At 61.1% G+C, this 53,434-nt stretch carries 54 protein-coding genes, 3 tRNA genes and 2 pseudogenes; 23 read left to right on the top strand and 36 right to left on the bottom strand.

All coding sequences use genetic code 11. The features are described from left to right. Positions 1-173, top strand: a pseudogene (locus MHX61_RS08115) (IS256 family transposase); the annotation flags it as partial. A gap of 157 nt (positions 174-330) precedes the next feature. Here MHX61_RS08115 and MHX61_RS08110 read toward each other — a convergent pair. The 7 genes from MHX61_RS08110 to MHX61_RS08080 all read right to left on the bottom strand — a co-directional run bounded on the left by MHX61_RS08110 (position 331) and on the right by MHX61_RS08080 (position 6,420). Beyond that, a tRNA-Arg gene (locus tag MHX61_RS08110) sits at positions 331-403 on the bottom strand. A 119-nt stretch (positions 404-522) separates the two neighbouring features. Next, entirely contained in the window at positions 523-1,596 is a 1,074-nt protein-coding gene (locus tag MHX61_RS08105) for a GTP-binding protein (protein ID WP_204610485.1), read from the bottom strand. A 50-nt stretch (positions 1,597-1,646) separates the two neighbouring features. Next, positions 1,647-3,221 (bottom strand): DASS family sodium-coupled anion symporter, encoded by a 1,575-nt coding sequence (locus MHX61_RS08100; protein WP_239194015.1) that lies wholly within the window; start codon positions 3,219-3,221, stop codon positions 1,647-1,649. Between the two features lie 260 nt (positions 3,222-3,481). Further along, positions 3,482-4,846, bottom strand: a complete 1,365-nt coding sequence (gene mgtE / locus MHX61_RS08095; protein WP_204610489.1) for a magnesium transporter — start codon at positions 4,844-4,846, stop codon at positions 3,482-3,484. 92 nt (positions 4,847-4,938) lie between these two features. Then, positions 4,939-5,712 carry an LppP/LprE family lipoprotein gene (locus MHX61_RS08090; protein ID WP_239194013.1) on the bottom strand — a complete coding sequence of 258 codons (774 nt, stop codon included), beginning with the start codon at positions 5,710-5,712 and terminating at the stop codon, positions 4,939-4,941. 44 nt (positions 5,713-5,756) lie between these two features. Next, positions 5,757-6,065 (bottom strand): DUF202 domain-containing protein, encoded by a 309-nt coding sequence (locus MHX61_RS08085; protein ID WP_239194011.1) that lies wholly within the window; start codon positions 6,063-6,065, stop codon positions 5,757-5,759. After that, entirely contained in the window at positions 6,058-6,420 is a 363-nt protein-coding gene (locus tag MHX61_RS08080; RefSeq protein ID WP_204610495.1) for a YidH family protein, read from the bottom strand. The genes MHX61_RS08085 and MHX61_RS08080 overlap by 8 nt, the downstream gene beginning before the upstream one ends. 120 nt (positions 6,421-6,540) lie before the next feature. Here MHX61_RS08080 and MHX61_RS08075 point away from each other — a divergent pair, with 120 nt between their 5' ends. Next, positions 6,541-6,924 (top strand): NUDIX domain-containing protein, encoded by a 384-nt coding sequence (locus MHX61_RS08075; RefSeq protein ID WP_204610497.1) that lies wholly within the window; start codon positions 6,541-6,543, stop codon positions 6,922-6,924. Between the two features lie 104 nt (positions 6,925-7,028). Next, positions 7,029-7,232 (top strand): hemolysin III family channel protein, encoded by a 204-nt coding sequence (locus MHX61_RS08070; RefSeq protein ID WP_239194009.1) that lies wholly within the window; start codon positions 7,029-7,031, stop codon positions 7,230-7,232. 83 nt (positions 7,233-7,315) lie between these two features. Here the strand turns inward: MHX61_RS08070 and MHX61_RS08065 are convergent. Then, positions 7,316-7,404, bottom strand: a tRNA-Ser gene (locus MHX61_RS08065). Positions 7,405-7,512: 108 nt separating this feature from the next. On the opposite strand from MHX61_RS08065, the gene hisC reads away from it, so the two are divergent. Together hisC and MHX61_RS08055 are read left to right on the top strand one after the other, a co-directional pair. Then, positions 7,513-8,565, top strand: coding sequence for a histidinol-phosphate transaminase (hisC, locus tag MHX61_RS08060; protein ID WP_239194007.1), 1,053 nt, complete (start codon positions 7,513-7,515; stop codon positions 8,563-8,565). Further along, the gene (locus MHX61_RS08055; RefSeq protein ID WP_239194005.1) at positions 8,566-8,958 is read left to right on the top strand and encodes a phage holin family protein; all 393 of its coding nucleotides are present in this window, start codon (positions 8,566-8,568) and stop codon (positions 8,956-8,958) included. Here MHX61_RS08055 and MHX61_RS08050 read toward each other — a convergent pair. Continuing rightward, the gene (locus tag MHX61_RS08050) at positions 8,955-9,215 is read right to left on the bottom strand and encodes a MoaD/ThiS family protein (protein WP_239194003.1); all 261 of its coding nucleotides are present in this window, start codon (positions 9,213-9,215) and stop codon (positions 8,955-8,957) included. The two genes, MHX61_RS08055 and MHX61_RS08050, sit on opposite strands and share 4 nt — an antisense overlap. 59 nt (positions 9,216-9,274) lie before the next feature. Here MHX61_RS08050 and MHX61_RS08045 point away from each other — a divergent pair, with 59 nt between their 5' ends. Genes MHX61_RS08045 through MHX61_RS08030 form a run of 4 tightly spaced genes read left to right on the top strand, consistent with a single transcriptional unit; the run spans position 9,275 to position 12,333 of the window. Beyond that, positions 9,275-10,411: a molybdopterin molybdotransferase MoeA gene (locus tag MHX61_RS08045; protein WP_239194001.1), complete on the top strand. Its 1,137-nt coding sequence runs from the start codon at positions 9,275-9,277 to the stop codon at positions 10,409-10,411. Next, on the top strand, positions 10,408-10,887 hold the full coding sequence (locus MHX61_RS08040) for a MogA/MoaB family molybdenum cofactor biosynthesis protein (protein WP_204610502.1): 480 nt from the start codon (positions 10,408-10,410) through the stop codon (positions 10,885-10,887). Before MHX61_RS08045 ends, MHX61_RS08040 begins: the two co-directional genes overlap by 4 nt. After that, a complete protein-coding gene (locus MHX61_RS08035) occupies positions 10,877-11,338 on the top strand; it encodes a molybdenum cofactor biosynthesis protein MoaE (RefSeq protein ID WP_239193999.1) in 462 nt (153 codons plus the stop codon). Before MHX61_RS08040 ends, MHX61_RS08035 begins: the two co-directional genes overlap by 11 nt. Then, a complete protein-coding gene (locus MHX61_RS08030) occupies positions 11,335-12,333 on the top strand; it encodes a ThiF family adenylyltransferase (RefSeq protein WP_239193997.1) in 999 nt (332 codons plus the stop codon). The genes MHX61_RS08035 and MHX61_RS08030 overlap by 4 nt, the downstream gene beginning before the upstream one ends. Positions 12,334-12,360: 27 nt before the next feature. On the opposite strand, the gene MHX61_RS08025 is transcribed toward MHX61_RS08030, so the two are convergent. Together MHX61_RS08025 and MHX61_RS08020 are read right to left on the bottom strand one after the other, a co-directional pair. Beyond that, positions 12,361-12,621 (bottom strand): hypothetical protein, encoded by a 261-nt coding sequence (locus MHX61_RS08025; protein ID WP_239193995.1) that lies wholly within the window; start codon positions 12,619-12,621, stop codon positions 12,361-12,363. Between the two features lie 226 nt (positions 12,622-12,847). After that, positions 12,848-12,931: transfer RNA gene (locus MHX61_RS08020), tRNA-Ser, on the bottom strand. Positions 12,932-13,108: 177 nt separating this feature from the next. Between MHX61_RS08020 and MHX61_RS08015 the strand changes: the two genes are divergently transcribed. Next, positions 13,109-14,065, top strand: a complete 957-nt coding sequence (locus tag MHX61_RS08015) for an NAD(P)H-quinone oxidoreductase (RefSeq protein ID WP_239194017.1) — start codon at positions 13,109-13,111, stop codon at positions 14,063-14,065. Here MHX61_RS08015 and MHX61_RS08010 read toward each other — a convergent pair. Further along, the gene (locus MHX61_RS08010; protein WP_239193993.1) at positions 14,062-15,318 is read right to left on the bottom strand and encodes an aminotransferase class V-fold PLP-dependent enzyme; all 1,257 of its coding nucleotides are present in this window, start codon (positions 15,316-15,318) and stop codon (positions 14,062-14,064) included. The two genes, MHX61_RS08015 and MHX61_RS08010, sit on opposite strands and share 4 nt — an antisense overlap. A 213-nt stretch (positions 15,319-15,531) precedes the next feature. On the opposite strand from MHX61_RS08010, the gene MHX61_RS08005 reads away from it, so the two are divergent. Both MHX61_RS08005 and MHX61_RS08000 read left to right on the top strand, forming a co-directional pair. After that, on the top strand, positions 15,532-16,383 hold the full coding sequence (locus MHX61_RS08005; RefSeq protein ID WP_204611390.1) for an ABC transporter permease: 852 nt from the start codon (positions 15,532-15,534) through the stop codon (positions 16,381-16,383). Positions 16,384-16,429: 46 nt separating this feature from the next. Then, complete coding sequence (locus MHX61_RS08000) at positions 16,430-17,233, top strand: ABC transporter ATP-binding protein (RefSeq protein WP_005323203.1); 804 nt, start codon at positions 16,430-16,432, stop codon at positions 17,231-17,233. On the opposite strand, the gene MHX61_RS07995 is transcribed toward MHX61_RS08000, so the two are convergent. After that, positions 17,230-17,898: a GNAT family N-acetyltransferase gene (locus tag MHX61_RS07995; RefSeq protein WP_239193991.1), complete on the bottom strand. Its 669-nt coding sequence runs from the start codon at positions 17,896-17,898 to the stop codon at positions 17,230-17,232. The genes MHX61_RS08000 and MHX61_RS07995 overlap by 4 nt on opposite strands. A 93-nt stretch (positions 17,899-17,991) precedes the next feature. Between MHX61_RS07995 and MHX61_RS07990 the strand changes: the two genes are divergently transcribed. Beyond that, the gene (locus MHX61_RS07990; protein WP_239193989.1) at positions 17,992-18,915 is read left to right on the top strand and encodes a glycosyltransferase family 2 protein; all 924 of its coding nucleotides are present in this window, start codon (positions 17,992-17,994) and stop codon (positions 18,913-18,915) included. Here MHX61_RS07990 and MHX61_RS07985 read toward each other — a convergent pair. From MHX61_RS07985 to MHX61_RS07970, 4 genes are read right to left on the bottom strand one after another with little or no spacing between them, the layout of a single operon-like run. Then, positions 18,912-19,406: a GtrA family protein gene (locus tag MHX61_RS07985; protein WP_239193988.1), complete on the bottom strand. Its 495-nt coding sequence runs from the start codon at positions 19,404-19,406 to the stop codon at positions 18,912-18,914. The genes MHX61_RS07990 and MHX61_RS07985 overlap by 4 nt on opposite strands. Then, entirely contained in the window at positions 19,407-19,847 is a 441-nt protein-coding gene (locus tag MHX61_RS07980; RefSeq protein ID WP_239193987.1) for a GtrA family protein, read from the bottom strand. It lies immediately after the preceding gene. An 11-nt stretch (positions 19,848-19,858) separates the two neighbouring features. Continuing rightward, complete coding sequence (locus MHX61_RS07975) at positions 19,859-20,767, bottom strand: hypothetical protein (RefSeq protein ID WP_084771687.1); 909 nt, start codon at positions 20,765-20,767, stop codon at positions 19,859-19,861. Between the two features lie 9 nt (positions 20,768-20,776). Continuing rightward, positions 20,777-21,241: a hypothetical protein gene (locus tag MHX61_RS07970; RefSeq protein ID WP_239193986.1), complete on the bottom strand. Its 465-nt coding sequence runs from the start codon at positions 21,239-21,241 to the stop codon at positions 20,777-20,779. Positions 21,242-21,275: 34 nt separating this feature from the next. Between MHX61_RS07970 and MHX61_RS07965 the strand changes: the two genes are divergently transcribed. The 5 genes from MHX61_RS07965 to MHX61_RS07945 all read left to right on the top strand — a co-directional run bounded on the left by MHX61_RS07965 (position 21,276) and on the right by MHX61_RS07945 (position 29,602). Beyond that, entirely contained in the window at positions 21,276-21,551 is a 276-nt protein-coding gene (locus MHX61_RS07965; RefSeq protein WP_239193985.1) for a hypothetical protein, read from the top strand. A gap of 126 nt (positions 21,552-21,677) precedes the next feature. Continuing rightward, positions 21,678-23,093, top strand: coding sequence for an FAD-binding oxidoreductase (locus MHX61_RS07960; protein ID WP_005329755.1), 1,416 nt, complete (start codon positions 21,678-21,680; stop codon positions 23,091-23,093). Positions 23,094-23,130: 37 nt separating this feature from the next. Then, complete coding sequence (locus MHX61_RS07955) at positions 23,131-23,889, top strand: decaprenylphospho-beta-D-erythro-pentofuranosid-2-ulose 2-reductase (RefSeq protein ID WP_239193984.1); 759 nt, start codon at positions 23,131-23,133, stop codon at positions 23,887-23,889. Between the two features lie 194 nt (positions 23,890-24,083). After that, positions 24,084-26,060 (top strand): galactan 5-O-arabinofuranosyltransferase, encoded by a 1,977-nt coding sequence (locus tag MHX61_RS07950; RefSeq protein WP_239193983.1) that lies wholly within the window; start codon positions 24,084-24,086, stop codon positions 26,058-26,060. A 74-nt stretch (positions 26,061-26,134) separates the two neighbouring features. Next, positions 26,135-29,602 carry an arabinosyltransferase domain-containing protein gene (locus MHX61_RS07945; RefSeq protein ID WP_239193982.1) on the top strand — a complete coding sequence of 1,156 codons (3,468 nt, stop codon included), beginning with the start codon at positions 26,135-26,137 and terminating at the stop codon, positions 29,600-29,602. On the opposite strand, the gene MHX61_RS07940 is transcribed toward MHX61_RS07945, so the two are convergent. From MHX61_RS07940 to MHX61_RS07930, 3 genes are all read right to left on the bottom strand, one after another. Further along, positions 29,541-30,926 (bottom strand): PepSY domain-containing protein, encoded by a 1,386-nt coding sequence (locus MHX61_RS07940; RefSeq protein WP_239193981.1) that lies wholly within the window; start codon positions 30,924-30,926, stop codon positions 29,541-29,543. The genes MHX61_RS07945 and MHX61_RS07940 overlap by 62 nt on opposite strands. Before the next feature lie 63 nt (positions 30,927-30,989). Further along, on the bottom strand, positions 30,990-31,883 hold the full coding sequence (locus MHX61_RS07935) for an alpha/beta hydrolase (protein ID WP_239193980.1): 894 nt from the start codon (positions 31,881-31,883) through the stop codon (positions 30,990-30,992). Positions 31,884-31,922: 39 nt separating this feature from the next. Next, complete coding sequence (locus tag MHX61_RS07930) at positions 31,923-33,857, bottom strand: M13 family metallopeptidase (protein WP_239193978.1); 1,935 nt, start codon at positions 33,855-33,857, stop codon at positions 31,923-31,925. A 42-nt stretch (positions 33,858-33,899) separates the two neighbouring features. Here MHX61_RS07930 and MHX61_RS07925 point away from each other — a divergent pair, with 42 nt between their 5' ends. Further along, entirely contained in the window at positions 33,900-34,481 is a 582-nt protein-coding gene (locus MHX61_RS07925) for a hypothetical protein (protein ID WP_239193977.1), read from the top strand. Beyond that, entirely contained in the window at positions 34,482-35,333 is an 852-nt protein-coding gene (locus MHX61_RS07920) for a PrsW family intramembrane metalloprotease (protein WP_239193975.1), read from the top strand. 100 nt (positions 35,334-35,433) lie between these two features. Here MHX61_RS07920 and MHX61_RS07915 read toward each other — a convergent pair whose 3' ends face one another. The 11 genes from MHX61_RS07915 to MHX61_RS07865 all read right to left on the bottom strand — a co-directional run bounded on the left by MHX61_RS07915 (position 35,434) and on the right by MHX61_RS07865 (position 41,508). Next, complete coding sequence (locus tag MHX61_RS07915) at positions 35,434-36,294, bottom strand: hypothetical protein (RefSeq protein WP_239193973.1); 861 nt, start codon at positions 36,292-36,294, stop codon at positions 35,434-35,436. A gap of 27 nt (positions 36,295-36,321) precedes the next feature. Then, complete coding sequence (locus tag MHX61_RS07910) at positions 36,322-36,639, bottom strand: multidrug efflux SMR transporter (protein ID WP_005323220.1); 318 nt, start codon at positions 36,637-36,639, stop codon at positions 36,322-36,324. Then, positions 36,636-36,995, bottom strand: a complete 360-nt coding sequence (locus MHX61_RS07905) for a multidrug efflux SMR transporter (protein ID WP_204610530.1) — start codon at positions 36,993-36,995, stop codon at positions 36,636-36,638. Before MHX61_RS07905 ends, MHX61_RS07910 begins: the two co-directional genes overlap by 4 nt. Then, positions 36,992-37,303 (bottom strand): MGMT family protein, encoded by a 312-nt coding sequence (locus MHX61_RS07900; protein WP_239193971.1) that lies wholly within the window; start codon positions 37,301-37,303, stop codon positions 36,992-36,994. Before MHX61_RS07900 ends, MHX61_RS07905 begins: the two co-directional genes overlap by 4 nt. A 5-nt stretch (positions 37,304-37,308) precedes the next feature. After that, complete coding sequence (locus MHX61_RS07895) at positions 37,309-38,136, bottom strand: VOC family protein (RefSeq protein ID WP_239193969.1); 828 nt, start codon at positions 38,134-38,136, stop codon at positions 37,309-37,311. Continuing rightward, on the bottom strand, positions 38,137-38,421 hold the full coding sequence (locus tag MHX61_RS07890; RefSeq protein WP_005323225.1) for an RNA-binding S4 domain-containing protein: 285 nt from the start codon (positions 38,419-38,421) through the stop codon (positions 38,137-38,139). Positions 38,422-38,456: 35 nt separating this feature from the next. Beyond that, positions 38,457-39,392: a PHB depolymerase family esterase gene (locus MHX61_RS07885; protein ID WP_239193967.1), complete on the bottom strand. Its 936-nt coding sequence runs from the start codon at positions 39,390-39,392 to the stop codon at positions 38,457-38,459. Next, a complete protein-coding gene (locus tag MHX61_RS07880; RefSeq protein WP_005323228.1) occupies positions 39,385-39,714 on the bottom strand; it encodes a YbjQ family protein in 330 nt (109 codons plus the stop codon). Before MHX61_RS07880 ends, MHX61_RS07885 begins: the two co-directional genes overlap by 8 nt. Positions 39,715-39,723: 9 nt before the next feature. Beyond that, positions 39,724-40,398, bottom strand: a complete 675-nt coding sequence (locus tag MHX61_RS07875; RefSeq protein WP_239193965.1) for a LysE family translocator — start codon at positions 40,396-40,398, stop codon at positions 39,724-39,726. 136 nt (positions 40,399-40,534) lie between these two features. Then, positions 40,535-40,843, bottom strand: a complete 309-nt coding sequence (locus MHX61_RS07870) for a LysE family translocator (RefSeq protein WP_239193964.1) — start codon at positions 40,841-40,843, stop codon at positions 40,535-40,537. A 314-nt stretch (positions 40,844-41,157) separates the two neighbouring features. Next, a complete protein-coding gene (locus MHX61_RS07865; protein WP_034656146.1) occupies positions 41,158-41,508 on the bottom strand; it encodes a VOC family protein in 351 nt (116 codons plus the stop codon). A gap of 113 nt (positions 41,509-41,621) precedes the next feature. Between MHX61_RS07865 and MHX61_RS07860 the strand changes: the two genes are divergently transcribed. Continuing rightward, positions 41,622-42,347, top strand: coding sequence for a TIGR02391 family protein (locus tag MHX61_RS07860; protein WP_204610536.1), 726 nt, complete (start codon positions 41,622-41,624; stop codon positions 42,345-42,347). Positions 42,348-43,262: 915 nt separating this feature from the next. Here the strand turns inward: MHX61_RS07860 and MHX61_RS07855 are convergent. The 4 genes from MHX61_RS07855 to betA form a co-directional block, all read right to left on the bottom strand. After that, entirely contained in the window at positions 43,263-45,155 is a 1,893-nt protein-coding gene (locus MHX61_RS07855) for a cation-translocating P-type ATPase (RefSeq protein WP_239193963.1), read from the bottom strand. After that, positions 45,152-45,511, bottom strand: a complete 360-nt coding sequence (locus MHX61_RS07850; RefSeq protein ID WP_239193962.1) for a helix-turn-helix transcriptional regulator — start codon at positions 45,509-45,511, stop codon at positions 45,152-45,154. The genes MHX61_RS07855 and MHX61_RS07850 overlap by 4 nt, the downstream gene beginning before the upstream one ends. A gap of 578 nt (positions 45,512-46,089) precedes the next feature. Beyond that, a complete protein-coding gene (locus tag MHX61_RS07840) occupies positions 46,090-46,218 on the bottom strand; it encodes a chemotaxis protein (RefSeq protein ID WP_239193961.1) in 129 nt (42 codons plus the stop codon). Between the two features lie 186 nt (positions 46,219-46,404). Next, entirely contained in the window at positions 46,405-48,180 is a 1,776-nt protein-coding gene (gene betA, locus MHX61_RS07835) for a choline dehydrogenase (protein ID WP_200436030.1), read from the bottom strand. A gap of 333 nt (positions 48,181-48,513) precedes the next feature. Between betA and betT the strand changes: the two genes are divergently transcribed. Continuing rightward, positions 48,514-50,763: a choline BCCT transporter BetT gene (betT, locus tag MHX61_RS07830; RefSeq protein ID WP_239193960.1), complete on the top strand. Its 2,250-nt coding sequence runs from the start codon at positions 48,514-48,516 to the stop codon at positions 50,761-50,763. A gap of 45 nt (positions 50,764-50,808) precedes the next feature. Next, positions 50,809-52,386, top strand: a complete 1,578-nt coding sequence (locus MHX61_RS07825; RefSeq protein ID WP_239193959.1) for an aldehyde dehydrogenase family protein — start codon at positions 50,809-50,811, stop codon at positions 52,384-52,386. Positions 52,387-52,458: 72 nt separating this feature from the next. Here MHX61_RS07825 and MHX61_RS07820 read toward each other — a convergent pair. Beyond that, positions 52,459-53,434, bottom strand: a pseudogene (locus MHX61_RS07820) (IS3 family transposase); the annotation flags it as partial.

Below are 53,434 nucleotides of genomic sequence, written 5' to 3'. Positions count from 1 at the left end.
TTTTGGCCAGGCAGTGCAATTTTGGCCAAGATCAACTCGCCAAAGTCAACGATCTTGCCGAAGAAGACCACAACAAAGCCGACCAGGAAACAGGACGACCAGCCTTCTACGACAACGCTATCCCAACCGAGTACGAACACTCGATAGGAATCAGAAAAGGCCCCATGAAGTAACTAACCGTGTACCCGCCCGCGACACGCCGAGCGGACACACATTCTGCTACTTAACCCTCGAAGAAACCGGCACCCCAGAACAAAAAGCAACTGGAATGCCGGTTTGTTAACGATGTCGCGACTCATCTGTCAAACATGTCGCGACTCATGACATTTGTGCGCCCGGAGGGATTCGAACCCCCAACCTTCTGATCCGTAGTCAGATGCTCTATCCGTTGAGCTACGGGCGCAGACCGTTGGTAAGCAGTGCGTGTGCTCTGCTGTGCAACGAGAATTTACTATACCCACGGTCCGGAAAACTAACAAATCGCCTGTTCACCCGCCGTTCACCTGACGGAAACGGAGGCAATTAGGAAGCGATGAGGGCGGCAACTTCGGCGTCGGAAAGCAAGGCACCCTGAAGCGCCCTGAGGGTGGACCGGTGATCGAAGTCGATACCGATAAGGACAATTTCGGTACCGGGCGTCACATCATTTGCAGCCCAGAGCGAAGCGGGCAGGATTTGAAGGTTAGGCCCAGCCTGCTGCCAAGCGTGGGCGAGTTGAAGATCGGTATCGAGCCAGCAATACCCCTTAGAGCGCACCAGGCCGGTACTGGCACGAAGGGCGGCGAGCAGACGGTCGCGGTTAAAGGGGCGGTCGGCGCGGAAAACGACGGAGGAAATGCCATATTCCTCGGTTTCGGGCGTGTGCGGCTTAGCCAGCTCCTCGGCGTAGCCATGGTAAGTCGCGGCAGTGGCGGCGTCGTACAGGTGGGCATCAAGGACCAGCCGTGGGTCAATGGCACCATCGGTGACCATTACGACTCGAGCACGGGGGTTCATAGCGCGAACGGTCGCGATGACGCGTTCGGTTTCGGCAGCATCAACCAGATCGGTCTTGGTAACAAGGATGAGGTCAGCAAACTCGACTTGGTCCACGAGTAGGTCCGCCACGGTGCGATCATCGCTGGGTGTGGCCTCAATATTCTCGGACGCGAGGCTCTTGCCGCGACGCAGGTAATCAAGAAAGGTGGAAGCATCCACGAGAGAGACCATGGTGTCAATAGGGGCGACGTCGGCAAGCGTGGTGCCGTCCGCAAACTCCCATTCAAAGGTGGCGGCCACGGGCATAGGCTCGGAAATACCAGTGGACTCGATGACGATCTGATCGAAGCGGCCGGAGCGGGCCAGCTTACCTACGGATTCGATGAGATCTTCGCGCAGGGTGCAGCAGATACAGCCATTGGATAGCTCGACAAAGCGGTCCTCGCCGCGCTCGAGGTGCCCTTCGCCAGCAACGAGGGCGGCATCGATATTTACCTCGGAGAAGTCGTTGACGATGACGGCAAGCTTGCGCCCTTCGCGGTTGGCAAGCAGGTGGTTCAAGAGCGTGGTTTTTCCGCTGCCCAAAAATCCGGACAGTACAGTAACGGGTGTAGCCATTCCCTAATGGTAACGTTTTTCATTAGGGAATGGCTACGAAGCTCCTAATCTTAAATGGACAGGCCGAAGATTGGCACTGCCAGCAAGTACACCGTCAGCGTGATGAGGAAGATGCCGATGATATTGAGGCCAAGGCCACCCTTGATCATCTCGCCAATCTTGACGTAGCCAGAACCATAGGCAATGGCGTTCGGCGGGGTAGCGACAGGAAGCATGAATGCGCAGGTTGCCGCGAGGGCCACCGGGATGGTGAGGAGAAGGACGTTGATATCGCCATCGGCAGTAAGCCCCACGCCCACGGCAACACCACCCATAATCGGGATAAACGTAGCCGCCGTCGCGGTATTGGAGGTGATCTCCGTCAGGAAGAGCACCAGCGCAGCCACGGCAGAGACGATGAGGACAACCGGCAGGACGCTTAGCCCCTTGGCCATCTCACCAATCCACAGGGACAGGCCGGAGGAATTAAAGACCGAGGACAGCGACAGGCCGCCGCCGAAGAGCAGGAGGACGTCCCACGGCATTTCATTGGCCGTCTTCCAGTCCAGCAAACGGATGCGGCGCTGGTTATCCGCGGGCAGGATAAAGAGCAAGGTGCCGGCGGCGATACCCACGATGGCATCGTCATAATTCTCAAATTTCTTGAGGACCAAAGGCAGGGTAACCCAGGCTGCGGCGGCGAGGACAAAGATGATGCCGGTCATGATCTGAGGGCGGGTCCAGGGGCCGAGTGCCTTAATTTCGTCGTTAATGAGCTCGCGCCCGCCTGGAATATCCTTCATCTCCGGCTTGAAAATGGTGATAAGCAGGGCCCAGGCAATCAGCAAGAAGATCACGGCGAGCGGCACACCGACCGCCATCCACCGGCCGAAGCCGAGGGTCACGCCCCAGGTATCGACCATATATGCATTGAGGAAGGCATTCGGCGGGGTGCCGATGAGCGTACCCAGCGAACCGATGGAGGCGGAATACGCGATACCGAGCATCAGTGCCGTGGCAAACTTCTTTTGCTTATCCCAACCACCTACGGTTTCCGCGGTCAGCGCGAGCACCGAGGTACCGATCGGCAGCATCACCACTGCCGTGGCGGTATTAGATACCCACATGGACAAAAAGCCGGTAGCCAGCATGAATCCCAAGATCAGGCGCTTGGGCGAGGTGCCGATGATTTTCACCACGTATAGCGCTAGGCGGCGGTGCAGGTTCCAGCGCTGCAGGGCAAGCGCAATCAGGAAGCCACCCATGAACAAGAAAATGGTGGCGGACGCGTATGGGGCGCCTACTTCCTTAATCGTGCCCACCCCGGCGAGCGGGAAGATGACCAGCGGCAGCAGCGCGGTGGCGGCGAGCGGAATGGCCTCGGTCATCCACCACACGCCCATCAAAATGGTTACTGCGGCGACGGTGCGGATGGCACTAAGCGTGTACTCGGCTTCCGGATCTGCACCCGCGGAGCCCTGTACGGTCTCGATCGCATTCGAGGGAAAGATAAAGAAGACCAGTACGGCCAAACCCAAGCCGATGAAAAGGCCGATGAACTGGCGGCGCCACTCGCTGCGCGGCGCCACGGGGGCCTCGTCACCTTCGGTGTGGGCGGTAGATTCGTGAGTATGCGGGGTGGTCATACCGCGCGCTCCTTCACTTAGAGGGGATTGTGCTGTGGGTTATGCTCCGTATTTCCCAGTTTATTAGCTAGGCCGAGGCAGCAGACCGAAAGTTATCCAGTTCACTGCGAAGCATGCACTGACCATACAAAACATGTGACGCAGAAACCATATCCCGCCACACACAGTCACCCCCGCACCCCCGTAGAGCACACACTGCACCTGCCCGAAACCAGAAATGACCCCACCACTTCCCCACCCCCGAACCGTAGGGAGGCGCGCTAGATACCCAGCACGGTCTTGGCAATCAGGAAGTAGATAATCAGGCCCGTGGCATCGCAGAAGGTAGAGATGAAGGGGTTGGAAAAGACCGCCGGATCGGCGCCGATGGTCTTAGCCACGATGGGCATAAGCCCGCCAACGGTCGCGGAAATAGAACAGATCAAAAACAACGTCGAGCCAATGACGAGGCCGATGCTTAGGCCATAGACCAGGGTGGCCAGCGCCAGGCCGGCTAGTCCCAGCACAGCGCCGAGCAGCATGCCGACGCGCAGCTCGCGCCACATGACGGCGAGAAGGTCGCGCGTGCGGACGTCGCCCAGCGCCAAGGCACGCGTCACCGTGGTAGCCGCCTGGTTGCCGGTATTTCCACCGGTACCGGTCAGCAGCGGAATAAAGAGCGAGAGAACCACAGCTTTGGCCAGTGTGTCTTCAAAGGAATCCAGCACCTGCACCGTCAGCAGCGCAGAGACGGCCAGCACGAGCAGCCACACGATGCGCGAACGTACCAGCTTAAGCAGCGGCGTCGACAGGTACGGCTGCTGGAGAGCCTCTGTACCGCCGGCGCGAGCGGAGTCCTCGCTATCTTCTTCCTCCACGATATCGGTGGCATCGTCCCACGTCAGCAGGCCGACGAGGCGGTGCGAATCATCCACAATGGGCAACGCGAGGATATCCAATGGCAGGAACCAACGCGCGGTTTCCTCGGCATCAGCACCGGCACGAGCAAAGATGGGATCGTGCATAATATCGGCCATGGTCAAAGCGGCATCGGCGGTAAAAATTTCACGCAGGCTCACCACGCCCACCAGGCGCCGATCTTCGCGCGTGATGGGCACGGTATAGATGGTTTCTAGCTCATTCGCCGTCTCCCGCAGTTTAAATAGCGCGTCCTTAACGCTCATCTCTGGGTGGATTACGGGCACCTCGGGCGACATGCGGCGGCCCACCGACCCCTTGTCATAGCCCAACACCACGCCCGTGACATCGCGCTTGGATTGGGTCAGCGAGCGCAGCAGGCGATCCGCGATTTCTGCGGGCAGCTCATCCAGCAGGGCCACGCGGTCTTCCGGATCGAGCTCATCGAAGAACTCGTAAACATCGGCATTGCCCAGCTCATCAATGATATCGGCCTGATGTTTAGCATCCAGCGCATCGAACACCACAATGGATTTTCGCCGCGGCAATAGTCGCAAAGCCAAAGCCGCCCGGATGGCATTTTGCCGCTCGACGACGGCGATGAGCTCCTGCAGCGGCACCTTATCCAAAAGCTCTTGCAGGCGCGGGGCCTTTTGCGGATCGATGGCATCTTCTTGCTTCAGCCACGCCTCGACGATATCGCTAGCCTGCTTGGTGGTTTCCGCCATCGCCCTGTCTACCTTCCTTGCCCTTGGGTATTTATTCCCCCTGAGTATTATCCTCAGCCCATTTAGACTACGCCATGATGCAGGGAACTCCGCTAGCCGGCAACCTGCCGGTGACCGGTTACCGCAAGGTGCGGCCTATCCCCGTCCAACGTGAGGTTTCCGGTGAATTCTTCAGTAGCGCAGCAGGCCGGGTCATCGTCAGCATAGGCACGCCAGGTAACGGTGACCGTATCTTTGGTCCACTGCAGCTGCTGGATATGCCCACGCGCGGGTGGCATTCCCTCGCGTTCCCAATCATCCACCTTGGTGAGGTAATTCAGGTCGTTGTCATAGATCAGCAAGTTATCCGGCCACCCCGTACCGCCCTTATTACAGACGTAGGTAATAACGGCTTCGTCCCTGCCATCACCGTTGATATCCGCGTAGGCGCCCTTTGGCGTATCGTCCTGATTCCGTTTCAGGCCAGCCATCGCATGGGGGTAGCCGGCCTTCAGGTTTTCCGGCAAAAAGCCGCCTTCTAGGTTGCCAGCTTGGTTATCGCACAACGCCGGTACCCACAGGGAATCGAGGGCCTCTACCGGGATGATCTTATTTTTCCCGCCGCCCTCGGCGTCCTTGTCTGCATCGTTTTCATCTTTATCCGCTGCGGCTTCGGTGGTGGTTTCTTCTGCCGGGGAGTCCGTGGCCGAGGACTGAGACTCGGCCTCTGTATCGGAAGCGGCCGCCGCAGAGGAGCTCGGGGCAGTGCCGGTGAAATTCGGCTTATCCGCGGACTCGGTGGAGTCAGGGGAATTGGAACAGCCGCTCAAGGCGGCAACGGCGGTCGCCGCGAGGACGGCAAGAGGGAGAGATAGGGATTTAGGCATAGGCATAATATACAGCGCCGCGGCTTCCCAGGCCGGGTGAAAAACTAGAAGAAGAGCCCCCACAGCGCGAAGGCAGCCAGCAGGGAAACGAGCCCCGCGGTGCTCGCAAGGATGACGGCGTGAGGGAGGGAACGGTGGGTGGATAAGGCGGCGTCGACAAGCGCGGCACGCTGCCACACAGCCAAGGCCAACGCCACAACGCCGGCGGCCAGGAAGACCAGTGGCAAGAAGACGTGCACGCTTACCGCCCGCATTACCCCCAGCACCACCAAGGACAACGCCAGAAGGGTGCGCTGCCACGATAGGCGGGTGCGTTCGGGCTGCAGGCCGGGATCAAAAAGTGGGCTAGCCAAGGAACTCGCCCACTACAAGCGCGCCCGCTACCACCATGATCGCCACGACGAGCACCGGGATGGCAAAGCTAAAGGGCAACGGGCGTTCCTCGCGCATCGCGCGTTCGGACTGCTTCCAATGCACCCATGCCACGAGCGGCAGAATAATGGCGACGACCAGCATAAATACCGACACTGCAGAGCGCAATTCAGCCGGCAGGGGAACGTCAAAGGCCTCCAGCGCCACGCCACCAGCAATCAAAGCCAGGGAGGTGCGGATCCATGCCAAGAACGTGCGTTCATTAGCAAGCGTGAAACGCGGATCAGGGTCGGTGCCAACCGCGAACACCGAGCGGGGAAACCTCGAGTCACTCATGGGTACCACTTTATATTCATTTGCCATCCGCGTCGTGATAAGCCCGACGGTCTGTGTGTGGGCGCGAGTGGGTACCAGGCTTTCTGAATTAATCCGCTGCCGCGAGTTATAGTCGGGCACATGATTGAAGTTGCCGCCGTAGTTTTCCGTAATTCCTTTGGCCATGTCCTCACCGTGCGCAAGGAGTCTTCCACCAAGTTCCAGCTGCCCGGCGGCAAGCTAGAGGTCGGCGAAACCCCAGTACAGGCCGCGGCCCGCGAGGTCGCAGAGGAAATCGGCGTTGATGTCCGCCTCCCTGAGCTATCCCCACTCGGGACCTTCGATGCCCCGGCCGCCAACGAACCCGGCGAGACCGTGCGCGGACGCATCTTTACTTATCCGCGCCCCGTCCTTGCCCGCGCTGCCGCAGAAATTGCCGAAATCGCGTGGGTCGACCCCACCAACCCGGACCGCGAGCTCGCCCACCTCTTGCGCGACGAGGTCTTTCCCGCCTTGCGTCCCTAACCCCCGACCGGCTCTAAGGCGCTTTCTCGCTTCCTATTGCACCTCCTAGGAGGTTAACTTAAAGTTATTTTCATCAGGACTTATTGATGAAAGGACACCCCGCCATGCCGCAACCATCCACACCTGGGCCTATCACAACGATTTGTATCCTCGTCCTCGGAGTTATTAGCTCTGTTATCGCCATTCTCTTGGTGCCCGCCCTCTTCCACGAGGTCACTTCTTTGCGTGCTGCGGCATTTACCGGAAGCTTTATCTTCGGCACCGGCATGCTCGTGCTCTTCCGCCGCTGCGCCGCGTACCAGCGCTAATAGCAGAATTCTTAACCCTTAACCAGAGCTTTGCGCCGCCACCTGAAATGAGAAAATCCCGAGCTCGCACGCTCGGGATTAGATGGCGGAGATGAGAGGATTCGAACCTCCGGACCCCAGAAGGGTCAACTCCTTAGCAGGGAGCCCCATTCGGCCGCTCTGGCACATCTCCACGGTTCGCAAGGAACCTCGTTTGAGAATACCTGCCTGCCCCGCCGCTGCCAAACTAGCCCCCTGCTTTCGCGCCCGCAGCAAAGATGCAGGCCCTAAAGTGGGAGGCATGATTCGCCCAGACCTGAAAGCCATCCCCGCCTACGTCGCCGGTGCGCGCAACGATGACGCGCTCAAGCTCTCCTCTAATGAGGCGGCGCACCCGCCGCTGCCGGAGGCGGCCGCGGCCATGGCGGAGGCCGTGACGAAGGCCAACCGTTACCCGGATATTGCGGCCACCGCGCTGCGCGAGGACCTCGCCGCGCACCTGGGTGTGGAGTATGGACAGGTTGCGGTGGGCACCGGATCGTCCGCGCTGTGCCAACAGCTGGTGGAAATTGCCGCTACCCCTGGTGAAGAGGTCCTCTTCCCCTGGCGCTCCTTCGAGGCCTACCCCATCTTCGCCCAGGTAGTCGGCGCCCACCCCATCCCGGTTCCGCTAGGTGCAGACCAGCGCGTGGATCTGCCGGCAATGGCGCACAAGATTACAGACAAGACCCGGCTCATCTTCGTGTGCAATCCCAATAACCCGTCCGGCACCACGGTGACCAAGGAGGAGTTCGCCGCCTTCATGGATGCCGTGCCTGCCGACGTCCTCGTTGCCCTTGACGAGGCCTATATCGAATACAACCGCGCCACCAATATTCCGCTGGGTACGGAGCTGGTGGGCACCTATCCCAACCTGGTGTGCCTGCGCACCTTCTCAAAGGCTTATGGCCTGGCCGGGGTGCGCATCGGTTATGCCTTTGGCCCGGAAAATATTATTGAGGCCCTCAATAAGGTGGCTATCCCCTTCTCCGCCAGCACCGTGGCGCAGGTTGGCGCCCGCGCAGCCCTGGCAGCGCAGGATTCGCTGCGGGAGCGCACTGATGAGGCCGTCGCCCAGCGCGAGCGCCTAGAAGAAGCCTTGCAGGACTGGGGAGTGCCGCATTCCGAGGCAAACCATGTCTGGCTGCCGGCCGCGAATCTGGCCCGCCTTGGTACCCCGCAGGAGGTGGCCGCCCGCCTGGCCGATCGCGGCGTGCTCGTGCGCGCGTTTAGCGAAGGCATACGCATTACCGTGACCACCGAGGAAGAAACCGACACCCTACTGCAGGCGTGGAACGCAACCATAGGAGGCTAAATGCGCTCACTCATTAACTTTGCCCTGAACGTCTTTGCCATCGCGGTGGCGCTGTGGGCGGTAGTTGCCGTGATTCCCGGCATCACCATCACCCCGGCAGAGACCGGCAATTTCATCGCCATCGCCATCGTTTTCATCATTATTAATGCCGTGGTCATGCCGGTGCTGCGCGTCCTCGGCACGCCGCTGACCTGCCTGACGCTCGGGCTTTTCTCCCTCGTCATCAACGGCGCCGCGCTCATCATCGTGGAATGGGCGCTCAATTCCCTGGACCTGGGAATCGGCCACCTCGTCATCGACTCCTGGGGCGCCGCGATCATCGGCGCCATCGTGCTGTCCATAGTCAGCAGCGTCATCAACTTCTTTACTAGCCCGCTGCGGCAGCGCGATTAGCCGCCCGCAAACGGCGGCAGGACGTCCACCCGGGTAACGCCAGCCAGTGGGGAATCCATGGCGGTGTTCCCGGCGCCGTCGATAAGAAAGCTACAGCGCCCCAAGACCTCCTTCAGGCTCATGCCGGCCTCGGTGGTGCCGGTATGTTCCCTGCCCAGCTGTGCCACCAGATCACCCAAGGTGGCGGGGGCTTCTACCTGCTCAGAAGCCACGCCCGCAGCGGCGCGGGCGGCGGCGAAATAGTGAACGGTCAACATGCCCTCTACTATGCCCCGCACGCCCATGCCATGTCGAGACCGCGGGTAAACTAGCCGCCATGCGCACACCCGAGACTCACGCGCGCGAGGTCGCCGCGGCCCTGCCCGCACGCCAGGCGACCACCGTGCCCCTCACCCAGGCGCAGGATATGGTTCTGGCTGCGGATATCCACGCCGGCTTCCCCTCCCCTCGCTTTGATAACTCCCAGATGGATGGCTACGCCCTCCCGCAGTGTGCGGCTGGGACCTACCCGGTGGGCCCCACCATCGCGGCCGGCACTGAGCCCGCCCAGGTACTCGACAGTCCGCTTTCCAGCGCCTGCCCCATCATGACCGGCGCCAAGGTACCGGAAGGAACTGCAGCCATCGTGCCCATCGAGCGCTGCGAACCACAAGAATTCCTCGCTCCGGGCGGCCGCATTACCGTGCCAGAGACCTCGCCAGGCCAATTCATCCGCCGCACCGGCTCCGACTTGGAAGAAGGCGCCCTCCTCGCCGCCCGCGGCGATAAGCTCACGCCGGTGCGCTTGGCCGCCCTCGCCTCCCAAGGAATCGCCGAGGTAGAGGTCTACCGCCCCGCCCGCATCCTCATCTGCACCGGCGGCGCGGAAATCGGCCACGGCAGCGCCGCCATTCCGGATGCCAATGCGCCACTCTTGACGGCAATGGCCCAACGCGCCGGCATCGACGTCGCCGGCTATATCACTACCGACGATGACCCACAGGCCCTAGAGCGCGCTTTCACGGAGGCCATCGCGCAACACCACCCGGATGCCATCATTACCTCAGGCGGAATCTCCGCCGGGAAATTTGAAGTAGTCCGCCAGGTACTCGATGGCTGGTTCGGCCATGTGGACCAGCAACCCGGTGGCCCGCAGGGCATCGCCGCATTCGACGGCACGCCGGTAATCAGCCTGCCCGGAAACCCCATTTCCACCTTGGTAAGTTTCCGCCTCTTCGTCGCCCCTGCGCTCGGTTGGGCTCCGCGGCCTTTCCTCGTCCCCCTTGCCGCGGGCGTCGAGGGCCTCCCGCACAAGGACCAATTTCGCCGCGGGCGCGTCGATTCCCGCGCCCATATCCTCGGTGGTGCCAGCTCCCACCTGCTCGCCCAAGCGGCAGACGCCACCCATCTCATCCGCATTCCTGCCGGTCAACGCTTGGAAGAAGGCCAAGAAGTTGAGGTTTACCCACTATGAGTCCACAGCGCACCGCCATCGTCATCGTCGCCTCTACCCGCGCCGCCGCGGGCATCTACGACGACCGCTCCGGCCCCATCGCGGTGGACTTCTTGCGTCGCAAGGGCTTTGACTGCCCCGACGCGCGCATCGTCCCCGATGCCGATATTGCCGCCGCCGTTGCCGCCGCCTTTGCGGAAAAGCCCGCGGTCATCTTGACTTCTGGCGGCACTGGGCTGACACACGATGACCAGACGGTAGAGGCCGTAGCACCACACATCACCCGCGAGCTTCCTGGCATCGCGGTCGCCTTCTGGCAGAAGGGATTGGAAAGCGTGCCCACCGCGGTGGCCTCCCGCGCCATCGCCGGCGTCAATGACTCCACCTTTGCCATGACTCTTCCCGGTTCTACCGGCGGGGTAAAAGACGGCTGCGCGGTTTTGGAAGAATTGATCGTTCCGATCGTCGATATGTTAGAAGGAAAACATGAGCACTGATCCCTCCTATGTGGCCGAGCAAACCGGCCGCACCATTGGCACGCTGCTGAGTGATCAACCCCTTGAATCCCTCCTTGCCGCTGCCAAAGAAGAGGCCGCCACGGCCGCCATGGGTGCTGTAGTCACGTTTGAAGGGGTTGTGCGCGATCACGATGGCGGCCGGCCGAATGTCACCCTGCTTTCCTATAGCGCCCACCCATCCGCGCCAGAGAAGCTGCAAGACGTCACCGATTCCGTCGCAGCCAACCACCCTGTGCGCCTGTGGGCCGCCCACCGCACGGGGGATCTCAAGGTCGGCGACCTCGCCTTTGCCGTAGTAGCTGCCGCCGCGCACCGCGGCGATGCATTCCGTGCCGCCGAGGAATGCGCCGATCGCGTCAAGGCAGAGGTCCCCATCTGGAAGGAGCAAAGCCACGGCGATGGCTCCACCAATTGGGTGGGCCTGGAATGAGCATCCGCTATGCCCGCCAGGAAGCGCTCTGGGGCGAGGACGGTCAGCGCAAGCTCAGCGGCGCCCACGTAGCGGTCATCGGTGCCGGCGGCCTGGGCTCCCCGGCCCTGCTCTACCTCGCCGGAGCGGGTGTGGGCCGCATTTCGCTTTTCGACGACGACGTGGTCTCCCCCTCCAACCTGCACCGCCAAGTCATCCACACCACCGCCGCCATCGGCGCACCGAAGACGGAGTCCGCCGCGGCCGCCGTTCACGCGCTTAATCCGGAGGTGAATATCACCTGCTACGGCCGCCTCGAATCAGCGACGGCGCTGAAAGAATTGCGCGGCTGCGATCTGATCCTCGACGGCACCGATAACTTCGACGCGCGCTACCTCAGCTCCTGGGCTGCCCACGAGCTCGGCATCCCGCACGTATGGGCCTCCATCCTGGGCTTCGATGCCCAACTCAGCGTTTTCTGGTCCGGCCACGGCCCCGTCTACGAGGATGTCTTTCCTACAGCTCCCGCACCCGGCGAGGTTCCTTCCTGCTCGCAGGCCGGAGTCCTAGGCCCAGTGGTCGGCGTTGTCGGCTCAGCGATGGCGCTCGAAGCCCTCAAACTCATCACCGGCGTGGGCACCCCACTCATCGGCACGCTCGGCTACTTCGACGCCCTATCGGGTACCTGGGAATACATTCCCCTCCAGCCCACCGGCGCACAACCAACCCAGCCTGCCGACGCCCCCGAGGTCCGCGAGGTTCCCCCGCACGCCCCGCTTATCGACGTCCGCACCTCCCCCGAGCGTGCCCAATCCGCGATCCCCAATTCCGCACACTTTGAGCTCGACCGCATCCTCGCCGGCGAAAACCCCGACATCGAACCAGATGCTGCGGCCGTTATTTATTGCGCCAGCGGCATCCGCTCCGCCCAAGCCGTCGATGTCCTCCGCAAACGCGGCTTCCCCCACGTCGTCTCCTTGCGCGGCGGCATCAATTCCTGGCTCGAGCAGCAGTAACCGAATGCCCCTTGGCAAGACCGCAGCCTAACGGTCGATTTTGGTCTTATGCTCCTTATTTCGCGCAAAAAGGAACCAGACAAGTGGCCCGAGGAACGGGTAGGCAAATGCCGCCATCACCAGCAATACCTTGACGCCAACGCTATATCCCGAACGGATGATGGAAATGAGAGAGGCCAACCAAAAGACCAACAGCCCAATAACGATGACGGCTCCTAGCCCGCTCCATAGCCAGTCATACGATGCCGGTATCTGGTCCTCTGCCAAGTAGGAAATGTAATTTGTCATAGTCGCCTCGACGTTAACGGTGTTTGAAAGTCCGTACCTCAAGGTAGGAGCTCCATGTAAACGCTGTCTGGCCGTGGACTTAATTTTCACTGTCACCCAGCACATCCGCCTAAAACGTGAGTAGGCACCCTACCGAATCGGTAGGGTGCCTTAATACTGCACTCTCTCACTCAGAAGCTATAAGCTTCTATGCTCCTTTAATTTAGAAAGGAAGCTTAGGCAGCTGCGGAGACGGCGGGATTTGAACCCGCGGAGGTATTACCTCGCCGGTTTTCAAGACCGGTGCATTCGGCCGCTCTGCCACGTCTCCACGTTGTATTTCATAAACGCTCTTCGCGCCTACGAAGCAACTTAGCCAGTGTACTAAATAGATAGCCCGGTTTCCCAAAAAGCCACCTGCAGCACTGAATGTCACCGTAGGATACTCCGAATTTCGTGGCACAGGACACACAAGGTTCGTTAGATTGGGCCCATGACTAAAACACACATGAAGGCCATCGTTCAGACCGACCCGCAGGATCGTCGGTCCTTAGAGCTCCACGAAGTCGCTGTCCCACAGCTGCGTCCAGGCGAAGTGCTTGTGAAGGTGCAGGCGGCAGGCGTTAACCGCGGCGATATCCTTCAGACGATGGGTGCCTATCCGCCGCCACCGGGGGCATCGGAAATCTTGGGCTTAGAAGCCGCAGGCACCATCGCGGATGCTGGTGATACCGATTGGGAGGTGGGCACCGAGGTGGGCTGCCTGCTCGCGGGTGGTGGCTACGCCGAATACGTTGCGGTTCCGCAGGGCCAGCTGCTTCCCGTGCCCAAGGGGTTGAGCGTTGAGGAAACTGCAGCGGTGGTTGAGGTCGGATGCACCGTGTGGTCCAATCTGGGCATTGAGGCGGGCCTTCACGAGGGCCAGCGCGTCCTCATCCATGGCGGAGGCGGCGGCATTGGCACTTTTGCCATTCAGGTAGCCAAGGCCCTCGGCGCAGAGGTGGCGGTTACGGCCGGGTCGCAGGAGAAGTTGGAGCGTTGCCGCGAGCTGGGTGCCGATATTCTCATCGACTATAAGGAGCAGGACTTCGTAGAAGAGTTGAAGGGAAGCTGCGATGTCATTTTGGACATCATCGGCGCGAAATATCTGGAAAAGAATATGAAGTGCCTGGCTAAGGACGGCAAGCTCATCATCATTGGCATGCAAGGCGGTACCAAGGCGGAAATCAACTTGGGCGCCATGCTGCCCAAGCGCCTGACCATCCAGGGCACGACGCTGCGCGCCCGCGACTTAGAAGACAAGGCACAGATTGTGGCGGGCACGGTAGAAAATATATGGCCCATGCTGGAAGACGGCCGCGTAAAGCACGCGCTGCATGCTACTTACCCGCTTGCCGACGCCGCCCAGGCCCACACCGCCCTAGACAGCGGCGAGGTCACCGGCACCTTGGTGCTTAACGTTTAGGCCAGCGAGGCTACGACGCGGATGAGATGCTCGACGTCGTGATGGGTGTTGAAGGGGCCGAGCGCAACGGTAACGGCACCGCCAATTTCTTCCACGCCCATCTCCGTGAGCAACGGGGTCTGCGGGGCAAGCGTGGTAACAAGGCCGTTATCAAAGAGGCGCTTGTACACGGTCTCGGCCGGAACACCCTTTACTGCGAAGGTGAGGCGCGGCAGGCGATCGTCGGAGGCGCCCGCGGCTGCTTCCCCGGTCACGCCAAGAATATGCACGGCGGGCAGGGTACTCAAGAAGGAATAGAGGTCAGCGCGCAGATCCTCCAGGTAGTCGCTGAGCGCATCCATGGAGGTGCGCAGGCGCTTGCGGCGCGAGCCGCTCTCCCCACCGGCGAGGGCGGCCAGATGGTCCACGAGCGGTCCGACGCCGCCGGCCAAGCCAGAGGAAATGGGTGTTTCCAGCTTGCGAGAACCCTTGCCGGTATGCACCGGATCGAGGGCGTCGAGGCGGCGGAACATGCGGGTATCGCGGAAGACAAGCGCCGCTAGCTGCGGTCCGCCCAGCAGCCCCAGGTCGAGGCCCAAGATATCGGCGCCGAGATCATCAAAGTTGATGGGGCGGTAGGGAGCGATCGCGGAGACGTCGAGAAGCGTCCAGGCGCGGGAGCGCTCATGGACGGTGTCAATGATCTCGGCGGCCGGGGATACCGTGCCCAAAAGCTCGTGCGCGGCGGAGAAGGCAACGAGGCGCGTGGAGCCATCGACAAGCTCGGCAAATTGGAAACCTGGCAGCTCACCCGTGCCCAAGTCTGGCTGGGCCCACCGGGTTTCTGCCTTGACCTCAGAAAACGCCGAGTACAAAGACGGTGGATCCAGCTTGGAGAGCACCACCGAGGAATTGCTACCCAATAGCGGACGGGCCGCGTGCGCCAAGGACTGGTACAACACGGGCAAGGACGGGCCAAGAACTACGCGGTCTGCCTTGGACCCGGTCAGATCCGCTACAGCCATGCGTGCGGCGGTGTAATTCCCATCGCCTTCCAAACGGCCCGGCGCGGGCGTGGCAGAGTGGGCGCCGCCTGGGCCCTCCTGGGTGGCCACCGCGGTGGACATCCGGAAAGAGCGCGCCACGCCGGAGGCGACGCGCTCAGAAATTTGAGGCACCGCGTGCGCGTTGAGGTAAGTCCAACCATCAGATAGCCCGGTGTATAAACCGCGCACACTGAATACGTCGTAGTGTGCCGAAGCTCCTGCTGGCATTACGGTCCCCTTCTTTATCGCGCTAGGCATCGCCACACAGTGGCGGTCGGTTCCCTACTGTATACGCGTTTGGCCCAAGTTTCCCAAATTTGAATTTTCGCTGGATACCGCTGTTTTCGCAGGCCGGCGGCGTGTAGTTCCCGTTTGCCCAGCCCGCGCGCTAGGGTGTTGAGCGTGCAAGATAACAATCAACTGCGCGCTGATATCGCCCGCATGACCTCCCAGCCAGACGGCGAGGCCACCCCAGCGTCCCAGTCCGAGACCCTCAAGGCCGCCTTCGCGGACCTGGCGCAGGGTGCACAGCAGCGCGAGCTGTGGTTCAAACTGGGCATTCAAGATATTAAGCAGCGCTACCGCCGCTCTGTCCTGGGCCCGTTTTGGATCACCATCGCCACCGGCGTGATGGCCCTTGCCTTGGGCCTGTTGTATTCCATGCTCTTCCAGATTCCCGTCGCGGAGTTCCTCCCCCACGTCACCGTGGGCCTTATTATGTGGACCTTCATCTCGGGTTGCATCAAGGAAGGCTCCACCGTCTTCATTGACAACGAGGGCTTGATTAAACAGCTCCCCGCCCCGCTGTCGGTGCACGTTTACCGCTTGGTGTGGCGCCAGACGCTGTTTTTGGGCCATAACCTCATCATCTGGTTGCTGCTTATCCTTATCTTCCCGCGCAACTTGGGATGGGAGTTCTTCCTCTTCCTCCCAGGTCTGGCCTTGTTGTTGGTCAACGGCGTGTGGGTCACGATGTTCTTTGGCATCATCGCTACCCGCTTCCGTGACGTCGCTCCACTGCTAGAAGCACTGACCCAGCTGCTGTTTTACGTCACCCCGATTGTGTGGATGACCAATACCTTGAAGGACCAGGGCGGGGCGGTGTCCAGCCGCGCCCGCATCGCGGAAATCAACCCGCTCTACCACTACCTAGAAATCGTCCGTGCGCCCATGATCGGTGAGCCGGTGGCCGCCTACCACTGGTGGATCGTCATCGGCTGCACCGTTCTCGGCCTGCTCATCGCCGGCTTGGTCATGCGCAAGTGGCGCTTCCGCGTCAGCTACTGGGTTTAAGCCCACGCCCTGCACTTCCTGAGATTCCTCGAAAGGATACAGACTGATGGTCTCGATTGATACGTATAACGCGTGCGTGGACTTTCCCATCTTTGATGCCAAATCCCGCTCGCTCAAGAAGGCCATGCTTTCTTCCGCCGGCGGCGCCATTGGCAAAAATGCCCAGAACACCGTCGTGGTGGAGGCGCTGAAGGATATTAACCTGCACCTGCGCGAGGGCGACCGCGTGGGTTTGGTGGGCCATAACGGCGCCGGCAAGTCCACCTTGCTGCGCCTTTTGTCTGGCATTTACGAGCCCACCCGGGGTTCTGCCGATGTGCGCGGCCGCGTGGCTCCCGTCTTTGATTTGGGCGTGGGCATGGACCCAGAGGTCTCTGGCTACGACAACATCATTATCCGCGGCCTCTTTTTGGGCCAGTCCATCAAGCAGATGAAAAAGAAGATGGATGAGATTGCGGAATTTTCTGAGCTGGGTGATTATCTCTCCATGCCACTGCGTACCTATTCCACCGGTATGCGCGTGCGCTTGGCGCTTGGCGTGGTGACGTCCATTGAGCCGGAAATCCTGCTGTTGGATGAGGGCATCGGCGCTGTCGACGCCGCTTTCATGGCCAAGGCCCGTGTACGCCTGCAAGAGCTGGTGAAGCGCTCCGGCATCCTGGTCTTTGCCTCCCACTCCAATGATTTTTTGGCGCAGCTGTGTAATACCGCGCTGTGGATCGACCACGGCGAAATCCGCTCGGTGGGCGAGGTTTCCGAGGTCGTGGGTGAATACGAAGGCCCTGAGGTGGGCGAGTATGTGCGCGACCTGCGCGAGCGTTTTGAAAATGAGGACACCAGCGGCAACTAGCGGAGCATATGCAGAAGTTGGTCCCCTACACCGGTTACCTCCAGCTGCAAGCCATCCGGCCGGTGATAGTCCGCGGCGCTAAGGCGCGCGCTGACCACCGGCCGGTTAATCTTTTCTGGGCCGGCAGGCTCTTCCTTTTTCTCGGTACTTATGCGGTAGCCCATCTTCTCACTCACCCGGGCCGAGGCACGGTTGGTTTCTATCCAACAGGTGTGCAGCAAATGCGCATCGAGGTGTGAGAAGGAAAACTCGGCCACCGCCTGGCGGATAAGCGTGCCATAGCCTTGGCCTTGGAAGCGGTGCAGTACCCATGATGCGGTCTGCACTTCCCGCGCGGCCGCAAAGTTTTCGGCCGATAGGTCCACCACCCCCACCAGTTCTTGGGTTTCTGCGTCGCGGGCAATGAAATCCAGGGTCCAATTGTTGGCGCGCAACCTCGCCCGGTGCTCCCACCGATGCTGCGCCATGGCAGCGGGGGTATTCATCTTTTCATCAAAGAGCCAGGGAAAGGCATGTTCGGGAATGTCGGTGCCATAAATATCTGCCGCACACACTGTGGCCACGCACGCGATGTCATCATCGCGCATGACGCGCAGGTCGACTCCACGGCCTGTGTCATCGCAGGCTCGAATAGTCACCGCAAAAGGCGGCCAGATACTTTCCATACACTTCACAGTATCCACAAAGCTGCGGTCATATCAGTTTTCGCTTCACCCACACGGAGTGTTTCTGCGCTGGTCCCCTACCCCGGTGGCAAGATGGAGCTCATGACTGCCACCCTGACTTCCACCGGTTCCACCGCCGCCGTGATTGTTACCCATCAGCGCGCCGAGCTACTGCGGGCCTCGCTTGAACAGGTAGTCCACCAAACCCACCCCGTGCAGTGGGTAGTCGTGGTGGATAATGGCGCGGAAGATGCGGTGCGCGAACTCGTCGAATCCATGGCGGGTGACCGGGGCGTCTACGTACCTTCGGAAACCAACCTGGGCGGCGCTGGCGGCTTTGCACTGGGCTTTCTCACCGCCCTTTCCTTGGGCGCCGATGCCGTGTGGTGCGCCGATGATGATGGCCGCCCCGCCGATCACACGGTACTAGCGGAGCTGTATCGAGTGGCCGAAGCCAACCGCCTGCATGAGGTCTCCCCGGCAGTATGCAATATTAACGATCCCGGCCGCCTCGCCTTCCCCCTGCGCCAGGGGCTGGTATGGCGCCGCCGGATGGACGAATTGGAAGGCGATTTCCTGCCCGGCATCGCCTCGCTTTTTAACGGTGCGCTGATTTCCGCCGCGGCCATGGAAATCATTGGCGTGCCGGACTACCGCCTGTTTATCCGCGGCGATGAGGTGGAATACCACCGCCGGCTGGCCAACTCCGGACTCTCCTTCGGCACGGCGCTGACCACCAGCTACCTACACCCGGACGGATCGGATGAATTCAAACCCATCCTGGGCGGCAAGATGCATACCCAGTACCCAGAAGGTGAGTTCAAGCGCTTTTTCACCTACCGCAATCGCGGTTACCTGCTGTGGCAGCGCGGCATGCGCAAGCTACTGCCGCAGGAATTTGCCCGCTTTGGCTGGTTCTTCTTGGTCCAGCGCCACGACCCGGCCGGCTTTATCGAATGGCTAAAGCTCCACAACCGCGGGCGACAAGAAGATTTCCGCCGCCCTAACCAGGGCTAGGACGGATCCTGCTTGGCGACGACCCTGACCCCCGCCTTCCTAAAAATAATCCAGCGTTGCACCGCAAAGTTCACCACGGTCGCGGTGCCCTGCGAGATAGCAAAGGCCACCACGAGGGAAAGGGTCGAGTTCCACTCCCAGTGGACGTCGAAAAGCTCAAAAAGGAACTTGTAGGCCACCATATTGACCACGAAGGTCACGCCGTAGGTGGCAAGGACGCCAGCGAAGCGCACCGCGGTGGCTTCGGCCTGGAAGGTCCAGCGGCGATTGAGTAGATAGGCCGCCCAAGTACCAATAATAAAGCCCACCGCACGGGCGGGGTCGGCGCTAAGCAGGCCGAAGCCGATCTGCAGGAGCCAGGTTAAGGAGACGTCGATAAGCGCGGCAAGCGCCCCCGTCACCGCGAATTTGGCGCTTTGCGCGCGCAGGCTGGTCGAGCGCGAAGCCCGCTGGGCCGCGCCGCGCCACGTCCGTGGGGAGGCTGCTGCCATCTATTTTTCCTTAAAAATAAAGGCCCTTTGAATGGCAAAGTTGGTCACCGTGGCCACGCCTTGGGCGATGACGAAGGCGATGGTGTCTTTCACCGCCCCCTCAAAGCCGAGGGCCATAAGCGGCTCATTGAGCACCCAGTACAGGAAGTTTTGAACCGCAAAGGTCGAGGCGTACAAGATGCCCACGGTCGCGGCCGTGCGGCCAGATACCTTGGCCCCAAAGGTCCACCGCGCATTGGCTAGGTAGGCGGCGATGGTGCCAAAGACCCAACCGATGGCCTTGGCGGCGGAACGGTGCAGCCCCAGATAGGTCAATAGCAGCGTGAGACCATAGTCAATGGCGGCGGTAAATACGCCCACGGAAATAAAACGCACCAGCTGGGTATGCAGCGAGGTGGACGAGGGCTTTACTTCTACGGCGTTGTCAGCGGAATTAGTCACGAGTGAGTAGCCTACCCGCGCAAGAGCGCTCGGTACATGTCCAACCGATCCACCGGCGCGGCGGATTCAGCGCCATAGGCGCCTATCCCGGCCAATTGCTGCAACGACGCCGCACACAGTTCCCGCACGTCGGCGCCGGAGAGCGCCGTGCCATCGTCATTGACCCAGCCGAGCGCATCCATAGTGGTCTCCACGACGGAATCGGTCAGCTCCGCGCCACCCATGCAGGATAGGGCGAGCGCCATGGACCAAAAGGCGTCTTTGCCTTCATGGGTCACCTCGCGCGGCAGGCTGGCGAGCACGCGGGAAGTATGCGGTGTGAGGTCGGTTTCCCTGCCCAGGTCCATCGCTTGCAGCAGTGGGACGAAGTCATAGAGTTTGGTGCGCTCAATCAAATCGCGCACGGGGGACGATACCGCGGAAAAGACTTCATCGGTAACCTCTTGCCCGGTCAATTCGCGGTTGACGCTGGTCAGCTCAAAGGGCTGAAAGAGCGATCCGGAGCCGCCCACGCACAGCGCCTCTGGGGTGCCATTATCGCGGGGATAAATCTCGGCTACTACCAGCTCGAAGTCCCACAGTCCCCAGGCGAAGTCGATTTGATCGCCCTCGCGCCACAGGAATTCGGAGGCCTGGCGCTCCGGATCGATGCGCGGGCCACGGGCTTCGGTGTGTTCATAAAAGTGCCAGGGAGATTCCTCCTCCGGCAGGCCAAAGCAGATGCGCAGTACGCGGTGCAGCTCGGTGAAGGTCAGGGCATCGCTAAAACCGATCTGGCGGTGCACCTCGCCATCGGCGCGAATATTCGCGGCTTGGCAGATGATGGTGAGGGGCTCGCGCTTGAGGGATACCACGCTATCGGCGCGTTTGGCCCGCGCCTGTGCGATATCGGTGACCCCTGCGTTCATGAGCCCCACCATACGCAAGTTTTAGGAAGCTAGTTTTGCAATATCCCGTGCTTCTAGCTCACTAATGAGGAACGTCAGCGCCGCACCAATGGCACCCAAGAGGGTCCACGGCCGCTTGGCACCGCGCTTGCGCAGGAACTTCACCATGCGGCGGGAAAGGGCAACGTTCATCCACCCGCCCAGGATGAGCAGCAGCACCACTGCAGCAAAAATGGCCCAGGGCTTGAGTCCCTGGTCTGCATCTTCCTGCGGCGCGCGCGGCTCATCGCCGTCTTGCTCCGCGTGCGCGTTGGTGTAGGCCACCAAGGCGCCAAAGCCAAAGAAAGACAAGGTATAGGCAGTAATCAACCCGCCCTTCGACTTAATCCAATCCGGATAAGAGGTCGCGATACCCACAGCAGCGGCCTGGGTAATGCGGCCCGCCAGGGTGTCATCGAGGGCGTAGTTGTCTTGGCGCTGATCTTGCGTCTCGTGGTTGTTGGTCATAGCGACCACTTTAAGCGGCGGTAAGCTAATGCGCATGTACTCGGATAAGACAGAGCATATGACGCCGGCCCAGCAGGCGGCTCAGGATGTGCGTGAAGAAGACGATAAGCGCCACGGCCACTTCGAGGCCACGGAACACACCGAGGTGCCGTTGAGTCCTTTCATGACTCGCCTAATGGCAGAGGAATTGCCCATGCTGGATTCCTCCTCGCGCGCTCGTGTCTATGACCTTTTGCGGGAGTACGATGGCCCGACTATTGAATCTCAGGAAGAGCTGCCGGAGGAAATCCGCGCGCTTATGGATCTATAAACGGACACATTCGGGCAGTACAAGCGTCCGTTTTGTTCTGAATATCACTCGCGTCACTCCGTCCACCCTCGTGTGAGCTAGGTAGGCTAGGGAGGCGACACAAATCCGTCGAGCAAAGAGTAAGAGATGGAATTACATACCACTGAAAAGTCCCTGCACGGCTGGGGCCGCACCGCCCCGACGACCGCCCATGTTCTCGCCACCGAAGACGTGGACGTCATCAAGAAGGCCGTGGCCCAAGTTGCAGAAGATAACTCGGATAAACCCGCCCATCTGCGCCGTGGCGTCATCGCCCGCGGTATGGGCCGCTCCTACGGTGACCCCGCCCAAAATGGCGGCGGCCTGGTCATCGACATGCAAAAACTCAATAAGATCCACTCCATCGACCCGGAGTCCGCTCTGGTGGACGTCGATGGCGGCGTCACCCTGGACCAATTGATGAAGGCTGCCTTGCCGTACGGCCTGTGGGTTCCGGTTCTGCCGGGTACCCGCCAGGTCACCATCGGTGGCGCAATCGGCCCGGATATTCACGGCAAGAACCACCACTCCGCCGGTTCCTTTGGTGACCACGTGGTCTCCATGGAGTTGCTCGTGGCCGATGGCCGCGTACTGCACCTGACCCCGGAAGGCTCCGAGGATGACCCGAGCGGCGACCTCTTCTGGGCCACCGTCGGCGGCATGGGCCTGACCGGCATCATCTTGCGCGCCACCATCCGCATGACCAAGACGGAGACCGCTTACTTCATCGCGGATACGGACCGCACCGATAACTTGGATGAGACCATCGCCTTCCACTCCGATGGTTCCGAGCACAACTACACCTATTCTTCCGCCTGGTTCGATGTCATCTCACCAGAACCAAAGCTGGGTCGCTCCACCATTTCCCGCGGCTCGCTGGCCACCCTGGCACAGCTGGAAGAGCTCGCCCCGAAGCTGGCCAAGGACCCGCTGAAGTTCAATGCGCCGCAGCTGATGACGGTGCCGGATATCTTCCCGTCCTGGACCATGAATAAGCTCTCCCTCTCCGCTGTGGGTCTGGCGTACTACACCATGGGTGCACCGGCGAAGAACCAGGTCAAGAACCTGACGCAGTTCTACCAGCCGCTGGATCTCATCGGCGAGTGGAACCGCGGCTACGGTTCCAAGGGCTTCCTGCAGTACCAGTTCGTGGTACCGACCGAGGCTGTGGAGCCGTTCAAGGAGATCATCCGCGATATGCAGCGCTCCGGCCACTACTCCGCCCTCAACGTGTTCAAGCTCTTCGGTGAAGGCAACCGCGCACCGCTGTCCTACCCGATGCCGGGCTGGAACGTCTGCGTGGACTTCCCCATCCGTCCGGGCCTGGGCAAGTTCCTGGATGACCTGGACCGCCGCGTGATGGAATTCGGCGGCCGCCTCTACCTGGCCAAGGAATCCCGCACCTCCGCGGAGAACTTCCACAAGATGTACCCGGGCATGGAAGGCTGGCTGAAGACCCGCAACGAGATCGACCCGACCGGCGTCTTTGCCTCCGATATGTCCCGCCGCCTCGAGCTGCACTAATCACTGGAAATAACACCTTTAAGGAGATTTACTGACCATGCTTAATGCAGTAGGCCAAGCACAACACATCCTGCTTCTGGGCGGCACCTCTGAGATCGGCCTCGGTGTCGTCTCCGAGTTCCTGCAGCGCGGCCCCGCCAAGGTCACCCTGGCCGCCCGGCCGGAGTCCCCGCGCATCGCCCAGGCCAAGGCTGACCTGGAATCCCGCGGCGCTGACGTAGAGGTCCTGGACTTCGATGCCACCGACTTCGACTCCCACCCGGACGTTATCAATAAGGCCTGGGCCCGCGGCGACGTCGACGTGGCCATCGTTGCCTTCGGCACCCTGGGCGACCAGGAAGAGCTGTGGCAAAACCACGACAAGGCCGTCGCCTCCGCACAGACCAACTACACCGCACCGGTGTCCGTAGGCGTGCTTTTGGGTGAGAAATTCAAGCACCAGGGCCACGGCACCATCATCGCTATGTCCTCCGTGGCAGGCATGCGCGTGCGCCGTTCCAACTTTGTCTACGGCGCCTCCAAGGCCGGCGTGGACGGCTTCTACATCAACCTGGGCGAGGCCCTGCGCGGCACCGGCGCCAACGTGCTGGTCGTCCGCCCAGGCCAGGTGCGCACCAAGATGTCCGCCGAGGCTGGCGACGCCCCACTGACCGTCAACGTCTCCGACGTTGCCGAGGCCACCGTCAAGGCCGTGCTCGATGGCAAGCAGTCCATCTTCGTACACCCACTATTTGAGTACGTTTCTTTGGCATTCAAGTTCATCCCGCAGGCCGTCTTCCGCAAGCTGCCGTTCTAAACGCCGCAGCTTTCCGCGCTGGCGCTAGCCGGCCGGCTCGCCTCCGCCCCGCCCCCGCTCTTTCGCTTCGCCGCACACCCGCAGCGAGGGAGGTGACGGGGGCGGTGGTGTATCAGGGGGACGTCGGCAAGCAAGTGCTCACCTGCCCGCGCCAAATCTAGGCTGCGGGGCTTGGGTATGCGAAACTAATGGGCATGACAAGCACCGCTGTACCCGCCCAGTCAACGCCCGTGAGCGAGGAAAACCGCACCGAGGCCTATCGCGCCGATGCGCTGACCCCTCGCGCGACCTTGCTGGGTATCGTGCTGGCCGCCCTGGCCGGTGGCGTGGTAACGCTGCTGGGCTGGTTTGCCTTCAAGACGGTCTCGCTGCCGTCCTTTAATACCTCCATGGTCACCCGCGCGTTGGCCACGGTGGGGGTGGTGCTCACGCTGGCCCTGGCCGGCGGGCTGTGCGTGTGGTGGCTCTATGACCACTACAAGGATTCCTTTACCCGGCCGCGCTGGCGGGCCTGGCTGACCTACGCGGTCACCTACCTCTCCCCGGCCCTGTTGACCCTGGCCGCCGTAGGCCTGCCGCTGTCCGCCTCCCGCTTGTGGCTCGATGGCGTGCAGGTGGACCAGGCCTTCCGCACCCAGTTCCTCACCCGTTCGGTGGATGAGATGGGCTATGCGGACATGAACTACCAGGACATGCCGTCCTTCTATCCGATTGGCTGGTTCTGGTTGGGCGGCCGCTTGGGTGCGCTCATGGGAATTCCGGGCTGGGAGGTCTACCAGCCCTGGGCCCTCATCTCCATTGCCGTGGCCGGCTGTATTTTGGTGCCCATCTGGCAGCGCCTGACCAGTTCCCTGCCGGTCGCCACCGCCATCGCCCTGGTGACCACCGCGATTACGCTCACCATCGCGGCCGAGGAGCCCTATTCCGCGGTGATTGCCATGGGGCTGCCCGCCATTGCGGTACTGAGCGCCCGCGCCTTCCGCGGCTCTTGGCTGGCCATCCTGGGAGTAACGCTCTACCTGGGCATTTCCGCTACGTTCTATACCCTTTTCACCGGTGCGGCCGCACTTACCGTAGTCAGCCTCATCGCACTGTTTACCGCGCTCTATGAGCATACGTGGCGCCCCATCCTGCGCCTGGTAATCATGGCGGTAGGCTCTATTGCCATCGCCGTCATCGCCTGGGGGCCCTACCTATGGTCGGTCATGCACTCACCGGTGCCGCTGCAAACCACCGCGCAGCACTACCTGCCGGAGGAAGGCACGCAAATTCCAGTGCCTTTCTTGTCCTTGAGCATTGTGGGTTTCCTCTGCCTCATGGGGCTCATTTACATCGTCATCCGCCTCAATGACGTGGAGGTACGCGCGCTGGGCATCTCCCTCCTTGGCATCTACCTGTGGACCGTGGTGTCTATGGTGGCAACCCTGGCCGGAACCACGCTGCTCAGCTTCCGCCTCGAGGTGATCGTGGTGCTCCTCTTTGCCACCGCCGGCATCCTGGCCCTGGCAGAGATTCGTCTACTCGGCGTGCACCGCCTTTACCCGGCGCGTTTTTCCCGCACCACCAATAAACAGATCACCGCGGTCTTTGGCATCGTCTTGGCCTTGGCCGGCGTCTTCTATGCGCAGCAGATTCCAGAGGCCAACGAGGACGCCATCGATCACGCCTATAGCGATACCGATGGCTATGGCGAACGCGCGGACCGCTTCACCAGCGATTCCGCCCACTACTACCTGGATATTCACAACTTCATTCAGGACCAAGGCTATACGCCGGATGAGACGGTGGTGCTCACGGATGAAAAGACCTTCATGTCTTATTACCCCTACTGGGGCTTTAACGCCTTTACCAGCCACTACGCGAATCCCTTGGGCGAGTTCAGCACCCGCAACGAGCAGATTGAAACTTGGGCCAATGATTCCTGGGATATGCAGCCGGAGGAGTTCCGCAAGGCCTTGGATTCTGCTCCCTGGCGCGGCCCGGATGTCATGATGTTCCGCGGCGACCTGGAAAATAAGGACGATGGTTTCAAGTTCCACCTGGCAGAAGATATCTATCCCAACCAGCCGAATATTCGCTACCGCGCGGTCTTTTTCAATGCGGATGTCTTTGACGAGGGCTGGAAGTTGCAGCAAACCGGCCCCTTTGTAACAGCCGTTCGCACCAAGTAAGTTCACCCACACTTCCCGCCCGCGGCAGGGTGTGCCCGCGGGCCGAAGGGGTTATCTGACGTAAACTAATCGCCGTGTCAGATAGCCTCACTACGAATACCACCCAAGCACGACCTGCCGCTGCCGGCTCCCGCTTCACCGCCGCCCCCGCGGGCCTGCGGTGGACCGCAATCATTGCCGGGCTGATTGGTTTCCTGTGTTTTGTAGCGACCCCGCTACTGCCGGTGACCCAAACCCAGTCCTCTTATGATTGGCCGCAGCATGATTCCGTGCAGTCCATCAACGCGCCGCTCATTTCCGTCGCCCCGGAGGACCTGAAGGCCACCATCCCCATCTCCGCAGTCGATGAACTGCGCGAGGGCCAGTCCATGGTCTACGGCACCGTCCCGCCGGAATCCAAGAAGGCCTCCAACCGCGGCCTTTTCGTCCGCGCGAATGACGAGGGCCTCTCTGTTGTGTCCTTGGATGAGGTGCTGCTTACCCTCAACGCCAAAGAGGTAGCCAAGCTCCCCAAGGACGCCAAGATTGAAATTTCCGCTACGGGCGATGGCACCTCCGTGAGCGTGGGCGATCATGAAAAGACCACCGAGGAGGATCTGCGCCCGCAGGTCACCGGCGTCTATACCGAAATCGACGATAAGGCAGACGTACAAGCCCTGCTTGACGACGGCCTCAATGTCCACGTCGATATCAACTCCCGCTTTACCTCGTCCCCGACGTTGATCAAGACCATTGCCATGTGGCTGGGCATCGCCATGGTGGTCGTGTCCCTGTTCTGCCTGTGGCGCATCGACCGCCTCGATGGCCGCCGCTTCGGCTTCATGCCTGAGACATGGAAGAAGGTGCGCCCGCTCGATGGCGTGGTCGCCGCCATTTTGGGATTCTGGTACATCCTCGGCGCCAATACCTCCGATGATGGCTTCATCTTCTCCATGAGCCGCGTCTTCGATCACGCGACCTACATGGCCAATTACTACCGCTGGTACGGCGTGCCGGAGGCGCCCTTCGGCTCCCCCTATTACGACCTGGTTGCCGTACTCTCCCAGATTTCTACCGCTTCGGTCTTCGTGCGGCTGCCGGGCCTGATTTCCGGGCTCATCATCTGGTTTATCCTTTCCCGCGAGATGCTGCCGCGCTTTGGCCAGCTTGTCGACGGCCGCCGGGTCGCCCACTGGACCGCAGCGCTGATGTTCCTGGCCTTCTGGCTGCCGTATAACAACGGCACCCGTCCAGAGCCCATCGTGGCGCTCGGTGTGATGTTTACCTGGGCCTCCTTCGAGCGCGCCATCGCCACCCGCCGGCTGCTCCCAGCGGCTGTGGGCACCATCGCCGCAACCATCACCCTGGCCGCCGGCCCCACCGGTCTCTTTGCCGTAGGCGTCTTCCTGGTCAGCCTGCCGCACCTTTTCCGCGCCATGGCCGAGCGCGTGCCGTCCATGGGCGGTGGCGCCCTGGGCTGGCTCTCACTCATTGCGCCATTCCTTAGCGCTGGCACCGCCATCATGGTGGCCGCCTTTGGTGACCAGACGCTATCGACCGTGCTGGAGTCCACCCGCGTGCGCTCCGAGGTTGGCCCTTCCCTGCCGTGGTACGCGGAGTACGCGCGCTACTCCACCCTCTTCCAGGAATCCGTGGATGGCTCGCTCACCCGCCGCTTCGCGGTCTTCACCATGCTCTTCTGCCTAGTGCTGATTGTGGCGGCCTTTATCAAGGACCGCCGCGTCGTCGGTGCTGCCGTTGGCCCGACCCAGCGCCTGCTCATCATCGTGGCGCTATCCATGTTCTTCCTCATGTTCACCCCCACCAAGTGGACCCACCACTTTGGCATTTACGCCGGCGTGGCCGGTGTCATCGCGGCGCTCGGTGCCGTGGTGCTCTCCCAGTTCGCGCTGCGTTCGCCGCGCGCTCGCACCTTTGCCATCACCGCGGTGGTCTTCTTGCTGGCCATCTCTTTCGCCGGCTGGAATGCCTGGTGGTACGTATCGTCCTTTGGCATTCCATGGTGGGATCGCACGGTACAGTTCAAGGCCATCGAGGCCAATAAGGTGCTGCTCGCCATCGCCTTGATCATCTTCGCCATCGGCATAGTGCAGTCCCTGCGCCATAGCTATCGCAAGTCCCAGGCAGAAGAGGCGGGCGCACTCGCTGAGTTTGAAAAGAATGCCGCCGCCAAGGTTTCGCGCTCGGCCGGCATCATGTCCGCGCCCATCGCCCTGGCCTGTGCCATTGTGGTGGCGCTATCGTGTGCTTCCTTTGCCAAGGCCACCGTCTCGCAGGCGGATTCTTACTCCGTGGGCAAGGGCAACCTGGCCTCCCTGCGCGGCAATACCTGCGCGCTGGCGGATCAGACCATGGTGGAGACCAACACTAATGACTCCTTCCTGGACCCTGTCGAAGGCGACTTAGGCGATTCCCTAGTGGATGAAGACGAAACCCATACCGGCTTCGACCCGAACTTCATTCCCGAATCCATTGAGCCAGAAAACCAGAACTCCGCCTCTGTGGGTGCCATTGGGGATGGCTCCGGCGATTCCTCTTCCGCTAACGCGGATACCGCTACCTCCGGCGCGGATGCTGAATCCGGCGGCGCGAGCGATTCTGCCGATTCCCAGGAGTCGAAGGATAAGCAGGAAAAGAAGGACAAGAAATCCAAGGAAACCACCAATACCTCTGAAGGCGGCGTGCGCGGTACCCAGGGCGTCAATGGTTCCACCATGCACCTGCCGTTCAACCTGGATTACACCAAGGTGCCGGTGCTGGGTTCCTATTCCGAGGAGCAAGACTCCACTTCTGAAGTGACCACCAAGTGGTACAACCTGCCAGAGGCCAAGGACAATACCCCAGTGCTCGCCGTGTCTGCAGCTGGCAATATCTACCACCACGACGTCAACGGGGTGGAGCAAGAGGGCATGGAGCTTAGCCTCGAGTACGGCACCATCGATGACTCCGGCAAGGTCACCAATACCGGCGAGGAAGAACTTTCCGCCGTCGGCGCCACGCCAAAGTGGCGCAACCTGCGCCTGCCGCTGGATAAGTTGCCAGAGGATGCCAACGTGGTGCGCTTGGTAGCCACGGATGATTCCACCGATGAGGACGACTGGTTGGCCTTTACCCCGCCGCGCGTGCCGGAGCTGGATACCATCAATAACCAGTTCTCCAAGGACACCCCGGCGTTGCTGGACTGGGCAGTGGCCCTGCAGTTCCCGTGCCAGCGCACCTTTGACCACTTTGCCGGCGTCACGGAAATCCCGGAGTACCGCATCCTGCCGGATTCCTCGGCCCAGACCTCGCTGACGGACTTCCAGTCCTTCTCTGGCGGTGGCGCCATGTCCACCGCGGAAGCGGTCAACTACTCCTACGAGATCCCGAGCTACCTCAATAATGACTGGGCTCGCGATTGGGGTGCCATCGAAAAGTACGAACTGCGTACCGATTCACAAGGAAACGCCCCGGTTCCAGCGGAGATTGATTATGAGGACATTACGCGCTCCGGTCTGTGGCAAGACTCCGAGATGAAGATTCGCCCCGAGGGCGAAGAGTAGCCTCGCCTGCGGCAGCGTCCCGACCCCGCTTCGGGGCGCGCAATCGCCGCACGAGCCAATCGCCTAGGAAAAAGATCAACAGCGAGACGCCAAAGAGCGGCGCGATGATCGAGTAGGCCACCACCCCCGCCAACACGGCGGGGGTGATTTTTAGCTCTGGCAGGCTGCGGCGCGGTTTCTTCCACCACATCCACAGGCCCGCGATACTCACCACGAGCAGACCGAGGGCCAGCGCCGCCAAGGCGACCTGGCTGTAGATGCCAAAGAGCGTTCCCATGTGCAGCTGGATGAGCCACGACGTAAGCTGCGCGGCAAGCGGCCAATCGGCGGAATTGATGCGGTCGATGACCTCACCGTTTGGGGTCACCGCCACGGCATCGCTGCGCAGCTTGAAGGCCGCACGAGCCTCCCGCACTCCCCACGCATCGCCTGGTTTTTCCGGAGGGGTCATTTCCAAGACTCCGGTCAACCCTTGGCTACGGGCTGTCGATAATGCGGTTTGGGCGCCGGCAAGTTCTGCAGCATCGTGGTGTTCCGTATGCCCAGCGTGCCCGGCGTGAACCGCGTGGCCGGAATGCCCAGCATGCTTCCCCGCTCCAGTACTCGCCCCCGCTTCTGCAACAGAAGTCGCCACGGACGGTTCCTTCCAATTGAGTTCCTCACGCACTTTGCCAATACTTGTGCCTGCTACCAGCGACCATGTCAGGCCAGTAACGGTAAGAAAAAGGAAGCCCGGCAGTAACCAGGCACCCACGCGGGCGTGCAGCGCCAGTACCTTAGAGGGCTGCTTCTTATTCCTTTGCTTACGCTTGAGCCATAGGTACAGACCGAGGATGCTCAGCGCGCCGAGCCACGAGGCCGCGAGTTCAGCATAGAGGCGGCCAGGCTCGCCCAACCATAGGGTGCGGTGTCCATTAGAGGCCCACGTACGGAAGGGCAACGCACGGGATCCACCATATTGTTGTAGTTCGCCAGTGATGTGCAGGTCCACCGGGTCTACAAAGACGGCGTGGGTATAGCTGGAGTTGGGGGCGGTGGGGTCGTCGAAAAGCACGCGGGTGGTCTCTTGCGGGTCTTCGGAAGGTTCAACCCGCACCACGGTCCCATCCGGGTGCTGGCGCTGGGCGGCGGCAATCTGTTCATCGAGGCTGCGCGGGCTGCCTTGTGCGGTGGCGGTTACCTCATCGTGGTAAATCCACGGTTCAAAGGTGGGGGCCAAGGCGTAGAGAAGCCCGCTTAACGCTGCGACTATGAGGAAGGGCGCAATGATAACGCCAGCGAATTTATGCAGGCGCGAAACAGCGCCATGAGTCGATATGGTCATGCGAAACTAGTCGCTGACCTATTGAAACTAGTTCCCTTTTAGCATGAAACCTCCAGGAAGCTATTATTTTTCCAACTCGCCTGCCAGGAACGTGGCCGCATCCCGCACGCGCTGCCGGGAAACCGCCGGGGTAGACACGCGGTGGGTGGAGACATAATCGCGCGCGGCGGCGCCAGGCACGGAAACGCGCGCGGCAATCTCATCCTCGGTGGCGGTCTGCACGAAAGTGTGCGGACCTAGCTCAGAGAGGTCCGCCGGGATGTCGTATCCAGCGCGCAGGTCCTCCGGCAGATGTGCCAGGGCACCGAAGTCGGGGAAGGTGAGCAGGAGGGCGTCGGCAGGCGCCAGCGCCGCCAGCGCCGCGCCGGAGGAATAACCCCAGGTAGTAACGCTAGAAGCGCCCTGCGCGCGGGCATAATCAATGGCCTGCTGCACGGCAGTGACCATCTCTGCCACGGTGTGCTCGGGGGCGAGCGGATAATCCACGTCAATAATGGTGGTGCCGGATAGCTGCGCGGCGGCGGCTACCTCGGGGCGCCACTGCATCTCCAGCGCTTGGCCACCGCCGCGCCACCAGCCGCCCGAATGCAGCGACACCGCCCACCGGCCGGTGGGCGTGCTGGGCCGGAAAATGGCGCCCACCTCGGACTCTTCTACGCTAATTCCTTCCGTGTACGCAGTACCTGGCAGCGCATGATCCACCGCAGTACCGAGCACCATCATTGCCGCATGGGTAATGCGATCCGGCAAGAGCGCGCAATATTGGTCCGCCTCAGGGGAGCCGCCCCCGGCCCACGGCGAGCGGAAATCCGGGGTGTCATAGTGGGCGTCGATATAGGCAACGAGCTGCTCAAGCTGTTCCTTTTCCTCCATCTGGCGGTCTTGGCCGCCGATGTGCCATTCCTGGCCGGGCTCCAGCGGGCGGTGCGGGTCCTGGTTAGCATCTGCGTTAGTCATGCCACCGAGCCTACGCGCACCGCCTAGCGGCTAAAAGGGCTACCAGATGGTGACGCGGTCCTCTGGCGCAATGTACATGGCAGAATCCTCCGCCACGTCAAAGGCCTCGTAGAACTCCGCGATATTGGCAGCGATGAGGTTGCAGCGGAACTCCGCTGGCGAGTGCGGGTCAATGGCCAGGTACTGGGTGGCCATCTCTGGACGGATGGCGGTGCGCCAAACGCGGGCCCAGGCGAGGAAGAAGCGTTGTAGGCCGTTGTAGGTGTGCTCGGCCAGCTCTGGCTCGGCGCCTTCTACCTCGAACTTCTCCTCCTTTCCCTGCAGGTCAATGCCCTTATCGGCGCAGTAGTTCTTGAAAGCCACCACGGCGATGCCCAGGCCACCGAGGTCACCGATATTCTCGCCCAGGGTGAAGCTGCCGTTGACACCGGTGGAGTCGATGCCAGCCTCCTTGAGCACCGTCGGTACCTGTCCATTGAATTGCTCCACCAGCTTGGCGGTGAGCTTGTCAAAGGCCGCGCGGTCCTCCTCGGACCACCAGGAGTTAAGGTTGCCCTGGCCATCAAATTGCGAGCCCTGGTCATCAAAGCCATGTCCAATCTCGTGGCCGATGACGGCACCGATGGCGCCGAAGTTTTCTGCGGCATCAGCATCCGGGTTATAAAACGGCGGGCGCAGGATGGCGGCCGGGAAGGTGATGTCATTGACCACCGGGTTATAGAAGGCGTTGACCGTCTGCGGGGTGGTTACCCATTCATCGCGGTCGGCCGGCTTGCCAATCTTGGCCAGCTCAAAGTCATGGGAGAAGGCGGAACCGGCGCGGGCATTGGCCAGCAGGTCCGCACCCTTGCCAGAGACCTCGAGCCCGGAGTAATCGCGCCAGGAATCCGGGAAGCCAATCTTGGCCTTGAACTGGGACAGCTTTTCCAGCGCGCGCTCGCGGGTGGCCGGCGTCATCCACTCCAGCTGGGAAATGCGCTCACGGTAGGCGGCGATGAGGTAGTCCACCAGCTCATCCATCTCGCGCTTGGAAGAGGCCGGGAAGTGCTTATCCACAAATACCTGGCCAATCTCTTCGCCCACGAGGGACTCGGCCAAGCCCACGGCGCGCTTCCAACGGTCGCGCTGCTGAGTAGCGCCGGAGAGCTTGGTGCCATAGAACTCGAAGTTCTTCGCGCCTACTTCCTCCGGCAACATAGCCGCGCGGGAGCGCAGGATGTGCCAGGTGGCCCACAGCTGCCAATCGGCCATGCGCGCGGTGGTAAAGAGGCTCTCGAAGTGCTCGAGGTAGGACGGCATCATATTGACCACGCGGTGCTCTGGCAGGTTGCCGCCGGAGAGCAGAGCGCGGGTCATGGTGGGCAGCTCGCTAAATTCGCAGGGGTTATAGGTCTTAACCGCATCGCGGGTGGAGACCACGTCCCAATGGCCAGCGGCCAGCTCCTTTTCCAAGGCAACGATGCGATGGGCGGCTACCTCGGCGCCCAGGCCAAAGAGGCGGGCTGGGTCAAGGAATTCCAGCATTTCGGCCACGTGCTTTTCATAAGCGCTCAGCGTTTCCGCGTGGGCTTCCTCGCGGTAATAAGCCTCATCCGGCAGGCCCAAGCCGGATTGGATGACATAAGCAATGGCATCCTCGGAACCGGAATCCTTGGACACCCAGAAGGTCACCGGGGAGCCAACTCCGGTGCGCTCAAGTTCACCCAGGCGCTGTGCCAGTTCCTCGGGGTCGGCCGCGCTTAGGCGGTCCAGGTCCGCATCCAATGGAGCCATGCCGGCCGCGTTGACTCCCTCGGTATCCATAAAGGAGGCATAGAGCTTGCCCGGGCGGCCGGTGTCCTTTTCCACGATCTCGTGCACGAGTTCCTCCGCCTCGTCGCGCAGCGCGTGGAAGGTGCCGTCCACGCCGCGATCATCGGGAATGACGTGGCTTTCCAGCCAGGGTCCATTGACTAGTTGATAAAGATCTTTCATGCTTGCCACTCTAGGTCAAAGCAGCAAGATAAGGTGTGGGCTATGGAATTTTATCGCTTTCCTCCAGCGCATCCGCGGCGCCTTTTCCTCGCCGTCATTGCGTTCGTGGCGGTGGTTCTCGCTTTGCCCACAATTGTGCAGGCGGCCCTGGCGGATTCCTCCGCGGACGTCGAGCAGGTCACCCTCGCAGAGCCCAGCCAGGATTGGGAGATTGACGTTCCCGATCTCTACTGCGAGCGCGACTATGAATCCCTCGCCAGCATCGGCTGGACCTGCGGTGGTGTCAGTGTGCAAGCCACCCTTACCGAGGATGCCAAGGACGATGCCACCACCTTGCGCCGCATGGTCCGCGCCCTAACCATGGCTTCCCTGCCGACCGACGCCCCTACCTTTGACGGCACGAATGGAGCACTCCTGCTTGCCGACGCCCCCTCCTCCACCGCCGCCCTCTCCCTCGACGGCACCGGCGAAGACGAAAACAAGGATTGGGTGGTCACCGTGACCGGCAAGGGCGACCAAGCCCGGGCCACCGCCTCGCGCATCTGGCATGCCTTCGGCCAAGAGGATCTGCCCGCCGATGCTAATGCAGAATTCGCTGACTTCTCTGGGGAGTTGATGTACTAGATGTCCAAGCTCTTTCGCACCACGCTGTGGATCCTCTCCGGCATTGGACTCATCGCGTTCTTGGTCCAGACGCTGAGCACATTCTTAATCTCTCCCCTGATGGGCCTGCTCAGCCTGCTCATCGCCGCCGTGCTCGTAGCGCTGGTCATCTACCTATTGCAACGCAGCCCCATGTGGGCACGCCCGGCGCGCCTGTGGGCCCTACTGGCTTTCCTTTGGGGCGGCGGTGTGGCCGTAGCCCTGGCGCTTATCAGCTCCGGTCCCGTCATGCAGCTCGCCATTGGCACCGGCTGGGTCGATGCCATGATGTCCTGGAGCGGCGCCTACCCAGAGGAAATCTCCAAGGCCACCGGCGTCATCTTCGTGCTCATGTCCTTCCGCCAGCTCAACCGCCCGTGGCATGGCTGGATAGTGGGCGCAGTGGTGGGCCTAGGCTTCGAGGCCTGCGAAAACATCCTCTACGGCGCCATGGGTGCCACCATGCATCCCGATAGCGATATCCAGGGCTTAATTGAAATGTGGGGCCTGCGGCTTATCGCCGGTCCTGGCCTACACGTCTTGCTCACCGCGCTGGCCGGCTGGGGCATCGGCTGGGCGCTCTATGCCGCCGCCAAACCGCTGTGGTGGCGTATCGGCGTCTTTCTCGGCTGCCTCGCCGCCGCTTTCCTCCTGCACTTTTGCTGGAACTACATGCACGATTCCGAGGTGGCCGCCATCATCCAGGCCGTCACGGTAGCGCTTATCCTCTACCCGCTGAGCATATGGCTGGTGCTGCGCGGCAATAAGCTCGCCAAGGCCGATGAGAGTTATAGCCACAGCACTGCCGACGACGCCCTCGCCTACATCCGCTAGAGCCGCCGACCACTCTGCACAACAAGCACGTTTCGCCCTTTTCATGCTCCGTGAGAGACGAAACGTGCTTGTTCTGCATTTTCTCGAGCCTCTAAAAGCCCTAGTTGCACACGCGCATCGGCGTTACCTGCGCCAGTGCTCGATTAGCGCTCGCGCAAGCCTGGCGCTCGTAGTTCGCTGCCGTGCGGGTGGCATCTCGTACAGCCTGTCGCGCTGGGCCTTGCAGGTGCAGATCGTGCTCGATACGAGCTCCAATGGCCTCGCTCGAACCGCCGGGGATTGCGCCTGGGGCATTATGTACGGCGCGGGTGACGTCAGCGGTATGGGTGGCCGCATCACCATAGGTATTGGCGGCTACGGTAAATCCAGGGGCGGTGGATACCGAGGCATGGATGCGGCGATTGTCTGACCAGCCAAACTTGGTACCGATAACCCCTGGAATCCGGGAGGTGCCAAAGTCTTGCCGGTAGCCATCGGCAGCCACAGGAGCGGCAGTAGCCATGCCGGTCCTGATGGGTGTGGCAACGGGATCGTGCTGGATACGCGAGGTAAACCGCGCTACATCCTCGGTGGAGGTGGTCGTTGTCCCCCAGTAGCCGGTGTAGTGCGTTTCGCGCAGGCCAAACTCGTGGATGATGCTGGGGATGGCCTGCGGGTAGCGGCGGTCCAAGTCGGTAGCCACGTTGTCATCGCTCACACGAATCATATGCTCCACGCGGGCTTTATCGGCCGGCGCACCGTATTTTAGGACCCAATAGCCCAAGTAGAGCTTGCTCAAAGACAGCGCGGGGCGAGACTCATGGGAATTAGCGGTGGACACCGTGGCCCCAGAATCGTGCCGGACGGTGATTTGGGTGCGCGCGGGCACAGCGTGCGGGTCGAGAGTGACAGCCTGGGCGGCGGGGATGGTAACGAGGGAGAGTGCGGTAACCAAGGAGCCTACCGCCAGCTTTTTCATCATGAAAATATCCTAGCGCCACCGTGGGTATTACGCACCGGCTTCTACGAGCAGGACTCCCCCGACAATGAGCACCACGCCGAGGGATTTCAGCCAGGTAAATGGCTCCTTGAACAGGAGGTAGGAGGCGATGGCGGTCAAAGCAACACCGGTGGCAGCCCAAATGCCGTAGGCCACACCCAGATCCATGCCGGCCTTGAGCACGAGCGCCAAGAAGCCGTAGGCAGAGACATAGCACAGGGCAACGAGCGCCACCCAGAAACGGCGGCCGGTTACCGCGGACATGCGCAGGCACAGCGTGCCTGTGACCTCAATGGCGGTGGCGAGGAAAAGGAGGAACCAGATCATTGCGGCGCCACCTCCACGGTGCGGTCGTGATCCTTGTCCGACTTAGCGCCCATTTCCACGCAGAATACGCCGCCCATGATGAGCGCAATGCCGGCGAGCTTTACGGCGCCGAGCGGCTCGCCAAATAGCGCGGCGGAAAGCAGCGCAGTGGAAATGACCCCGCCGGATGCCCAGAGACCGTAGGCCACGCCCACGTTGACGCCTTCTTGCATCACGCGGTGCAGCAGCACGAAGGCAAGGATGAAGCAGAGGGCGGCCACGCCGTAGATCCAGAAATGGTCCACGGCGTATTTCAGCGCGACAGTGCCCACGACTTCGCTGGCAATCGCGAGAAAAAGAATGACCCAGGCCCTCACTCCATCAACTCCTGTAATTCGCGGGCGTCGATTCCGTGCTCGTGCATTTTAACGCGGCCATTGGCGTGCGCGATGGCCTCACGATCCCAGAACTGTGCTGCGCGGGCGGGATCATGGGAGGCACCATCGGCGCGGACAACGCGCCACCAAGCGGTAGTGGCACCGCCGCCGTAGCGCTTTAACACGGTGCCGACGTTGCGCGCGCCACAGCCGGCCACCTTGGCCACCTCGCCATAAGAGGTGACGTTGCCGGGCGGAATCACGGCGACGACGGCCAATACGCGTTTGACCAGTGGCGATTCACTCATCTCGGTTACTGTGGGTCGAGGCCCAGCACGTCATCCGACTCGGTGGGTTCTTCTTCGGGAGCGTCTTCGACCTCGGTGAGGGTTATGGTTGCACCGGTGGAATCGGCCAAAAGGCACATGCGGCCAAAGGGCGAATCCCATGGTTCGCGGATGACCTCGCCGCCTAGTTCCACGGTCTTCTTCGCAGCGGCGTCGATATCGCGCACGCCCAAGTAGGTCTGCCAGAAGCTCGGCACCTGGGGTGGGAACTGGCCCTCGGCGTTCCACAGGCCGGCAAACGGCGCACCGTCTTCTTCCGCCGTGGCATAAATGAAGTTCTCATCCTCGGACTGCATGGCGCGAATTTCCCAATTGAAAAGCTCGCCATAAAAGTCCATGGCGCGCTGGAAACCCGAGGTTGCGGTGAGCTCGTGCCATACCGGGGTGCCGGGCTCGCCGGCGGCGACGAAGTGCTCTGGGCCGGCGGGCTGGATGAGGCCGAACATGCCCCCGGCGGCGTCGGCAAGCAAAGCCATGTGCCCTAGCTGTACTTGCTGCGGCTGCACCAGGATGCGTCCGCCTAGGCTCTCGGCGCGCTGGCAATCACCAGCGATGTCCTTGGAGAGGAAGTAGGTCACCCACGTATCCGGCATGGGTGCTTCTTCCGGTTGCGGGATAAGTCCGGCGATGGGCAGGCCCTGCAAGCGCGCCATCTGATAGGGCTTTTCCTCCGCGGACTCGGCGGAAATCTCCCACCCCAGCACCTGCTCATAGAAACGCGCGGACTTGCGCGGATCCGAGGTGGTCAGGTCAATCCAGTAGGGCATGCCCACTTCAGCTTCGAATGCTGGCATCTACATATTCCTCCACTTTTCCGGATCAAAGTCATCGTCGGCCGTGGCTTCATCAAAGTAATCATCGTCATCGTCCGGCTCGCCCACGCGCGCGCAGGCGTCCTCGATGCACACCTCATCGCCTGGGTGGAGCATGGCGCCCCGGCGCGTTTCAGGCTCGCCATTGACCGTAACTACGCCTTCTGCGATGAGCTCTTTAGCCTCGCCGCCGGTAGCCACCAAGCTGGCCAGCTTGATGAACTGGCCCAATTTGATGGAGTCGCCGTTGATAGGAATGTCTAGCATGCCGCCCAGCTTACCCAGCCCGCGCGCGGCTATCGCTACGGGTGGGCGATATGGAAGAAATCCAGGACCGTATCGGTGGTCCACTCCGCTTTCACCAAACCGGAATGGTCCGTGGCCCCGCCATTCCACGTGTGCGTGCCACCGTGGATGGTGTACTGCTCGGTGCGCGCATCACATACCCGCCAGGTGAAGTGCTCCACTGCTTCTTTCCGACGCCGCTTTGGAAACGGATTGCACCCATTCTCCCTCGCGATTCCGCGTAGCGATTGCTTCACCGAGCGGTAGTGCGCGCCGTGCTGGTGCCCGCCACCGTATTTCATAAGCACGTCGTCCGTGCCGTGAATATCGAGGTAATCGGTAGGCTCGCTGGCGCAGTCCTTTTCCACGCGGTCATACTTGGCCGCCGAAACCGTAGCCACCGCATCAAATAAGCCCGGCCGCTTGCAGGTCACCGCGCGGGCGAATCCGCCACCATTGGAAAAGCCCACGCCATAGGTGGTATCAGAGGCGGGATAGTGACGGCGGACGAAATCAATCGTGTCATCGACGTATTTGAGGTCATCGTCCAAGCTAGTCACCGCGTACGGTGCCGGCGCCCACGCCTTGCCCGCGCCTTGGACGAAGACGGTGATGGCATCGCCCTGGGACAGGTCAGTGCCTTTGAACATATTGCCGGCATCCATCTCATAGCCGTGCATCGCCACGACCACGGGCAATCGGTGGCGCTTATCCGCATTAAACGGCACGTGCACCACAAAACTGCGATGATTTTGCAGGTTAATGATCTGGTAGCGGCCATTAGCCGTTGTGCCCTGATCCGGCAGCGTGGTGATATAGCCATCGGCCGCGCCTTGCGATTCATTCGGCACGCTGCCCGGCTGCGGCAGTTCTTCCTCGCACCCTGCCATGAGCCCGGCGGCCGCGCATAACCCAGCGCATAGGGCCAGTGCTTTCTTGCCTACCTTAATCACGAGCGCGCAGCTTCACCGCCGTGCCGGTGGCCGTGACCATCAACATGTCATTCGAGGTGCCCATGGGCGAATAATCAAAGGCGATGCCCACCACGCCATCGGCCCCGAGCTCCTGCCCGCGGCGCCACAGCTCATCGAGCGCCGCCTCGCGCGCCTTGATGGCCTCGCTCTCATATCCGGCGGAGCGTCCACCGGTGATATTGCGGAGGGATGCCCCGAAATCCTTCAGCATATTAATACCGATGACGGTTTCCCCGGCGATGATGCGGATATAATCCGTAATCTCGTAGCCATCAACGGTATTAGTAGTGGTAAAAATCATGGCCCCAGATTACATGGCTATAAGCCCACGCAATCCCTCAAAGAGGATGACCACGCCCAGCAATAGGAAGACCACGCCGCTGACAATATCCACCCATGCGGAGTTCTTGGCCATCCACTTCGATACCGCGCGAGTACTCAAGGCCACGCCCACGAAGAGCACGAGGCTTTCCAGGATCAGGACGGCACCCACCAGCAGGTTGGCGACGATGCCCATGCCGGGGTCGATGAAATTGGCAAAGATGGCGCCGAAGAAGATGACCACCTTAGGGTTCGAGAGATCGCAGATGAACCCCATGCGATAAGCGGTGCCGGCCTTGATGATGCCGTCCGGCGTAAACCCGCGCGGCTGCGGGGCGCTGGTTTCGGTCCCCACCACGGTTGCGGGCGCACGGCGCTCCTTGATGCCGCCGGTAATGGCGGTATAGGCCATCCACAGCAGGTAAGCGCCACCAAGGACTTGCAGCGCCACCAGGATCCCAGGGTGCGCAGAAATCAATGCGGAAAGGCCCGCCAAGGAGGCCACGGTCCAGATGGTAAGGCCGGTGGTGCTACCAAGCGCCGCCCATACCGCCGCGCGCGTGGAGCGCGCGCCCAAGCGAATAATCTGCACCACGTCTGGACCCGGCGAGGCCATCGCCGCGAACCACACACCCATTAAGGTCACCAGGGCGCTAATAGCCACCTAACACCTCCATACTCGCATGCGATTAGATTAACGCATGCCACTATAAGAAGTCTCTCACCTGCAGCGAAACAGGTAAGTCCTGTGATTTAGGCAGCTCCTATATCAACTCTTTTATAGAAATCCGCCACCTGCACTAACCGAAGAGCTCGATAGCGCCCTCCACGGCCATAATGAATCCCAGCACCGCAAAGATAAGACCAGAAACGATATCGATGGCCGCGGAGTGGTGCGCAATCCAGCGCGATGCCGCGCGCACAATGAGTGCAAAGGTAGAAAGCCACGTCACGGACATCGCCACGAGGATGACCGCCACCGCAACGGTCCAGGTAGTCGACATATCGGGGCGAATAAACTGCGCGAAAACCGCGCCGAAGAATACGAGCGCTTTCGGATTGGACAGGTTCGTAACCACGCCGAGCTTATAAGCGCGCCACCCAGTCATGTCATCGATGCTGCCGGCCGCAATGGCCTGTTCCGTGTAATTCTCAGTGCCCGCCACCACGGTAGGTACGCAGCGGACGTAAAGCCGGAACGAATCTAAGACACGCCCATATAGACAAGAAAAGCCCGCCAATGAGTTGCAGCGCACCCAACACACTAGGCCGTGCAGTGATCACCGCGGAGCGCCAGCCAAGGATGCCGTCACCCAAAACTCTGTGCCGCTGCACACCCCAACGCACACATCAACCCAGCGCGGGTCGCCCGCGGGGTCACACGGATGACTTGAACCAAGTCGAGTTCAAGTTCAACGTATAGCTAGGCCCCGGGGTTACCCACGCAGAACTCGTTGCCTTCCGGGTCCTGCATGACGGTCCACACCAATCCCGGCGCTTCGTGGGTGGTGAGTTCGGTGGCGCCTAGGTCTTTGAGGCGTTCTATTAAAGTTTCGCGCTCCGCCCCGCCAACGTCGACGTGCATGCGGTTTTTCCCAGGTGTCGGTTCCTCAACGCGCTGAAATCCCAGCGCCGGGGTGGAATCAACCATCACGAAATCGCCGTAATCCGCGGCGATTTCGCAGCCGGTTGCGGCGGACCAAAACTTGGCGAGCTTTGAGGGATCGTGGCAGTCGAAGGTGATCTGGCGGATCGTGAAGTTGGGATCGCTCATGGTTTCCATTATGTGCGCGCGTCAGCGCGCCTGCAACAATGCGAGGTGTTTCTGGTGGGGGTATCAGACCAGTTCTCTCCGGCCATGTCAGCCCCATACGTCATAATGGAGGCATGGCCGAGCTGGACCCCGAGTGGGCGATCAATGAGATAGACGCGTTCCTGCAAGTCACAGCGAAGGTAGTCCCCGACATGGGCCCGGGCATCGCCTACCTTGGAACCGTTATGAGTGGATCGCCGACTGAGGCTGCGGCGCGCGCCCATGTCGTTGAAATGATCCTTGACCGAGTGCTTCCCGGGTGGAGACAAGGACTCCCGGTCCAGGACAAGGAGTATAGCTGGCTGAGGGGTCAAGCGGCCCAGGCCAAGACAGCGCTTGAACGTCGGTCTGAACTCGCTGAAAAGCTCGGAGAGAACACGCCAGACTTAGATGCAGCCAATCTGCATCCGTGGGCGTGGGAAAATGGCAAGGGTTACTGGAATCACGGGCACTACCATCAAGCCGTGATGCAGGCTGCCATCCGCGTCAATGCAGAGACCCAAGCGAAACTGAACCGCCTAGACGTATCTGAAACAGCACTTTTCAACGAGGCGTTTTCACTCCATGATCCGAAGCGTAATGTGCCGCGCCTTCGGCTTATGGAAAATGATGGCAGTAAGACGTTTGAGAACCTGCATCGGGGCGCCCGCGCCTTTGCAGAGGGCTTGTACGCGGCTATCCGCAATCCCGGGATGCATGTTCCACACGACGGTGGTGAGGAGCAAGTCGCGTTGGAGCAGCTCGCGGCTTTCAGTCTATTGGCTCGCTGGGTTGATAAGGCTACCGTCCTGGAAGGGTGACAACATCGGTTTACGGGATAGCAGTCCGCTTGAGCGAAGGATGTGGGGAGCACGAACGCCTGTGATGGAGGTGCCGGGTGCTCAGTCAGCAAGGCCGTCCAGGACCATCGCCGTAGTTTTGTGCAAGGTTAACGCCAGCGACTGGGCTGGGTCCAAGAATGAATCTCGCACACGTTAAACTGCGCCGACACTCTGTGGAGTTCAAATTAAACGTGTAACGCTGGGCGTTGATGACGCTTCGCTTTATTGGGGGTAGGTTGAAGCGCGGTCCGTTCGTTCACCGACGCAGCCGCCGCCGGATTCTCGGCGGCGATTCCGGCCCGAACCTCGGGGACATCCCCCCATCTTCGATAGCTTTAGTGAGCACGACCACGACCATCTGATCTGGTGCGCTGGTTTTCGTTCGGCTCTCGGTCTATTCCGCCACCTCATGCGCGGCCGCGAAATCGCGGTGAAGAATCTGCATCTAGTCGGTTACGGCAACTGGAACGGCGAGAGCTCGGCAACGCTGATGAGGGTGGGGTCCTTTGTCAAACACACTGCCCAAGTAGTCGCGGGCTGTGTCGATGAGACTCGGCAGCACTCCGAATGGATGTCCGCGGTATCAAGGCCGCTGAACTATTCAAGTTGCGGGACAAAAAGAGTCTCGCAGTGACGCTTGGTCCCTGAGCAAGTTCGATCCTTCCACGATCTGCGCTGGAGACGCGGAGCGCTCGGGGCCCTTGACCGGCTGGGGCACGTGCCGGGTGGTGGCTCGCCCACAGCCCCCGTGCCCACCCGCACCGAGAAGGGACAGGTCACCGAGTACGATCCCGATTCCACGGAGACGGACCGTGAACTCGAATGAAGTGCCTGGCCCAAGGTGTGTCCGCTCAGCGTGTGGTTTAACACTTATGAGTCTTGCCGGTCACAGCCTCAGCGTTTTGTTTGCGCAGCCCGCAGGCCGTTCAAGATCACGATCACTTCGGCGACCTCGTGAACCGACACGACGGCGGCCAGGCCCAGCACGCCGCTGATCGCCAGTGGCATCAACACGATGATGATGGCCAGAGACAGCACAATGTTCTGGTTGATGATCCTGCTTCCTCGGCGGGCGTGCTGCAGCGCCTTCGGGATTAGCCGGAGGTCGTGGCCGGTGAAGGCGACGTCAGCGGACTCGATCGCGGCGTCAGAGCCGGTCGCTCCCATCGCTATGCCCACCGTCGCGCCCGCCAGTGCCGGCGAGTCGTTGATGCCGTCGCCGATCATCGCCGTCGGCGTCTTGGAGGAGAATTCGGCGACGATGCTTGCCTTGTCCTCAGGGCGCAGCTCGGCGCGCACGTCGTCGATTCCGGCGATTCCAGCCAGTGCCCGGGCGGTGCGAGTGTTGTCGCCGGTGAGCATGCTTACTTCCACGTCGTTGGCGTGCAGGGCCTGCACGGCTTCGGGCACCTCGGGCCGCAACTCGTCGCGGACCCCGATCGCCCCGGCGAGGGCGTCATCGACGGTGACCAGGACGCAGGTCTGGCCCTCGGACTCCATGCGCTCAACGTCCACTTTCAGTGGCCCGGCGTCGATCCATCGGGGGCTGCCCACCAGTACCCGTCGGCCTCCGACGGTGCCGCCGATGCCATGCCCAGCTTCCTCGCTGATGTCCGAGGCGGTGGGCGCTTCGGGCCCCGCTGCCGAGATCGCCGCGGCGAGGGGGTGTGTCGATTGCTGCTCAACTGCCGCCGCGAAGGAAAGCACCTGCGCTCGATCGAATCCGTCTGCCGGGACCACTCCGGTAACCTCAGGCTGGTTGCGGGTAAGGGTTCCGGTTTTGTCCACTGCCAGGTGACGGATGCCGCCGAGTCGCTCGAACGCCGCGCCGGACTTGATGACCACTCCGAACTGGCTGGCCGCGCCGATCGCGGCCACGACCGTCAGCGGCACGGAGATTGCCAGCGCGCACGGCGACGCTGCGACCAGGACTACCAGCGCACGGGTGATCCACGTCTCAGGATCGCCCAGCAGCGAGCCGATAACGCCGACCAGCACCGCCAGGATCATCACCCCGGGCACTAGGGGTTGGGCAATCCGGTCGGCGATCCGGGCGCGGTCGCCCTTTTCCGCCTGCGCTTGCTCGACTAGGTCCACGAGTGTGGTCAGCGAGTTGTCCGTTCCAGCTGCGGTCGTCTCGACCTCCAGCACCCCGGCGGAGTTGATCGCTCCCGCAGGCACTTCGTCGCCGGGCGCAACCTCCTCCGGAATGGATTCTCCGGTGATCGCTGAGGTGTCAAGGCTGGAGCGCCCGGACCGAATGATGCCGTCCGTGGCGATCCGCTCCCCGGGGCGCACGAGCATTAGCTCGCCAACCTCGAGGTCCTTCGCTACGACCTCGGCTGCTGTGCCGTCGCGCAGCACCGTCGCGGTCTGCGGTACCAGCTTCAACAGTGCCCGCAGTCCGCCTTGGGCCCGATCCATCGCCTTGTCTTCCAGTGCCTCGGCGATCGAGTACAGGAACGCTAGCGCCGCGGCCTCTCCGACGAATCCGAGGAGCACCGCGCCGACCGCGCTGATCGTCATTAGCAAGCCAATGCCGAGCTTGCGCTTCGTGACAAGGTTCCGGATCGCTCCAGGCGCGAACGTGTAAGCGCCCAACAGCAGGCCAACCCAATACAGTACCGTCGCGGGCGTCTCCAAGTCGGACCAGTCCAGCGCCAGTCCTGTTATGAGGGCTACGCCGGAGAAGATCGGCAGCAGTAGCTCAGGGTCCTTCCACCATGGCCGATCGAGCTCGTCAATCTCCGTGCCGGTTTCGTGTTCGCATCCACATGCTGAACTCATGCGTCCGTTCCTTTCTCGCCGCAGTCGGGCACCGAGCACTCAGTGTCGATACAGGGGGCATTCTCGTCGACGGCCAGTGTCGCGTTGACTAGCGCTTCGAGCGCTGCCGCGAGGTGGGGATCGGCGATTTCGTAGCGGGTCTTGCGGCCCTCCGGCTCAGCTACGACAATGCCACAATCGCGCAGGCAGGATAGGTGGTTCGAGACGTTCGAGCGGGTCAGATCCAAGCTTTGCGAGAGCACAGCCGGGTAGCTCGGACCGTCTAGTAGGGTTATCAGGATTCGGGAGCGCGTCGGATCAGCCATGGCCCGGCCGAGCCGGTTCATGACGTCGAGGCGCGAAGCAATAGTCAGCATATACTGAACTATACAGTGTGCGATGAACTATTTAAAATGGGCTGAACTAACAGTCACGCGAAAGTCCTGCGACCTGCAAGAATTAGTCGATGGGATAGCCGATGACTAGTCCTTCACGGTTCGGCCGCCAACCCAACGAGGGGCGACGTGGGCGGCGAAATTCTCCAGAATCTTCACGTGGATGTCCACACCCACCCCTGTGGGGATTGTGATGAACAGGGTGTCGGCGGACATGACGGCGGCGTAGGTGTGGCCAGCGACACTGACACCAGGTTCTCCATCAAGGGCTAGACACTCACGGACATTGCGTACGGGTCGAACCACACGTAGCGAAGCTTTCTAATAGCCAAATGACTAACTCTTTTCGCTGGTATCCGGGAATGATACGTCCTTGAAGTCGGCGGTGTTGGCTATTCCGCGTACAAAGTACTGGCACTGCTGCTTGGAAAGCACTTTGGTCCACGAAGCCATAGCCCTTCAAGCTACATCGGAAGAAAATTCCATTTCAAGGTCGGTATGGGCCTTTTGCAGTTGGTTAATGCGAAATTTATTCACCGTCTCCTTAGCCACCCACACGCTTAACACGGTGTTTGGTCATCTTCGCGCGAGGCGAGCAGCTCCTTTAAGTGCGCATCGATGTCATCGAGCTTTTTGATAATAGCAACGGCGAAAACGATACTAATGACTAAAGCGATAATGCTGAGCATCAATGCCTTCCTTTACTCTGGTGCCCCATTACAGTGGACCTGGTTCCTTGCGAGGCGATTAAATCATGGTTCTGGTCAGGTGGAGGGGCGCGCGGTGGGAAAGGGGGGGGGGGACGTCGGCAAGCAAAAGCGCCGCGCCACCAAGGATGGGAAACGCGGCGCTAGAGCAATCCAGCGGGAGGGTGCTTAGTGGTCAGCGCCCTGGATGGAGTGTTTGTGATCGCGGACTGCTTCGCCCTCAGCGTAAAGCGGCATATCCTGCTTGGCCTTGTACCACTCGGCGTGGTTCGGCTCGAGCGGGGTGCGGCCGGCGATGAGGTCGGCGGCCTTCTCGCCCACCATCATGGTTGGGGCGTAGATATTGCCGTTGGTCACGGACGGGAAGACGGAAGCATCCGCAATGTAGAGGCCTTCGACGCCCCATACACCCATGGTGTCTGGGTTAACCACGGCCATAGGATCGGACTCCGCGCCCATCTTGGCGGTGCAGGATGGGTGCAGCGCGGTCTCGCCATCGTTGCGGACCCACTCCAGGATTTCCTCGTCGGTCTGGACATCCAAGCCCGGGCTGAACTCGCGGGCGCCTACCTCTTCCATAGCCTTGGTATCCAGCAGGGAGCGGGCAACGCGTACGGCCTCTACCCACTCGCGGCGGTCCTGGTCGGTCTTCAGGTAGTTGAAGAGGATGGACGGCTTGTCGTGGATATCGGCGCTCTTGATGTGAACGTGGCCCTTGGTATCGGAGAACATCGGGCCGACGTGCCACTGGAAGCCATGCTTGACGTCCGCCTTCTGGCCGTCATAACGCACGGCCATCGGCAGGAAGTGGAACATGAGGTTCGGGTAGTCCTCATTCTCATTGGAGCGCACGAAGCCGCCGCCCTCAAAGTGGGAGGTAGCAACCGGGCCCTTGTGGGTCAGCAGCCACTGCAGACCCATGAACGGCCAGCGCCACTTATCCAGGTAAGGCTGGGAGGACGCGGTGGACTTGGTGGTCTCGTACTGGATGTAGACCTCGAGGTGGTCCTGCAGGTTCTCGCCCACACCTGGCAGGTGCTTGACGACGTCAATTCCGTGCTTCTCCAGAATCTCACGGTCACCAATGCCGGAGATCTCCAGCAGCTGCGGGGTGTTAATGGCACCGGCGGACAGGACAATCTTCTCGGCGTAGACGCGGTGCACGCCGCCCTGCCACTCGTACTCCACGCCTACGGCCTTCTGGCCCTCGAAGAGGATCTTGGTGGTGAAAGCGCGGGTGCGGATCTCGAGGTTCTCGCGATCCATATTGGGGTACAGGTAGGCGCGGGCAGCGGACCAGCGCTTGCCGTTCTTAATATTGCGGTCGAACGGAGCGAAGCCCTCTTGGCGGTAACCATTGACGTCATTGGTCAGGTTGAAGCCGGCCTCCTGCACAGACTTGAACAGGGCCTGGAAGAGCTCGGAGGTAGCCGGACCGCGGGAGAGGTACAGCGGGCCATCGTGGCCACGGCGCGGATCGTTCGGCTCGGCCGCAGCGGCGGTCTCCATACGGTTGAAGTACGGCAGGCAGTGGGCGAAGTCCCAGTTTTCCATGCCTGGGTTCTGGCCCCACTTCTCATAGTCCATCGGGTTACCGCGCTGGAAGATCATGCCGTTGATGGAGGAAGAACCACCAAGGACCTTGCCACGGGCATGGTAGACGCGGCGGCCGTTCATCTCCGGCTCCGGATCGGACTCGTACATCCAGTCGTAGTTCTTTGCGCCGATTGGGAAAGAGAAGCCGGATGGCATGTGGATAAACAGATCCCACAGGGAATCTGGGCGGCCAGCCTCTAGGACCAGCACGCGGGTGTTCTTGTCTTCGGTCAGGCGTGCAGCGATGACGGAGCCTGCGGAGCCACCGCCAACGACGACAACGTCGCTTACTTCATCGGTGACCTTTTTAGCGGAACGCTTCTTGGTCAGCTTGTCCATAAAACCCATAAATCCCCTTCTTTCTGTGAAATATCTCACACGTCAAGATGGCCCCACCGAAAGTGAATATTTTGTAATTTATACAAAAGTCTGTAAATATCCACATCGCCTTATGTGCGGGCACCATCCCCAGAGTACACATCCCCCTAGAAGTTTGCCCAGATTAATGTATATTTACTTTGTTCGGATGGACGTCTCAGTAGATGAAATCCGAAGTCTTTTCGTATAAATCCCCCACATATGATTCATTTCACTCACCTATCTCTCCCTGCGATCTTGTGAGCGTTCTGGGGCACCCGTGCGAAAGATTCGGCCCAAACCAACCAACACTAGGAGAAGTAGATGGCTAACTTTGACCCTCACGATCCTGAGGAGTCTCACACTTCACGTAAAGACCCCCAACAAGGGGGTAAAAACACCTCTCTCGCAACCCCCTCTGGGGAGACCAAAAAGCGCAGCCCGCGCTACCAAGTCCGCGCCCTCGTCGGCAGCTATAAGGCAGAAACCGGCGATGCCGTAGGCGCGGACCAGGTCCCTGCTCCCAAGACCAACTGGCCGGTATTTATCATCTCCGGCGTGCTCATCGTAGCCATGGCACTCTACGCCGGGTTTGGCCGTGATTCCGCGGCAGAAACTTTGGCCAATGTCACCGGCTGGATCGGCACTAATCTCGGCTGGTTCTACGTTCTCACCGCCACCATCGCCGTGGTCTTCGTCCTTTATATTGCCATCTCCAATGCCGGCAATATTCGCTTAGGCCCGGACCACTCGCGGCCTAAATTCAATACTTTCTCCTGGGTATCCATGCTCTTTGCCGCCGGCATTGGCGTGGACCTTATGTTCTTCGCCGTCGCCGAGCCGGTCACCATGTACATGGCGCCGCCCGTGGGCGAGGGCGAAACCATGCAGGCCGCCAAGGAAGCCGTGGTCTACGCCATGTTCCACTATGGCCTGACCGGCTGGGCCCTCTACGCCCTCATGGGCATGGCCTTCGGCTACTTCGCCTACCGCCTGAATATGCCGCTGGCTATTCGCTCCGCGCTCTACCCGCTCATCGGCAAGCGCGTGCACGGTCCTATCGGCTCCGCAGTAGACGTCGCGGCCATGCTGGGCACCGTCTTCGGTGTCACCGCCTCCCTGGGCATCGGCGTGGTGCAGCTGTCCTACGGCATTCACCTCATCTTCGGCTTTGAACAGAGCTTCGGTCTGCAGGCCGCGCTCATCATCATCGCCATTACTATTGCGACCCTCTCGGCCGTATCCGGCGTGGATAAGGGCATCCGCTTCCTCTCCGAGCTCAACGTCTACCTGGCCATCGCGTTGATGATTTACGTCGTCGTCTTTGGCAAAACCGCCTACCTCTTCGATGCCATCGTGACCAATATTGGCGACTATGTCTCGAAGTTCCCGTCCTGGACCATGGAGACCTTTGCCTTCGCAGAGGACCAGGCTGCCGCCGATACCTGGATGCAGTCCTGGACCCTCTTCTTCTGGGCATGGTGGATTGCCTGGGCGACCTTCGTTGGGCTCTTCCTGGCCCGCATCTCCCGCGGCCGCACCCTGCGCCAGTTCATCTTCGGCACCCTGACCTTCCCGTTCCTATTCATCCTCATGTGGATGTCCTTCTTCGGCAACACCGCCTTGGACATGGTCCGCTCCGGTGACTACCCCGAATTCGCCGAGAACGCGATTAACGTGCCAGAGCAGGGCTTCTATGACATGCTGCACGAGTTCCCGGGCTCTGGCATCGTCATCTTCTTGACCACCTTTATCGGCCTACTGCTCTACATCACCTCGGCCGATTCCGGCGCCTTGGTGATGTCCAACTTCACCTCCCGCATCACGGATAACCGCCAGGATGGTTCCCGCTGGCTGCGCATCTTCTGGTCCGTGACTGTAGGCGCGCTGACCTTGGCCCTGCTGCAGATCGATGGCATTGCCACCGTGCAGTCCGCGACCGTCGTGATGGGCCTGCCGTTCGCCTTCGTGGTGTACCTCATCATGTTCTCCCTGTGGAAGTCCCTGCGCCTAGAAAACGTGCAGCGCGAGGCCCGAACCACCGCTATACATGGCGTGATTTCCTCCCGCACCGAGCGCGAGCCTTCGGATTCCAACCTGTGGAAGAACCGCCTCGACCGTGCCAATACCTTCCCCTCCAAGAAGGAGATGGATACCTACCTGCGCGAAACCGCCACTTACGCCCTCGAGCAGGTAGCAACGCACATGCGCAGCCGCGGCTACGATGCCCTCTTGCTCACCAGCGAGCTTCCCGACGTCGAACTTCCCCAGCTCGACCTCGAGGTAAAGCTGCAAAACGAGCGCATGTTCCGCTACCAGCTCTTCCCGGTTGCGGCCGAGCGCCCGGACTTCAGCACGGGCGAGGGCGACGAGTACTACCGCCTTGAGGTCTATGACATGACTGGTTCCTTGGGCTATGACGTCTACGGCTATTCCGAGAACCAGATCATCAATAACGTGCTGGATCTCTATGAGCGCCACCTGGCCTTCCTCTACATGCAACAGACCCAGCCGGGCGATTCCGATGTCTCCGATGGCGCCGAGCCGGAGCGCACCTGGCGCGAAGATAGCTAAGCTGGCCAGTACAACTACCTCTACGAGAGAAAGGTTGCTTTTCACTTGAGCACCCAGAACACTTTGTTCGACCCCACGCAGACCGAGCTACTGAAGGGCGTGCATGCCGATGGCGCCCCGAAGTCCCTGTTCATCAACGGTAAATGGGAAGCCGCCCAGAGCGGCGAGACCCGCACCATCATCTGCCCGGCCGATGGTTCCACCGTGGGCCTGGTTTCCGAGGCCTCCGATGAGGACACCGAGCGCGCCATCAAGGTTGCCCGTGAAACCTTTGACAAGGGCGAGTGGGCGAATACCCCGTCCGCCGAGCGCGGCAAGGTGGTCATTCGCGTGGCTGATTTCATCCGTGAACACAAGGAGCTTTTCGCTCAGGCCGAGTCCGCCGATACCGGTAAGCGCTACGAGGAATCCTTGGGCGATATGGACGACATCGCCAATGCCTTCGAGTTCTTCGGCACCCTGGCCCAGCACCAGGCCGGCCGCGTGGTGGACCCGCAGGATCCCAACCTGCGCTCGCGCATCGACGCCGAGCCCGTCGGCGTCTGCGGCCTGATTACCCCGTGGAACTACCCGCTGCTGCAGGTCTCCTGGAAGGTCGGCCCGGCCCTGGCCGCCGGCAATACTTTCGTCCTCAAGCAGGCAGAGCTCACCCCGCACACCGCAATGCTGCTCATGGCCGCCCTCAAGGAATGCGGCCTGCCAGACGGCGTAGGCAACCTCATCACCGGCGCGGGCGCTAACTGCGGCAACCCGCTCTCCCAGCACCCAGATGTAGACATGGTCTCCTTCACCGGTGGCCTGGTCACCGGCAAGATCATCGCCAAGAATGCGGCTGAGACCGTCAAGCGCACCGCGCTCGAGCTCGGCGGCAAGAACCCGAACGTCATCTTCGCCGATGCCGATTTCGACGTCGCCGTGGACAACGCCCTCAATGGCGCCTTCTTCCACTCCGGCCAGGTTTGCTCCGCAGGCTCCCGCATCGTCGTGGAAGAGTCCCTGCACGATAAGTTCGTCGACGCCCTGGTAGAGCGCGCCAATAAGATCAAGATCGGCGGCCCGACCGATGACAAGGCCGAGACCGGCCCGCTCATCTCCGCCGAGCACCGCGAGAAGGTCGCCGCCTACGTAGACAAGGCGCGCGAGCAGGGCGCCAAGATCCTCACCGGCGGCCGCGCCGCCACCAGCGAGGACACCAATAGTCAGCACGGCACCGGCACCACCGACCTGGGTGCTGGTGTGTACTACCTGCCGACCATCATCGATGGCGCTACCCGCGAGATGGACTGTGTCCACGACGAGGCCTTCGGTCCGACCGTGACCATCGAGACCTTCACCACCGAGGAGGAGGCCATCGCCATCGCGAATGACACCGAGTACGGCTTGGCAGGCGCCGTCTACACTTCCGACGCCGGCCGCGCCGAGCGCGTTGCCCGCGCCCTGCGCCACGGCACCATCTGGATTAACGACTTCCACCCGTACCTGCCGCAGGCAGAGTGGGGCGGCTTCAAGCAGTCCGGCAACGGCCGCGAGCTTGGCCCCACCGGCCTGGCCGAGTACCAGGAGCACAAGCACGTGTACCAGAACCTCTCCCCTGCCGCTTGGGATCAGTTCGGCCTGCAGTAACTAAGCCGGCCACCTAGCATTCAGCCCCCGCTGCTCAGTGAACTGGCCCCCGAAAGTTGGACTGGTTTAATTCTAGGTGGTTAGGGCTTCAAGGGTCTGATTTCGATATTGCATCGGGGTCAGGCCCTTGAGTCGTTGTTGGATGCGTTCGGTGTTGTACCACTGGATGTACTCGTCGATGGCCTGGTTGAACTCTGCGACGGTGTCGAAGACTTCTCCGTGGTACATCTCGGTTTTTAAGTGCCCGAAGAAATTCTCCATGACCGCGTTGTCGTAACAGTTGGCTTTACGCGACATTGACTGAACACCACCGTTGTCATGAATCAGGTTGCGCCAGGACGAATGCTGGTACTGGAAACCTTGATCGGTATGCATCATCCACCCAGGCTCAGGCGCACACGTTTTAATCGTCTTAGTTAAAGAATCGGCGGTAAACGCTGTCGACGGCGATGTAGCCACGGTGTGGGCAACGATTGAACGGTCGAACAGATCCATCACCGGTGACAGGTAGACCTTGCGGCCTGCGACCCTGAACTCGGTGACGTCGCTAACAAAGACGGTATTTGGCTTATCTGGAGTGAACTTGCGGTCAAGTGTGTTGTCGGCAATGTGGCTGATCGTCCCGTTATAAGAAACATATGGCCTGCGCTGGCGGACCTTGGCTCGAAGCCCCATCTCGCGCATGAGTTTGTAGACGAGCTTGTGATTGACCACCCACCCCTGGTTGCGCAGGTCAAGTAGCACTCGTCGGTAGCCGTAGCGATACTTGTTGCGCTCGAAGCTTTCCCAGATCGCGTCTTTGAGCGCAGCGTGCTTATCCGGATCGCTGAGTCGTTTCTGGTGATAGAAGAATGTCGACCGTGCCATGCCGGCCGCATCCAAAAGGTATTGCAGACGATGCCGTGACTTGAGGATGACAATCGCCTGGACCTTCAGGCGTGTCCCTGATTCCTCAAGTCCCGCAATTTTTTTAGATATGCGTTTTCCGCTTCCAACCGCGCGATCTGGCGACGCAGCTTCGCTTCCTCCGAAAGCGGCTTCGGCGTGC

The sequence above is a fragment of the Corynebacterium sp. ACRPF genome (assembly GCF_022347395.1).
Lineage (GTDB): Bacteria > Actinomycetota > Actinomycetes > Mycobacteriales > Mycobacteriaceae > Corynebacterium > Corynebacterium tuberculostearicum_D.
Note: the sequence above shows the minus strand (reverse complement) of the source record. Positions and strands in the feature narration are given on the sequence as shown.

Coding starts and splice junctions, on each gene's coding strand:
- MHX61_RS08105 (WP_204610485.1), bottom strand. CDS start 1,596: ATGGCTACACCCGTTACTGTACTGTCCGGATTTTTGGGCAGCGGAAAA.
- MHX61_RS08100 (WP_239194015.1), bottom strand. CDS start 3,221: ATGACCACCCCGCATACTCACGAATCTACCGCCCACACCGAAGGTGAC.
- mgtE (WP_204610489.1), bottom strand. CDS start 4,846: ATGGCGGAAACCACCAAGCAGGCTAGCGATATCGTCGAGGCGTGGCTG.
- MHX61_RS08090 (WP_239194013.1), bottom strand. CDS start 5,712: ATGCCTAAATCCCTATCTCTCCCTCTTGCCGTCCTCGCGGCGACCGCC.
- MHX61_RS08080 (WP_204610495.1), bottom strand. CDS start 6,420: ATGAGTGACTCGAGGTTTCCCCGCTCGGTGTTCGCGGTTGGCACCGAC.
- MHX61_RS08075 (WP_204610497.1), top strand. CDS start 6,541: ATGATTGAAGTTGCCGCCGTAGTTTTCCGTAATTCCTTTGGCCATGTC.
- MHX61_RS08070 (WP_239194009.1), top strand. CDS start 7,029: ATGCCGCAACCATCCACACCTGGGCCTATCACAACGATTTGTATCCTC.
- hisC (WP_239194007.1), top strand. CDS start 7,513: ATGATTCGCCCAGACCTGAAAGCCATCCCCGCCTACGTCGCCGGTGCG.
- MHX61_RS08055 (WP_239194005.1), top strand. CDS start 8,566: ATGCGCTCACTCATTAACTTTGCCCTGAACGTCTTTGCCATCGCGGTG.
- MHX61_RS08050 (WP_239194003.1), bottom strand. CDS start 9,215: ATGTTGACCGTTCACTATTTCGCCGCCGCCCGCGCCGCTGCGGGCGTG.
- MHX61_RS08045 (WP_239194001.1), top strand. CDS start 9,275: ATGCGCACACCCGAGACTCACGCGCGCGAGGTCGCCGCGGCCCTGCCC.
- MHX61_RS08040 (WP_204610502.1), top strand. CDS start 10,408: ATGAGTCCACAGCGCACCGCCATCGTCATCGTCGCCTCTACCCGCGCC.
- MHX61_RS08035 (WP_239193999.1), top strand. CDS start 10,877: ATGAGCACTGATCCCTCCTATGTGGCCGAGCAAACCGGCCGCACCATT.
- MHX61_RS08030 (WP_239193997.1), top strand. CDS start 11,335: ATGAGCATCCGCTATGCCCGCCAGGAAGCGCTCTGGGGCGAGGACGGT.
- MHX61_RS08025 (WP_239193995.1), bottom strand. CDS start 12,621: ATGACAAATTACATTTCCTACTTGGCAGAGGACCAGATACCGGCATCG.
- MHX61_RS08015 (WP_239194017.1), top strand. CDS start 13,109: ATGAAGGCCATCGTTCAGACCGACCCGCAGGATCGTCGGTCCTTAGAG.
- MHX61_RS08010 (WP_239193993.1), bottom strand. CDS start 15,318: ATGCCAGCAGGAGCTTCGGCACACTACGACGTATTCAGTGTGCGCGGT.
- MHX61_RS08005 (WP_204611390.1), top strand. CDS start 15,532: ATGACCTCCCAGCCAGACGGCGAGGCCACCCCAGCGTCCCAGTCCGAG.
- MHX61_RS08000 (WP_005323203.1), top strand. CDS start 16,430: ATGGTCTCGATTGATACGTATAACGCGTGCGTGGACTTTCCCATCTTT.
- MHX61_RS07995 (WP_239193991.1), bottom strand. CDS start 17,898: ATGGAAAGTATCTGGCCGCCTTTTGCGGTGACTATTCGAGCCTGCGAT.
- MHX61_RS07990 (WP_239193989.1), top strand. CDS start 17,992: ATGGAGCTCATGACTGCCACCCTGACTTCCACCGGTTCCACCGCCGCC.
- MHX61_RS07985 (WP_239193988.1), bottom strand. CDS start 19,406: ATGGCAGCAGCCTCCCCACGGACGTGGCGCGGCGCGGCCCAGCGGGCT.
- MHX61_RS07975 (WP_084771687.1), bottom strand. CDS start 20,767: ATGGTGGGGCTCATGAACGCAGGGGTCACCGATATCGCACAGGCGCGG.
- MHX61_RS07970 (WP_239193986.1), bottom strand. CDS start 21,241: ATGACCAACAACCACGAGACGCAAGATCAGCGCCAAGACAACTACGCC.
- MHX61_RS07965 (WP_239193985.1), top strand. CDS start 21,276: ATGTACTCGGATAAGACAGAGCATATGACGCCGGCCCAGCAGGCGGCT.
- MHX61_RS07960 (WP_005329755.1), top strand. CDS start 21,678: ATGGAATTACATACCACTGAAAAGTCCCTGCACGGCTGGGGCCGCACC.
- MHX61_RS07955 (WP_239193984.1), top strand. CDS start 23,131: ATGCTTAATGCAGTAGGCCAAGCACAACACATCCTGCTTCTGGGCGGC.
- MHX61_RS07950 (WP_239193983.1), top strand. CDS start 24,084: ATGACAAGCACCGCTGTACCCGCCCAGTCAACGCCCGTGAGCGAGGAA.
- MHX61_RS07940 (WP_239193981.1), bottom strand. CDS start 30,926: ATGACCATATCGACTCATGGCGCTGTTTCGCGCCTGCATAAATTCGCT.
- MHX61_RS07935 (WP_239193980.1), bottom strand. CDS start 31,883: ATGACTAACGCAGATGCTAACCAGGACCCGCACCGCCCGCTGGAGCCC.
- MHX61_RS07930 (WP_239193978.1), bottom strand. CDS start 33,857: ATGAAAGATCTTTATCAACTAGTCAATGGACCCTGGCTGGAAAGCCAC.
- MHX61_RS07925 (WP_239193977.1), top strand. CDS start 33,900: ATGGAATTTTATCGCTTTCCTCCAGCGCATCCGCGGCGCCTTTTCCTC.
- MHX61_RS07920 (WP_239193975.1), top strand. CDS start 34,482: ATGTCCAAGCTCTTTCGCACCACGCTGTGGATCCTCTCCGGCATTGGA.
- MHX61_RS07915 (WP_239193973.1), bottom strand. CDS start 36,294: ATGATGAAAAAGCTGGCGGTAGGCTCCTTGGTTACCGCACTCTCCCTC.
- MHX61_RS07910 (WP_005323220.1), bottom strand. CDS start 36,639: ATGATCTGGTTCCTCCTTTTCCTCGCCACCGCCATTGAGGTCACAGGC.
- MHX61_RS07900 (WP_239193971.1), bottom strand. CDS start 37,303: ATGAGTGAATCGCCACTGGTCAAACGCGTATTGGCCGTCGTCGCCGTG.
- MHX61_RS07895 (WP_239193969.1), bottom strand. CDS start 38,136: ATGCCAGCATTCGAAGCTGAAGTGGGCATGCCCTACTGGATTGACCTG.
- MHX61_RS07890 (WP_005323225.1), bottom strand. CDS start 38,421: ATGCTAGACATTCCTATCAACGGCGACTCCATCAAATTGGGCCAGTTC.
- MHX61_RS07880 (WP_005323228.1), bottom strand. CDS start 39,714: ATGATTTTTACCACTACTAATACCGTTGATGGCTACGAGATTACGGAT.
- MHX61_RS07870 (WP_239193964.1), bottom strand. CDS start 40,843: ATGACTGGGTGGCGCGCTTATAAGCTCGGCGTGGTTACGAACCTGTCC.
- MHX61_RS07865 (WP_034656146.1), bottom strand. CDS start 41,508: ATGAGCGATCCCAACTTCACGATCCGCCAGATCACCTTCGACTGCCAC.
- MHX61_RS07860 (WP_204610536.1), top strand. CDS start 41,622: ATGGCCGAGCTGGACCCCGAGTGGGCGATCAATGAGATAGACGCGTTC.
- MHX61_RS07855 (WP_239193963.1), bottom strand. CDS start 45,155: ATGAGTTCAGCATGTGGATGCGAACACGAAACCGGCACGGAGATTGAC.
- MHX61_RS07850 (WP_239193962.1), bottom strand. CDS start 45,511: ATGCTGACTATTGCTTCGCGCCTCGACGTCATGAACCGGCTCGGCCGG.
- MHX61_RS07840 (WP_239193961.1), bottom strand. CDS start 46,218: ATGCTCAGCATTATCGCTTTAGTCATTAGTATCGTTTTCGCCGTTGCT.
- betA (WP_200436030.1), bottom strand. CDS start 48,180: ATGGGTTTTATGGACAAGCTGACCAAGAAGCGTTCCGCTAAAAAGGTC.
- betT (WP_239193960.1), top strand. CDS start 48,514: ATGGCTAACTTTGACCCTCACGATCCTGAGGAGTCTCACACTTCACGT.